We start from the raw sequence: 57,671 nt of genomic DNA, 5'->3' as shown, positions 1-57,671 counted from the left end.
AGTCCCCAGGCCTTCATCGATGCCGAAGCCGAACTCAACATCGAACCGCTGCCCATCAGCCAATGCGGTGATGTGCACAAAGTGGTGGTAACCGGGGCCAACAGCTTTCTCGGCGTGCACATTGTCGAGGCGCTGCTGGCCTGGGGCGCCACCGAAGTGGCCTGCCTGGTGCGCGCGTCCGCCGGACAGAGCGCGGCAGAACGCTTTTCCCAGGCCCTGCGGGACAATCGCCTGACGCATCTGGACCTGAGCCGGGTCAGCGTCTATGCCGCCGACATCACCCAACCGCAATTGGGTTTACCGGACGATGTCTACACCCGTATCGACCGGACCTTTGGCGCCCTGGTGCACAACGCCGCCCACGTCAATCACGTGCTCGACTACGAGTCCCTGGCGCGGGACAACGTGGAGCCGATCTTCGAATGCCTTCGCCTGTGTGAAGGGCGCAGCAAGAAGATCTTCAATTTCGTCTCCACATTGTCGGCCTCCAGTGCCTTGGACGCCGACGGCCAGGTCCTGGAACAGCCCGCCGCACCGACGCCACCGATCTACATCAAGAACGGCTACAACCTGTCCAAATGGGTCGGCGAACGGATCCTGCAACGGGCACGGGACCGCGGGGTGTGGGTTAACCTGTTCCGCCCGGGCAACATCAGCTTCAACAGCCTGACCGGGGTCTGCCAGCCCCATAAGAATCGCTTGATGCTGATGCTCAAGGGCTCGATCCAACTGGGCCAGGTGCCGGATCTGTCGCTCAACTTCGATCTGATGCCGGTGGACTTCCTGGCCCGCTTCATCGCCTTTCACGCCAGCCGCTACCAGCCCACACAAGCGGTGTTCAACCTGCACAACCCCGAGCCTTTGAGCTGGGACGCCTACGTAGCGTCGTTCCGCGACAGCGGCCGGGAGTTTTCCCTGGTCAGCGTCGCGGACTGGCAACGGCAACTGGGCCGGGTCGATGCCGACAACGCGCTGTTCGGTGTGCTGGGGTTCTACCTCAACGGCTTTGAGGAAGACATCGGCGACATTTCGATGATCCGCCACGACAACGCCCGGACCGGGGTGCGGCAGATGGGTGCCCGCTACCCGGAAAAATCCCCGGCCCTACTGCGGCGCGGCGCCGACTACCTCAAAGCCATCGACTTCATCTGAAGCCATCCAACCCAAAAGCAAGGAGCAAGACCATGAATGCATTTCAACCCGACACCCTGATCAGGAATCCTCAAGCCTGCCACGTCGAAACCTCAGTGGAGGTCGCGGCCGACGCGGCCAAGGTCTGGGAATTGGTGGGCGACTTTGGCGGTTTCAACCGTTTCATTCCGGCGCTTGCGCGTATCGAAATGACCGGCGAGGGGGTGAGGTCCCTGCGCAAGAAGTTCTTTGTCGATGGGCAGAACCTGGTGGTGGAACAGCTCAACAGCCGTGACGACCAGGCCATGCACATGACCTGGACGCTGATCTACAACACCCTGGGCATCGACAACCTGTGGGCCGCGATGCGCGTCGAGCCCTTGGCGAATAACCGCTGCCGCGCCACCTGGACCATCATCGCCGACCACACCGATGCCCATTCGCCGTCGGGGTTCAGGGATTTCCTGCAAGGCTTTGCCGATGAGGCCATGGGGAATGTGCAGAAAATGTTCGCCTAGGTAGTCCCCTTGTGGGAGCGGGCTTGCTCGCGAAGGCGGTGTGTCAGCCAACAAGTGATTTGCTGATACTCCGCTTTCGCGAGCAAGCCCGCTCCCACAATACTGGATCAGATCTTGAAGCTGTCCACCAGTTGCTTCAGCCGATTGGCCTGTTGGGACAAGGCATCGCAGTCCTTCAGGGTTTCATTGAGGTTGGCCACGCTTTGCTGATTCAGCAGGTTGATGTGGCTGACATCCATGTTGAGGGTTTCCACCACGGCGCTCTGTTCTTCGGTCGCGGCGGCCACCGACTGGTTCATGCCATCGATTTCACCGATCCGCTGCGTCACGCTGACCAGCCGCAGGCCGGCCTGGTTGGCCACTTCCACGCTTTCTTCGCTGGACATCTGGCTGGCGTTCATCGTCATCACCGCTTCACGGGAGCCGACCTGAAGCGAGGTGATCATCTTGTGGATTTCTTCCGCCGACTCCTGGGTGCGGTGCGCCAGGTTGCGCACTTCATCGGCCACCACCGCGAAACCACGTCCGGCTTCACCGGCGCGCGCCGCTTCGATGGCGGCGTTCAAGGCCAGCAGATTGGTCTGCTGGGAAATGCCCTTGATCACGTCCAGGATGTGCCCGATGTTGTCGGTGCTGGCGTTCAGGGTTTCGATCTGGGTGCACGAAAGGCTGATTTTCTGCGACAGCTCCGTCATGGCCTGGATGGTTTTTTCAACTACCTGACGACCGTCGTCGGCCTGTTCGCTGGCACCGCTGGCCTGTTGCGAGGCGTCGGCGGCATTGCGGGCGATTTCCTGGGTCGCGGCACCCAGCTGGTTGATGGCTGCCGCCACGCTATTGGTGCGGGCGCTCTGTTCATCCGAACCGACGAGAGAGGCGTTGGACGACGTCATCACGCGCTGCGACAGGTCATGCACCTGGCGGGTGGCGGACGACACTTCGGAAATCGAGGCGTGGATCCGCTCCACGAACTGGTTGAACGAGCCACCCAACACCGCGAACTCATCCTTGCCTTGCACGACCAGACGCCGGGTCAGGTCGCCTTCGCCCTGGGCAATGTCCTGCATGGCACGGCCCATGGTGGTCAGCGGACGCATCAACACCTGAATCAACAGGCTCAGCAGCAACGCGATGGCCGCGACCGCGACAAACATCGCAATCAGCGCGGATGTACGGAACTGGCTCAGCGGCGCATAGGCCTTGGCCTTGTCGATCGACAGGCCGATGTACCACTCGGCGCCCGGCAGGCCGGTCACCGGAGTGAACGAAAGGATACGATCCTGCCCGTTCAGCTCGACGTCCTGGATACCTTTGCCGATGCGCACAGGCGTACCGGGGTAGATGTCCTTGAGGTTCTTCATCACCTGGTCCTTGTCCGGGCTGACGATCACCTGACCGTCACCACTGACCAGGAAAGCATGGCCGATGCCACCGAAGTCCACCGAGTTGATGATTTTAACCAGGGTATCCAGGCTGAGATCGCCGCCCACCACACCCAGCAATTCACCGCTCTTCTTCACCGGCAGGGCAATGGTCACCACCAGCCCACCGACGGCGGCCGAATAAGGTGGGGTCAGCATGGTCTTGTCGGCGCTCACCGCCTGTTTGTACCAAGGGCGCTGACGCGGGTCGTAGCCGTCGGGCATTTTTGCGTCAGGACGCTGGGTGAATACCCCGTTGGCCTGGCCTACGTAAGTGAACTGGAAATTCGACGTCAGCGCCGGCTGGTCGACCAACCCCGCCAGATCGGCGTTAGCACCCTGGTGCGCAATGTTCTGCGCCAGGTTTTCCAGCACCAGCACGCGCCCGCTCATCCAGTTCTGCACGCTGCTGGCCGTCAGGTCACCGGATTGCTCGATGGAAGATTCGAGGCTGCGGCCGATGGTGTTGCGTTGCAGATAATCGTTGTAGAGGGTGAACAGGGCAAACGCCAGAACCACCACACCAGAGGCGGCCAGAAGGATTTTATGACTGAATTTCAAATTCATCGATGAGGCTTCTTATGCAGGGAGTGGGGGTGCGTTCCGGTTGCACGATCCATGTAACAGCGCGGGCAGGACGTGTGGCCTGCTCCACTTTGGTGCACACATATCAAGCTGTCGGCCAAAGGCTGGAAAAAATTAGCGTTTAGAAGAAATGGGCGACGGAAGGCCCCGGCGGGGTGAACGGTGGTTGCAAATTCACCAGCCCATGATGACAATGCGACACATTATCATTTGCAACGTCAAGCCCGTCGCGTTCATGTCATCTTCCGAGTTTGCAGTACAGGCGCTCTACAGCAATCATCACGGCTGGCTCAATACATGGCTGCGCAGCCGATTGGGCAATGCTGCCGATGCGGCGGACCTGGCCCACGACACGTTCGTCCGCCTGTTGCAACGCAGCGAGCGCCTGGAACTCAAGGCTCCGCGGGCATTCCTGCGCACCATCGCCCAGGGCCTGGTGATCGACCACTGGCGGCGGGAAGAAATCGAGCGCGCCTACCTCGAAACCATCGCCCACCTGCCACAAGCCGAAACCCCGGGTGCCGAAGCCCAAGCCTTGATCCTGGAACTGCTGGAAGCCATTGCGCGGATGCTCGAAGGCCTCAAGCCGAAAGTACGCCGGGCCTTTGTGCTGGCCCAGTGCGAGGGCCTGACCTACAAGCAGATCGCCGAACAGATGGGTATCTCGTTGCGCTCGGTGGAGCGTCATGTGGCCGATGCGCTATACCACTGCTATGTGTTGCGCTATGAAAGCTGAGCCGCTGGATAACACCCGGATCCACCGCAGCGGCCCGCCGCAGCAGGTCGTCAGGCAAGCGATCAATTGGTTGCTGCGCCTGCGCGACCACGCTTGCGATCCCGCCCTGCGCCGACAGTGTGACGCCTGGCGCGCTACCGACCCGGCCCACGAACTGGCCTGGCAACGGGTGCAATCGCTGCACAGCGAACTGACCGCGAACCTACGGGCAGTGCCCGGCGTTCATACGGCCCTCGATACCTTGGAAAACAGTGCCAAGGGCCTTGCTCGTCGCCAGGCACTGAAGCTGCTGTCGGGCCTCGTGCTGGTGGGTGGCGCAGCATGGCTGGGGAAAAATTCGCAATGGCAACCGTGGAGCGCCGACTTCGCCACCGCCACGGGTGAACGACGCGGCTTCCAACTGCCGGACGGTACCCGACTTGAACTCAACACCCACAGTGCCGCCAACGTGGACTTCAACGCCGACCATCGCCGGGTGACCCTGCTGCGCGGTGAAATCATGCTCACCTGCAACCGCGATACCGCACGCCCGTTGCGAGTACAAAGCCGCCACGGCCTGTTCGAAAGCGTCGAAGGGCGCTTCGTCGTGCGCCAGGACAGCGATTGCACGCGCTTGAGCGTCACCCACGGCACGGTGGCGATCCGCTCCCATCCCAGCGCCAGCGGCGCGCCCATGCAGGTGAGTGCCGGGCAAAGCTACGTGATCACCCCGTCGTCCGCGACGCTGGCGCCATCGCCGGATATGGACGCCGGCGCCTGGACGGATGGGTTGATTGTCACACGCAACATGCGCCTGGAGGACTTCCTCAACGAGGTAGGCCGCTACCGCCCGGGTTATCTGAAATGCACGGCGGCCATTGCCGATCTGCGCCTGTCGGGGGTATTTCGCCTGGAGGACACCGACAAGCTGCTGGCTGTTTTGCCCCGCACGCTCGCGGTGCAGATACGCTACCGAACCCGGTGGTGGGTCACGGTGGAGCGCCGGGTCTGATTTTTTTTTGGCGGGTTTCCGGCCGGTGTCCGGCTAGGACAGTAAGCAACGCTTATCTGCCTTCAGCGACTCCAATGGAACCTACAATGACTGAGCGCTCACTTCACCGTAATGCCCTCGCCCGCTCTTCACAACCGGGCCTGTTGCACCAGACCGTCCACGCCGCGCTGTTCTCCACTGTACTGGGTATCGGCGTCCTGCCGCTGCTGACGGTCGCTGCCGACAATGGCGTGACAACCAGCCATCAGCGCTACAACATCGCTCCAGGCCCGTTGAACGAGGTATTGAATCAATTCGCCCGCCAGGCAGGCATCACCCTGGCCAGCACGCCGGCACAGACCAACGGTGTTCAATCCCCCGGACTCAAGGGGGACTACTCGCCCGACCAGGCCCTGAGCCATCTGCTCAGCGGATCGGGGCTGGTCGCCGTCAGCCAGGATGGCAGCAGCTACGTGCTGCAAGCCGCCCCCGCCGACAACACCCTGGAACTGCCGACCACGGACATCCGGGGTTTTGCGTTGGGCAATGCCTTGGGCAGCATGGAGGGCTACAATGCCACCCATAGCCAGGTCGCCACCAAGACCAGCACCGCACTGCGGGAAACCTCGCAGAGCGTGTCCGTGGTCACCCGAGAACAGATGGATGACCAGGGTGCGCAAACCGTGTCCCAGGCCATGCGTTATACCCCCGGCGTGCTGACCAACCCCTACGGCGCGACCCACCGTTACGACTACGTGGCCATGCGCGGTTTCAACGACGGTTCGGTGGACAACATCTACCTGGACGGCCTCAAGTCCATGGGGGACAGCGGGACCTACAGCTCCATGCAGGTCGACCCCTATTTCCTGGAGCGGGTCGATATCCTCAAGGGACCGTCCTCGGTGCTCTATGGCCGCAGCTCCCCAGGAGGCCTGGTGGCACTCACCAGCAAGAAACCCTTGTACGAGGCCTACCGCCAGGTCCAGGCCACGGTCGGCACCCAGGGCCAGCGCGGCATGGGCTTCGATTTCACCGGCCCGGTGGATGACGAACAACGCCTCACCTATCGCCTGATCGGCCTGGCGGACACCTCCGACACCCAGTTCGACCACAACAAGGAAAAGCGCTTCGCCCTGGCGCCCACGGTGAATATCGACTTCAGCGAAGACACCTCGCTGACGCTCCAGGCCTACCTGCAGCATGACCCCGATGGCGGCTACCACGGTGGCATGCCGGCCGATGGCGCCTTGCACCCGCGCAACGGCCGGCGGATTTCCGAACACTTCTTCGAAGGCGAGCCTGGCATCGACCGCTATGAACGTGACCAGCAGTCGTTCGGCTACCAGTTCGAACATCGCTTCAACGACATGTTCACGGCCCGGCAGAACTTCCGCTATCTGAATTCGGAGGTCAAGAACGACCAGGTCTACGCCTTCGGCTGGACCACGCCCACCAGCAATGAACTGAACCGCTACTACACCGGCGCCGAAGAAAAACTCCACTCCTTCATTGTCGATAACATGCTGCAAGCCGAGTTCTTGACCGGTGCGATGAAGCACACCCTGCTGATGGGCGCCGACTACCAGCGACGCAAGACCGTGGTCGATTGGACCAGCGGCAGCCTGGCCCCGATCAATGCCTTCGACCCGAGCTACGGCAACACCGCCATTACCTACTTCAGCCCCACCAGCTACCTGCGGCGCCTGGAGCAGACCGGCGTCTACCTGCAGGATCTGATCGAGCTGGACCATTGGCGCTTCTCCCTGGGGCTGCGCCAGGATTGGGTCGAGACCTCCGATGAAAACCGCATTGCCGAATCCGGCCGCCCGCAAGGCACCGAGATCAACGACAAGCGCACCAAGCTCACCGGCCGCGCCGGCGCGCTGTACCTGTTTGACAACGGCCTGGCGCCGTACATCAGCTATTCCGAGTCGTTCAACCCCAACTCCTATGCCGACAGCGCCGGCAACCCGCTGCCGCCCACCGACGGCAAGCAGTGGGAACTGGGCTTGAAATACCAGCCGCCGGGCACCGACGACCTGTACACGGCCTCGCTGTTCCGCATCGACCAGGAGAACCTGGCGACAAAACTGCCCCAGGAAAATTTCTACCGCGCCATCGGAGCCGTACGCTCCCAGGGCCTGGAGCTGGAAGCGCACCTGCAACTGACCGAGCAGCTCAAGATGCTGGGCAGCTACACCTTTACCGACATCGAATATTCGAAATCGATGATCAGCACCCTCAGCAGCGCCACCGACATCATCGAAAACAAGGGCAACTCGCCGACCCAGGCCCCACGCCACATGGCGTCGCTCTGGGCTGACTACCGCTTCGACAGCGGCGCGCTCGATGGCCTGCGCCTGGGTGGTGGCGTGCGCTACGTCGGCTACAGCTGGGCCGACGCGGAGAACACCATGAAGGTGCCGGCCTATACGCTGTTCGATGCTTCGGTGGGGTATGACCTGGGCAAGGTCGGATTAAAAGGCGTGGACGTTCGCTTGAACGCGAACAACCTGACGAACGAAAGCTACATCGCCTCATGCGCCAGCCTGAGCTTCTGCTACCTGGGCGAAGAGCGCAACGTAGCGGCTACCGTGAGCTATCAGTTCTAGTCATAACCCATTCCTGTGGCGAGGGAGCTTGCTCCCCCGCCACAGGTTTCGCCGCTGTTCTTCGCACGGACCGCCTCAAGCTCGGACCGTATCTCCACCTTCCCTGGCGACGCTCTCCTGACGCACGAACCGGTTCGCCCGGCCAAAGGTGCCGAAGTCATTGAACCGTACCCCCATCTCACGCATTACCTCGTGTGCCACCGGCACCGTCAGTTGACGGATATAGAACGGTTCCTTCACCACAAAATGATGGATGCCGTGACTGCTGCCGAAGTTGAAGCAGAACGCCTGCAACGGCCACAGCCACCACGGGTTGAGTACCTGGGTTTGCTGGATGACATTGCCCGGTTCGACGTCGCCGTAGTAATGCATGTTGGAACTGATGAAGTGCAGGCAAAAGGTGCGCAACACGTTCGGGCCGATGATCACCACCGCCGCGATATTGATCACGTGCATCATCACCAGGGTGTCCGCCGACCAGTCAATCGAGGTACCGAACAGGCCGGCAAGGCCATTGGCTCCGTGGAAACCGAGAAACATGTACCAGGCTCCCCAGTGCAGCAACGCCAGCGGGAAATACACTTTCAGCGTGCGTTTGAGGATGCTGCGCCTGTGCGCCCAGGTCCTGGCCCGCAACAGACGGATGAGCGCCGACATGACGTTGTCACCGACCATCAGCAACCGCAGCGGCCCCCAGGGTTCGCCGTTGGTGATGGCCCGTTCTTCCAGGTCGGCCTCGGTGCCGGACATCTTGTGGTGATTAAGGTGCAGGTGACGGCGGATCCACGGATTGATGGTGCTCGGCCGCGCCAGCCACACCAGCCCCATCATCAGGTTGTGGGGCAAGCGTTGCTTGCGGAAATACATGCTGTGGATCAGGTCGTGTTCCAACTCATGGGTCAGCGAGGCGAAAAAGGCATTGAGCAGCAGGCATGCCCAGCCGGCCAGGTGTCCATTGATATAGAGCAGCGCCGATCCGATCATCCCCGCCAGGGCAAACGCCAGAATGCCTGCACCCAAGGCATCCTGATGGAGCAGGATCGGGTAGCGTCGGCGCAATGCTTCGCCTCGGGCCAATACCACTTGGCGAATATGGGCGGATCGCTGTTGTGCATTCAGTCGTTCGGGACTTGCGCTACGGCCATGCATGGCTTAAATCCTCTGTTAGAGATGTGCTCATCCTGACCAGCGTTGCTGCGCAGGGTGATAGCCGTAGACGCCAACCTGTTGACCGCAAGCGCCAATCATCATGACCGAACCCACCACCCTCGCCAGCTGGACCCGCGCCCTGCGCAAACAGCTCGATGCGCTGGGCCTGGATGGCCATGCCTTGTGTCTTGAGGCGGGGCTCGACCCGCAGTTGATGGACGATCCGAACGCCCGCTACCCGCTGTCAGCCACCACCCGTTTATGGACATTGGCGGTGCAAGCCAGCGGCGATCCGGCCATCGGCCTGCGGGTATCGCGCTTCGTCAGCCCCACGACGTTCCACGCCTTGGGTTACGCCCTGGTGGCCAGCGGTAGCCTGCGGGAAGTGTTCGAGCGCATCGTGCGCTATCACCCGGTGGTCAGCGATGCGCTGACGCTGCAACTGAGTCGCTGCCAAGACCGTTACCGCTTCACCCTTGATGTGCCCCAGGGCCGTCCCATGCCGGCTTTCGAAGCCATCGACGCGTTCACCGCGATCTACGTGCGCACCTGTCGCAACCGCCTGGGACGCGACTACGCACCGCTGGCGGTGTACCTGCGCCGCCCTGAACCGGCAGACCCCGCGCCGTGGCATAAAGCGTTCCGCTCGCCGGTGCATTTCGCCGCCGAACAGGATTACCTGGAGTTCAGCCTCGCCGACTTCGACAGCCACCTGGACGACGCCAACCCGGAGCTGGCCGAACACAACGAAGCGGTGCTCAAGCGCACCCTCGCCCACCTCCAGCCGCTGACCTGGGAGCGCAAGGTGCGTGCAGCCATCGAAGCCCAACTACCCGAAGGTGAACCCAGCGCCGAACGCATCGCCCAAGCCATGCACCTGAGCCTGCGCAGCCTGCAGCGACACCTGGCCGACGAAGGCTGCCGCTTCGACGCGCTGCTCAACGAATGCAGGGAAAACCTGGCGCTGCTGCACCTGCGCGATCCCCAATGCTCGTTGAGCGAAGTCGGCTACCTGCTGGGCTTTGCCGACGCCAGCAGCTTCAGCCGCGCGTTCAAGCGCTGGACCGGGATGACGCCAGGGCAGTTTCGGGAGGGGTTGCGCTAGTTTTTTGTGTCGGCCGCAATTCCCTGTGGGAGCGGGCTTGCGCCGGGTGGCGATCCGACGAAAGCGATGGATCAGTTGCGGTGCTGGTGAATCTGCCGGCGCCTTCGCGGGTAAACCCGCACCCACACTGATTGTGAGATCACTCAGGTGGCACTAAGCGCCCGCAGGCGCTCGATGTCGAGGATCTCGATTTCGCCGTAACCGAGGTGAAGGATGCCCTGGCTTTGCAGGTCCTTGAGGATCTGGTTGGTGGTCTGGCGCGACAGCGACAGCATCAATGCCAGTTGTTCCTGGGGTAGCTGCAGGACCTGGCGCACCGCGTCGGTCTCACCGTAGCCTGCGGCGATCATCAGCAAACGGTGGGCGACGCGGGCCGGGGCGGGCATCAGACTCAGGTGTTCGAGGCTGATGAAGGTCAGGCGCAGTTTGTGGCTCATCAGCAGGGCCAGGTGCCGCCAGTAGGCCGGCGCTTCTTCCAGCAATGCCAGCAAGGCCGCTTGAGGTAGATGCAACAAGGTGCAAGGGCCCACACACACCGCGTCGTGGGTACGCGGCTGACCATCGAACAGACAGATTTCACCGAACCAGTGCGGAGCCTCGATCACGCTCAGCAGCGCTTCTTTGCCCTGCTCGTTGACCGCACCGACCCGCACCGCGCCTTCCAACACGGCGTAAAGACCACACGGCGGGTCGCCGCGCTTGAAGAGCCGATGCCCCGGCGAAAGACGCCGCACGCGAGAAATGCCCAGCAGACTATTCTGCAGTTCAATGGGCAAATGGCTGTACCAGTGGCCGGCCATCAGGTGCGAATGCCAGGGGTGCGAATTCATGGAAACTCCGGGAAGTGTCGGCTAACTGACAGAACGCCTTGTAGATCCTGGGCATCATGCAGGCATCACCTCAGGAGGAACAACAATGAAAAGCCTCGTCGATCATCTCAGTCAATACGCCGCCTATCACCGCGATCCGCGCAACATCGCCAGCCACTTCATTGGCATTCCGCTGATTTTCGTCGCTGTCGCCGTGCTGCTGTCACGACCGGGCTGGCCAACGGGAGCGGTACTGCTGTCGCCGGCAATATTGGTCGCGGCGGCCAGTGCCTGGTTCTACCTGCGCCTGGAGTTGCGCCTGGGTGTGCTGATGACGCTGCTGCTGGGCCTGGCCGTGTGGCTGGGGCAGGTATTGGCCGCGCAAAGCACATTGGTATGGCTGGGCAGTGGCCTGGGGATGTTTGTGGTGGGCTGGGCGATCCAGTTCGTCGGTCACTATTACGAAGGCCGCAAACCGGCATTCGTCGATGACCTGACCGGGTTGATCGTCGGGCCGTTGTTCGTGGTGGTCGAGGCAGGATTCCTGCTGGGGCTGCGGAGCGAGCTGAAGCGGGCCATCGAAGAGCGCGCCGGCCCGGTGGCCTTGCGCAGTCAGCGCTCGGCGGCGTGACCCCCCCGCGAAATAAGGTGGGCTTTGTGGGAGCGAGCCTGCTCGCGATAGCGGTGGATCTGTGCCATTGATGTCGACACTGCCGCCGCCTTCGCGGGCAAGCCCGCTCCCACAGGTTGCCTGTTAAAGCACTACAAGGCACCGAACTCGACCCGGATGGTCAGCGCGCCGGTGTTATCTCTCAAGCCAGCCCCGTGTTTCCCGGTCAGGTCATCATTGATACACAGTTGCAGCTCCCCTTGCTGGTCGCCCGGTACCTGCGCCAGATCCCCCACCAGGAACGGCGTGCCATTGTTGCCCACACGACCGATCAAGGCGCCTTCGGCAGCACCGGGCAAGGTATAGCTGCTGTAGTCGATGTGCCTCGAACCACCCTTCCCATCGACATTGCCGCCTTGCGGGCTGGCGCACCATAGCCCGCTGACGTAGCGAACCAGGCGCGGCACCAATCCGTTGATCTGCACACCGGTGCCCTGCCAGGCGACGTTGGATTGGACCTGCATCGTCACCGCCTTCAGGTCGTTGGCCACGGTATCCCCGGCCTGGAACGACAACGCCGCGATGGTCAGGCTCGGATTCGAAGTCCCGCTGCTGGGGAAAACCCCATCGCCCACCAGGAACAGGTTGTTGTGATCCCAACTGCGCTGGTTCTTGTCGACCACCGATGTGGCCGGGTCACTGCCCATGCGATAGGTGCCCATCAAGTGCCCGGCACCTTGGAAGCTCATAGGTTCGTTTCCGTAAGTGAACGTCCCTGGCGTAAGCGGCTTGGTCAGCTCCACGGCGCCGAGCAGGTCTTTGATAATGTGAGTGGCCAGCCGTTTTGCCTCCAGGAAACCCTTCTGGGTGTACTTGGACAATTCATAATGGATTTCCGGCCGGGGAATACCGAGCAGGTCCTTGTACTCGGTCGACGGAACGATGTAGCACTTGGCGTTATCGGGATCGTCTTCCACCTGTTCCACCAGGAATGCGATGCGGAACTGCCGGATGAAAATGTCGTTGAGCTTTTGCACCAGCGCAGTTCCATAAAGCGCTTCGGTAGGGGGTATGGGGTCCTGGTCCGACTTCACCGGGTTGACGCCATTGTTGTTCGTACCGTCGATAAAATCGGCCACCGTGTCGTAGGGATCGTTGGCCGGCCAGTTCCAGCCCTCGTTGCCGATCTCAATACGCCACGCCGCGCGTTCGCTGCGAAAGGCACCGTCACGCAAGCTCTCGATACCGGCGGTGGACAGGGGGCCACGGTAGGGAAAAACCGCCTTGCCTTCAGGCATCAGCCCCCACGCCAGGTAGATCGGGTGGTCGGACAGGTTGCGCCCCACCTGACCGCTGCTGTTGGCCACGCCCTTGGGCCAGTCGGGCGTGGCGGAGTTGAGCAACAGCTTGGGGGTTTCGATGGCATGGGCGGCGATGACATAACGTTGAGCAATGGCCTCGCCACTGCCGGTGATCGGTCCATCACCCAATTGATACTGCTTGAATTCCACACCGAAGATAGTGCCGTCCAACCCTACGTTCAACTTGGTGGCAACCGTCCTGTACAGCACCTTGACCTTGCCGGTGGCCAGGGCCTTGTTCATCGTCACGGTGGCGTCGTACTTGGCCTGGATCGGGCAGATCGGCGTACAGTTGGTGTTGCCGGCACATACGCGGCGCCCTGCATAGGGTTGGGAGTTGCGTCCGGCCGGCGTCGGGCTGACGACCAGCGGCAAGCCGTCGAATACCTGTCCCGTCACCGCCGCGACAAAACTGCCATCGACCAAGGACAACGGAATGCTGTGCATGGGAAATTCGTAGCCCTCGGGAAACGTCATGCCCAGGTAGGCCTGATCGGCAACGTTGGCCGAGACGCCGATTTCCGCTTCGGCCCGGCAATAGGCGCTCTGCAGGTCGTCGTAGCCGATAGGCCAGTCCACCCCGACGTTGTACAGGGACTTCAGGCGAAAATCGTTCGGCACCATGCGCAGGCAGGTCCCGACCCAGTGCCAGGTGGTTCCGCCGCCGACTCGCTCATAGGTGCTGGTGAAAGGCATCGGGCCTTTCTGCACCAGGTAACTGACCTCCGGTTTGTCCCATCCCAGGATCAGGTCGGCGATGGTCGCACGCGGGGCGTTCTGCTTGGCCGGGTCACGGGGCGGGTCCAGGCTGGTGACCGGTGGATAGGGCGATTCCGGGGTTTTCAGCGTGGTGGTGTAGAACCGTTCCAGGTATTGAGCCCGATTGACCGGGATCTCCGGTCCCGATTCGAGCACCAGCACCTCCACGCCGGCCATGGCCAGTTGATAAGCAACGATACTGCCGGCCAGCCCGGCGCCCACGATCACCACTTCGGCTTGTTCAATAGTCATGACCGGTCTCCTTGTTGGACATTGGAGGACGCGGTGGCGGGTACGCCGGTCAAGTCCTCAAGGCTCGGCGGCTGTTCGTTCCAGTAGCCGAAGAACGATTCGCTGTAGCCCATTGGGTGAGCCTGGGCAGCTTTCCAGGCCCAGCTGTTGATATACGCCTGGTCGGACACCACCGCCGAGTCACCCTTTTTGTAATTCCCCGCGTCATACGGTTGGTACCAGACACCCAGGAACCAGAGCTTCATGATTGAACGCGCCGCCAGCACGGAGTTGGGGGTCGGTTGCGTGGTGACCAGCACCTGCTGGGCGATCCTGTCCGGGGACACGTTGTCGGCCGCCAACGTGGCGTACTGCGTCAGCAACGGGTTGAGCACATCGGTGGTGATGCGTGGGGTGACGTAATCGAGAAACAGCGGAGGCAGACCTATCGGGTCGAGCTGCGGCGCCAGGCGCGCGATGGGAATACCGGTCAGGGCCGATGACAGGCCGACGAAATTGTCCAGGTCAGTGCTCATTGTTTGGCTCCTTGTCCGGAAGTGGACTGCGCGCGTTCGAGCAAATAGGTGAAGTCCGCGAAGCTGGTGCGCGGGGATTCGGTGACATGAGTAGCGGCGTTGCCATGACAGGCCATGCAACTGGAGGACGCCTGGGGCGTGGTGCCCTGGATGTAGGTTTCCAGCGTGGCGTTGGCGAGGAACGCGGGCGCGGGATTGCCCAGCGGGTTGGCGGCCGAAATCTGGCAGTTCGGTGGCGGCGCGGCGGTCGGCCACTGGGTGCTGATCAACTGATAGTTGGCCCAGACACTCTGCGGGTTGGCCGTGCGCAACAGGGTTTGATACTTGGCGTTCAAGGCGTTGGTGGGCCCGGTCAGCGGCACTTCGCGCACGATCTGCGAAGGCGTCGCCTTGACGGCCGGGTTCCATGGTCGTGGCGGAGGCTGGTTGATCGCACTGGTGCTGGCGGCGTTGTAGAACAGGTACGGCCCTTTGCGCTGCGCCACCGGTGTGGATTGCTCCGGCACGTTGTTCACGTGCTCGAAGGTCGACCAGACCCACTGCGGCGCACTGGCGGTCTTATGGACAATGTGCAAACCCACCAGCCCGACCGATTGCGATGCGCACGACTCCTCGACTATCGGCCCATGACTCGGGTCGCTGTTGCCCGGCGTATAGACCAACGCGTCGACCGTGTGGAAATCCTGGGGACGGTCGTTGGCCCCCAGCACCTTCCAGGATGCCTTCACCATCACCGAACCGACCTGGCTCGTGTCGTTGGAACCACAGCTGAACGCCACGGTGTTGGTCTTGTTCGCGGCAAAGAATTTCTGCTGGCCTTCGATGCTGTACAGGCCGTTGTCGACGATTCCGTTGAACATCGATTGGTTGACCACGATTTCGTTGCGCGTATAAACGCCGTTCTGGTCTACCAGCGGGCCGCTTTCGAAGGGCTGGATAAATTCATCCAGCACGTCGGGGACCTTGCCCATTTGCTGCAGCAGCCGCCCGGGCTTGAGCTGCTTGCACACTTCGGGGAGCGTCGCCGGCGCATCCCAGGGCAAGGGCGTCTGGCCCTTGGCGCGGAAAATCTGATAACTCTCTTTCCAACTTTCCCAGACCGTGGCCCCATCCTGCTTGCCAATGGTAGTGCCGGTATTGGGATTGCCATTGTCCAGGGCCGGCCAGTTCAGAGCGATGAAGGTCTGCCACGACAGTTCATCGAAATTGCCTTGCAGGCTGGGCAGGGAGATGGGTTGGGTGGCCGTGACATCGAAGGGTATTTGCGGCGACAGCGAGGGGTCGGCGCTGGCATACGGGCATAGCAGAACGCTTAACAAGGCACAGCCCAACGGGCCACGCCGACTGACTTCCATTCTCATGCTTGATCTCCTTGGCATCAGGGCGCCAGGGGATCACACCGGTCCGTCATGGACTCTCACTGCCTCCTGGCATGTCAGAGTCTAGGTAGGGTTTGAATCAAGAAGGGTTGTGGAAATAGAACCAATCGAAGCAAAACCTGACGGTGTTATTCGGATTAGAAGAGCGCTGTCATGGAGGACGCCATCGCGAGCAGGCTCGCTCCCACAAGGGACTTCAGGGAGACCACGATCCCTGTGGGAGCGAGCCTGCTCGCGATGCTTTTGATCCTAAAGGTTGGCGACTTTCTGCCAGACCTTCGGCTTGAAGAACAGCGTCTCGCCCTTCGCCAGCCCCACCAGGCTGTCGTGGTCTTTCACCACCTCGGCCTCGATCAGCTCACCCTGACCTTCCACCTTCAACGTCACCCGGGTCGTTGCGCCCAGCGGACGGATGTCCCGAACCTCGGCGGCGTGATGGTCTTCGAGCGCCGAACGCGACAGCGAGACTTCATGGGGGCGGAACAGCACGTGCCGGTCTTCCCCCAAGTGCAGGCGGTTAGAGTCACCCAGGAAGTGATACACGAAATCACTGGCCGGGTTCTCGTACACGTCGCCCGGCGAACCAATCTGCTCGATCACGCCCTTGTTCATCACCACGATACGGTCGGCGACTTCCATGGCTTCTTCCTGGTCGTGGGTGACGAACACCGAGGTCAGATTGATGTCCTCGTGCAGGCGCGCCAGCCAGCGGCGCAGTTCCTTGCGGACCTTGGCATCGAGGGCACCGAACGGTTCGTCCAGCAGCAGTACCTTGGGTTCCACAGCCAAGGCGCGGGCCAGGGCGATACGCTGGCGCTGGCCACCGGACAGTTGTTCGGGGTAACGGTCGGCGAGCCAGTCCAGTTGCACCATGTTCAGCAGCTCGTGAACCTTGGTCGCGATCTGGCTCTCGTTCGGGCGTTGGCCCTTGGGTTTCATGCGCAGGCCGAAGGCGACGTTGTCGAACACGGTCATGTGGCGGAACAAGGCGTAGTGCTGGAACACGAAGCCGACGTTGCGATCACGCACGTCGTGGCCGGACACGTCCTCACCGTGGAACACGATGCTGCCCTGGTCCGGGGTTTCGAGACCGGCGATGATCCGCAGCAAGGTGGTCTTGCCGCAACCCGAAGGGCCGAGCAGCGCCACCAGCTCACCGCTCTGGATGTCCAGGCTGATGTCGTCCAAGGCTCTGAAGGCGTTGAAATTCTTGCTGACGTTACGGACTTCGATCGACATGAATTATTCCTCCGCGGCGCTGGCGCGCAGGCGGTTGATTCGGTTTTCGCTCCACTGCTTGAGCAGCAGGATGAAGAGCGCCAGGATCAGCAACAGGCTCGCCACGGCGAACGCAGCCACGTGGTTGTATTCGTTGTAGAGGATCTCGACGTGCAACGGCAGGGTATTGGTCACCCCGCGAATGTGCCCGGACACCACCGACACCGCGCCGAACTCACCCATGGCCCGGGCGGTACACAGCACCACGCCATAGATCAGGCCCCACTTGATGTTCGGCACGGTGACATGCCAGAACATCTGCCAGCCGTTGGCACCCAGCAGGCGCGCGGCTTCTTCTTCCTGGGTACCCTGTTCCTGCATCAGCGGGATCAGCTCACGGGCCACGAACGGCACCGTGACGAAGATCGTCGCCAGCACGATACCCGGCAGCGCAAACACGATCTGGATGTCGTGGTCCGCCAGCCATGGCCCGAACAGGCCCTGGGCGCCGAACATCAGCACGTAGACCAGACCCGCGATAACCGGCGAGACCGAGAACGGCAGATCGATCAGGGTCACCAGCATACTTTTGCCACGGAACGAATACTTGCTCACGCACCACGCGGCGCTGACCCCGAACACCAGGTTCAGCGGCACCGAAATCAGCACCGCAATCACCGTGAGTTTCAGCGCCGACAGCGCGTCGGGCTCGAAGATCGCGGTAAAGAACGCCCCCAGGCCGAGCTTCAGGCCCTGGGACACCACAATGAACAGCGGCAACAGCAGGAACAGCGCAAAGAACAACCAGCCAAGACCGATCAGGACTCGTCGCGACGTCGCGCTGCCACGGCGGGCAGCGTTGGTGGAGGCCGCGGAAATAGACGATTGGGACATGTTCGCGCCTCCTTATGGGGTTTCGATGCGCCGCTGCAGCAAGTTGATCAGCAGCAACAGGACGAAGGAAACCACCAGCATCAGCACGCCGATGGAGGTGGCGCCGGTGTAGTCGTACTGGTCGAGCTTGACCATAATCAGCAGCGGCAGGATCTCGGTTTTCATCGGCATGTTGCCGGCGATGAAAATCACCGAACCGTACTCGCCCACACCCCGGGCAAACGCCAGGGCGAAACCGGTCAGCCAGGCCGGCAACAACGCCGGCATCAGGATGTGACGAAACACCTGCCAGGGCTTGGCGCCGAGACAGGCAGCCGCCTCTTCCACCTCACGGGGAATATCCGCCAACACCGGCTGCACCGTACGCACCACGAACGGCAGCGTCACGAAAGTCAGCGCCAGGGTAATGCCCAACGGGGTATAGGCGATCTTGAATCCCAGGTCGGTGGCGAACTGGCCGACCAGACCGGTCGGTGCATACAACGCCGTCAAGGCGATCCCGGCCACAGCGGTGGGCAGAGCGAACGGCAGGTCGATCATCGCATCGATGATCTTGCGGCCAGGAAAGGTATACCGCACCAGCACCCAGGCCAGCAGCGTGCCAATCACGCCGTTGATGATCGCGGCGCACAGCGCGGTGCCGAAGCTGAGCTTCAAGGCAGCCAGCACTCGCGGCGCCGAAATGATCGTCCAGAACTGTTCCCAGGTGAGTTGGGCGGCATGCACGAACATCGCCGCCAGCGGTATGAGCACAATCAGACTGAGGTACACCAGGGTGTAGCCCAGCGTCAGCCCGAAGCCGGGTATGACGGGGGAGATGCGACGCGACATAAAAGTCCTTGGTTGGGAACGCGCAGAATATCCTTGTGGGGGCGAGCAGGCCTCGCTCCCACAGAAGCCCTTCTTAAGTAAACCGTTTTGCAAGGTCCATCCAGCTTACTGCGCCTGATAGATCTGGTCGAACACGCCGCCATCGTTGAAGAATTTCGGTTGGGCGGTTTTCCAGCCGTCGAAGTCCTTGTCGATGGTCACCAGCTCCAGTTTGGGAAACTGCCGGGCGTACTTGGCGGCCACGTCCTTGTCGCGCGGACGATAGAAATTCTTCGCGGCGATTTCCTGTCCGGCCGGGCTGTACAGATGCTTGAGGTAAGCTTCGGCGATCTCCAGGTTGCCTTTCTTCTCGGCGTTCTTGTCCACCACCGCCACCGGAGGCTCGGCAAGGATCGACAGCGACGGCACGACGATGTCGAATTTGTCGGCTCCCCCTTCTTCTTTCAGCGCCAGGAAGGCTTCGTTTTCCCAGGCCAGCAACACGTCGCCCTGACCATTGTTGACGAAGGTAATGGTCGAACCGCGGGCGCCGGTATCGAGGATCGGTACGTGCTTGAACAACGCCTGCACGTACTCCTTGGCCTTGGCCTCGTCACCCCCATTGGCCTTGAGGCCATAGGCCCAGGCCGCGAGGAAGTTCCAGCGCGCACCGCCGGAGGTCTTCGGGTTCGGGGTGATGACCGACACGTCGTTCTTGATCAGGTCGCCCCAATCCTTGATGCCCTTGGGGTTGCCCTTGCGCACCAGGAACACGATGGTGGACGTGTAAGGCGTGCTGGCTTCCGGCAGACGCTGCTGCCAGTCCAGCGGCAGGGTTTTGCCCAGTTTGGCGATTTCATCGATGTCACCGGCCAGGGCCAGGGTCACGACGTCGGCACGCAACCCATCGATCACCGCTCGGCCCTGCTTGCCCGAGCCACCGTGGGATTGCTGGATCTTCACGCTGTCGTCCGGGTGGGCCTGCTTCCAGAAACTGACGAATTCGGCGTTGTAATCCTGGTACAGCTCACGGGTTGGATCGTAGGACACGTTGAGCAGCTCGTAATCCTTCGCGACGGCGGAACCTGCGAAAACAGCGCTGGCCAGGGCGGCCAGGGCATAACGGCGAATCGACGACATGGTGAAAGCTCCTGGAATTCTGGTTTCTTATGGTTTCTGGCAGATCGGGTGGTCCTGAAAATTCCCCACAGCCATACTGTTTCAGCCCGGTTTGTGGCTCGGCTGCTGCAGGCGGAATTTTTCCTTGCGTTCGATCTGGACCACCTGCGCGTTATGCACGGTGATTTCCACCGCGCCAAAGCGCAGATCACGCAATGCGCTCTGGATCTCGCGCAAGATGGTTGCTTCGTCCTGGCCGTCGACGCTACGTAGGGATGCGCTCATGCTGCTGCTCCTTGAATGAATGCCCGGCAGTGGCGGCACTGCCTGGGGCGTTGGAGCAATACTAGATAAGCCGTGATATTCTTAAAAAGACTATTTAAGAATTTTTATATAACCAAAATACCAACAGATCCTGTGGGGGCGAGCCTGCTCGCGATGCGGTCTGCCAGAGACCAAAATGTTGACTGTCCCACCGCTATCGCGAGCAGGCTCGTTCCCACAGGTTTTTTTGTCTGTCAGGTGATCGCCGGGGCCCGTTCCCAATCCAGCTGCTGCGCCGGCATCGGCCGCCCGAACCAGTAGCCCTGTCCCATCTCACCGCCCTGCTCCAGCAGGAATCCCGCCTGTTCGCGCTGTTCGATGCCTTCGGCGTGCACCTGCATACCCATGCTACGGGCAAGGGCGATGATGACCCGGACGATTGCCGCGTCGTCCTCATCCCACGGCAACCCGGCGACAAAACCCTGGTCGATCTTGAGTTTCTGCACCGGCAAGCGCTTGAGCCGCAGCAACGACGAATAGCCGGTGCCGAAGTCATCGATCGCCAGGCGCACGCCCAGCTCCCGCAAACGATGCATCTGCTCCAACGCCACTTCCGGATCTTCCATCACCGCGCTTTCGGTCACCTCCAACTCCAGGAACGACGGATCCAGACCGGTCTCATGCAGCACCTGGGAAACCTGCTCATACAACTCGCGATGGGCGAACAATCGGCTGGAAACGTTCACCGCGACGAACGTCAACGCGACCCCGGCCTGCTGCCACTGGCACATCTGTCGGCAGGCCTGGGCCATGACCCAGCCATCGATCTGGGCGATCAGCCCGGTGCGCTCGGCGACGGGGATGAATTCGGCCGGCGAGATCAAACCACGCACAGGATGCTCCCAACGCACCAGCGCTTCGACGCCTATCAGGCGATTGGACGCCAGGTCGTGCACCGGCTGGTAATGGACCCGCAACTCTTGCTGGGCAAGGGCACGACGCAGTTCGAAGGCAATCTCGACCTGTTGTTGCGCATGGGCGGTCAATTCTTCGGTGTACAAGGCATAGCCGTCACGCCCGGTGCTCTTGGCCTTGAACAGGGCCGAGTCGGCATTGCGCAACAATTGACCGGCGCTGAGGGCGTCACCGGGAAACAGGCTGATACCGATACTGGCGTTGATGAACAAGGCATGACTGTCGACCCGCAGTGGCTCCTTCAGGACGTCGAGAATGCGCTGGGCCAGGACCGCTGCCTGCCCCGGCTGCGAACAGTTTTCCACCAGTACGGCAAACTCATCGCCGCCCAGGCGAGCCAGGGTCACCCCCGGCACGAAGAGCTCCTGGAACCGCTCGGCCACGCCTTTGAGCAACTCGTCGCCCACCGAGTGTCCGAGGCTGTCATTGATGTTCTTGAAATGGTCCAGGTCCACCAACAGCAGGGCGCAGCCGCGCTTGTGCAGTTGCGCCGACGCCAGGGCCTGTTCCGCACGGTCGGAAAACAGCATGCGGTTGGGCAGGCCGGTCAGCGGATCGTGATGAGCCAGGTATGACAGTTCGTGTTGCGAATCCTTGATCGCACTGATGTCGGAGAACACTGCAACGTACTGGCTGACCTGGCCGTTGTCGTCGACGAGCGCCCGGATCGTCTGCCACTGCGGGAAGATCTCACCGCTTTTGCGTCGATTCCAGATTTCCCCGCTCCATTCGCCCCGCCCGTTCAGGGAAGCAAACATGTCGCGGTAGAAATCCGGCCCATGGCGGCCGGACTTGAACAGGTTGGGGCGCCGGCCCAGCACCTCATCCCGGTCATAACCGGTTATTACCATGAAGGCTCGGTTCACGTGCACGATGAGCCCGCTGCGATCCGTCACCAGTACCCCTTCGCGGGTGCAATCGAAGACGGCGGCGGCCTGGCGCAGACGCTCGCGATCGCCCGTGTGCCCTCCTTCGCCGGACCGGGACATCCGCACCCGCGCGAAAAAGATCAACCCGGCGCTGACCAGCAGCCAGGCATAGCCGTTGATCAGTTGCCAGGTCTGCCTGGCGGCGGATTGATCGAAGAAACTGCTTAATAAATAACCAACCAGTTGCAACCAGGCAATTGATAGCACCAGGTAAAGCAGCGCTTCACCCATGGCAATGCGGTGATGGGCAGTCATGCGGTCGTCCATGTCCTTATAAATAGGCGGGGATTATAGAGGAAGAAACATCCTGCCACTCTTATCTGAAAGGCCGACTGGTTTTATCTGTAGGGCTGTTGATAATGCAACGGCTGTTTCTATCTTTATCGAGGGCCCTACAGCCTATGTGGTACGAAGGTTTTCTTGGCTTGTCGCCCTGGTCGCTGGTGGCGGTCACCCTGCTGATGACCCACGTCACGATCATCAGCGTCACGGTCTATCTGCACCGTTATTCGGCTCACCGCTCCCTGGAGCTCAACGCCGGCCTCAAACATTTCTTCCGCTTCTGGCTATGGTTGACCACAGGGCAGAACACCCGCGAGTGGACCGCTATCCACCGCAAGCACCACGCCAAGTGCGAAACCGTCGACGATCCCCACAGTCCGGTCGTCAAAGGCCTGTCCACCGTGCTGCGCAAAGGCGCCGAGCTGTACCGCGCCGAAGCGGAAAACCCGGAAACCCTGCGCATCTACGGCAAAAACTGCCCCGAAGACTGGATCGAACGCAACCTCTACAGCCGCTACCCACTCCTGGGCGTGGCGATCATGGGCGTGATCGACCTGCTGTTGTTCGGCACCATCGGCATCACCATCTGGGCGATCCAGATGATGTGGATCCCGGTCTGGGCCGCCGGCGTGGTCAATGGCCTGGGCCATGCCGTGGGCTACCGCAACTTCGAGTGCCGCGACGCAGCGACCAACCTGGTACCCTGGGGCATCCTGATCGGTGGCGAAGAGTTGCACAACAACCACCACACCTACCCTAACTCGGCCAAGCTGTCGGTACGCAAATGGGAGTTCGACCTGGGCTGGGCCTGGATCCAGGTGTTCCGCTTCCTGCATCTGGCCAAGGTCCAGCGGGTCGCGCCGATTGCCCATCGGATCGAAGGCAAGGGTCATCTGGACATGGATACCGCCCTCGCGATCCTCAACAATCGGTTCCAGATCATGGCCCAGTACCGCAGGCTGGTGATCGCCCCGCTGGTCAAGCAGGAACTGGAAAAGGTCGATCATTCGGTGCGCCACCAGTTCCACCGGGCCAAACGCCTGCTGTCGCGGGAAACCAGCCTGCTGGATGAACGTCACCATCTACGCATCCAGAACATGCTGGAGCACAGCCAGGCATTGAAGGTTATCTACGAAAAACGCCTGGCCCTGCAGCAGATCTGGGCCAAGACCAGCAGCAACGGCCACGACATGCTGGCGGCTATCAAGGAATGGGTCCACGACGCCGAGGTCAGCGGCATCCAATCCTTGCGCGACTTTGCCGATCAACTCAAGACCTACTCGTTGCGGCCTGCTACGGCCTGATAACCAAACCCCGCCACCCGGCGGGGTTTTCTTTTCTGCACCCAATCCTGCGACTGCCAGAACCCCACCCCTTCGTCGCCTGAAAAGGAACTTCACCCCGAATCCCTTATCTCAAGAGCACTTCGCCATCCGGGCGGGCTTCGGAGCAAGCGCGTGCGAACCTTCAACAATGCACGCTCTTTGAGATTTGTACCAATGGTCGACAAGAACCTGCAGGATTCAACCCAACCTCATTGGCCCGAGGCGGCCCAGACGCTCATGGCGCTGATGCACGCCAAGGGCGAGGTGGCGCGCCTGAGCGAACGTGAACAGCTCTTCAGCTCATTGCTGGTCAGCGTCAATGCAGTGCTCTGGGCATTCAACTGGGAAACCCGGCAACTGCTCTATGTAAGCCCCGCCTACGAACGGATCTTCGGCCGGCCCGTCGGTCTGGTGCTGGCGGATTTCAACGAGTGGCGTGACGCAATCTACCCCGACGACCTGGATTACGCCGAACGCAGCCTGGCCGAAGTGCTGGTCAAAGGTGCCGTGGAGGATCGTGAGTACCGCATCATCGCCGCCGATGGGCAGATCCGCTGGCTAAGCGACAAATGCTTCATCAACCGCCAGGCCGAATCGGGGCAGCCGGTGATCGTGGTGGGCATCGCCGAAGACATCACCGAAAAGAAGCTGCTGGAAAGCGAGCTGCAGCGACTGGCGACCACCGACGTGCTGACCCAGAGCAGCAATCGCCGCCACTTCTTCGAATGTGCCCATCGCGAATTCGAGCAGGCACGATTGCAAGGAACGCCCATGGCATTCCTGTTGCTGGACATCGATGATTTCAAGGTGATCAACGACACCTACGGTCATCAGGAGGGCGACAACGTGCTGCAGAAAATCGCCGAAAGCGGGCGGACCGTGCTCCGCAGCGGCGACCTGTTCGGACGGATCGGCGGCGAAGAGTTCGCCGCCGTATTCCCCGGCTGTGCCCCGGACATGGCAATGCAAGTGGCCGAGCGCCTGCAACGGGAAATCCAGCGCCTGACCTTTCGCAGCGGGGAGCAGGGTTTCGGCATCACCGTCAGCCAGGGCCTGACCAGCATCACCGACGAAGACCAGACCCTCGACAGCCTGTTCGCGCGCGCTGACGCCGCCATGTACGAAGCCAAGCGCCAGGGCAAAAATCGCATCATCGTCGCCTGATCGACAAAAGACCCTGTGGGAGCGGGCTTGCTCGCGAAAGCGGTATGCGAGCCAACATCAACGTAGCTGACAGATCCCATTCGCGAGCAAGCCCACTCCCACAGGGGTCACTGTGCTCCTACTTCCTGCGCAAACGCATCAACTCCGGCAAACCGATCTTCAGCAGACGCGCCGTGCGCCCCCGGGCCAGCTCTTCGAGGCCTTCATGCTCGGTCAGGTGGGCCATTTGCGCCGCCATGTCCATCACCAGGGCCTCGCGGGAGTACACCCCGCCGCCGAGGCCATAGACTGCCGCAATCAACTCCCGCAGCTCCAGCGGCAAGCGCCAGCGGGTACGCAACGCCGAGCCGAAACCGGCACCGTACTGCGCCAGGACATTGCCCACCTCCTCCGGCTCATCCAGTGCGCCATTGGCCTGTTTCCATTCTTCCAGACAGCGCAACACCGCCAGTTCACCCAGGCGATGCAGCAGCCCGGCGCAATAACAGCGCTCCTGATCCAGATCCAGCAAACGAGCCATCGTCCGGGCGTATTCGGCGGTGTGCAGCGACAATAGCCAATAACGCTCGGCATAATCCGCCAGACAGGGATTATTGAGGCGGGCACAGCGCTTGAGGGTCAACCCGAGGATCAGGTTCATGCTTTGCCCGCTGCCGAGCTGGTGCAGCGCCTGGGCCACGGTCTGCACCGGACCGCCGCCCTGGTGCTGGGCTGCGCTGTTGGCCGCGGCGATCAGCACGGCGGTGATCTGCGGGTCGGTGCGGATTTCCTCTTCCAGCAACTTCAGGTCCAGGCCGCTGGGGTTGAGGCTGCGCTTGACCGCCACTTGCACATCGGTCATCAACGGTGCGCCTTCGGACTGCTCGCGCCGACGCTCAAGATACGCAGCCAGGGTCAGCGCAGGCCCAGGAGCCGGCGCGTCGCTGGCGGCGTCTTCGGAGCCATCCAACAGCAAGCCGTGCAGACGCCGGCTCAGGCTTTCCCGGTCCAAGGGTTTGGTCAGATAGGCGGCCGGCGCCAGCGGCAATACCTCACGCACGCTGGCGCTGTCATTGCGTCGACTCATCAGGATGAATGGCAATGGTGGGGTGCGGCGCTGGTTGCGAAGGCCGCGCAGGATACTCAAGCCATCGACACCCGGCAGCTCCCAATCAGCGATCACCAGATCGTAAGGATGATGCGCCAACAACTCCAGCGCCCGTCTGCCCTCGCTGCATGTGTCCACCCGCGCATCGCAACGCAGATCCGATAACACCTGTTCCAGTAACTCACGGGAGGCCGGGTCGGCCTCGGCGATCAATATGCGGGGTACAGCGGGTAAATCCACAGCAGTCATGCGGCATCGCTCCCTTGCAATACCTGCACCTTAGACAATAGCTGCCGTTCCAGACAGTCCAAACCCTCAGGATAGGCACCCGGGCATGAAAAAACCCGCTAAAAAGCGGGTTTTTTGTGGGTCAGCGCACAGCTCGAAAAGTCAGAGTTCGGAGAAGCACTCTTCGAGGATCGCCAGGCCTTTGTCCAGCTGTTCGTCCGGCGAGGTCAGCGGCACCAGCACACGCAGGACGTTGCCATAAGTGCCGCAGGACAACAAGATCAACCCCTTGTCACGCGCCTTGGCCACGACCTGAGCCACGGCAGCGGCGTTCGGCTTATGGGTATCACCGTTTTCGAACAGCTCCACGGCAATCATCGCGCCCAGGGCACGGACTTCACCGATTACCGGGTATTTCTTCTGGATAGCCTTGAGGCCGCTGACCAGGCGCTCGCCCACGGCCTTGCAGCGATCCAGCAGGTGCTCTTCTTCGAACACTTCCATCACCGCCAGCGCCGCCGCGCAAGCGATCGGGCTGCCCGCATAGGTGCCACCCAGGCCACCCGGGGCGATGGCGTCCATGTATTCGGCCTTGCCGCAGACACCGGCCAGCGGGAAACCGCCAGCGATGGATTTGGCGAAGGTGGTCAGGTCGGCGGCAACGCCCATCTGTTCCATGGCAAAGAAGGTACCGGTACGGCCTGCGCCGGTCTGTACTTCGTCGGCGATCAGCAGAATGCCGTGCTGGTCGCACAGGGCGCGCAGGCGCTTCATGAACTCTTTAGGCGCCACATAGAAACCACCCTCGCCCTGCACCGGCTCGATGATGATTGCAGCAATGTCACGCGGCTCGGCGTCGTTCTTGAAGATGCGTTCGATGCTGGCGATGGAATCGTCGATGCTCACGCCGTGCAATTCGTTCGGGTACAGCGCACGGAAGATACCGCCAGGCATCAGGCCCATGCCGGCCGAGTACGGCACGACCTTGCCAGTCAGACCCAGAGTCATCATGGTGCGGCCGTGGTAGGCGCCAGTGAAAGCGATCACCCCGGCACGGCCAGTGGCGGCACGGGCGATCTTCACGGCGTTTTCCACTGCTTCGGAGCCGGTGGTTACCAGCAAGGTTTTCTTGGCAAAATCGCCGGGTACCTTGGCGTTGATTTTTTCGCACAGCTCCACGTATGGCTCGTAGGCCAAAACCTGGAAGCAGGTGTGGGTCAGCTTGTTCAACTGTTCGGTCACGGCAGCGATGATTTTCGGGTGCACGTGGCCGGTGTTCAGCACGGCGATACCGCCGGCGAAATCGATGAATTCGCGGCCTTCAACATCGGTCACCGTGGCGTTCTTCGCCGACTCGGCGAAGATCGGGTGGATCTGGCCGACGCCACGTGGAACGGCAGCGGTACGGCGGGCCATCAGATCAGCGTTAGTCTTGCTCATTACAGTCCTCATTCGCAGCTCAGGGCGGCGCGGCTCAAGGATTACACGGCGGGAATTCAACGGCGGCAGCATGCGATGATCGACTGCCACGGCGTTCCCGGCCGCAGAAAAAAGTGCAGTTTTGAAACGGCGCAAAGGGACAGCGCTCTCGTGCCCTTTGCGCTTGCAGCAGGATCAGATACCCAGGCAGAGGTACTTGATCTCCAAGTAGTCCTCGATGCCGTACTTGGAACCCTCACGGCCCAGGCCCGAAGCCTTGATGCCGCCGAACGGCGCGACTTCGTTGGAGATCAACCCGGTGTTGACGCCGACCATGCCGTATTCCAGGGCTTCGGCCACACGGAACACACGGCCCAGGTCACGGGCATAGAAGTACGAGGCCAGGCCGAACTCGGTGTCGTTGGACATCGCGATCACTTCGGCTTCGTCTTTGAAGCGGAACAGCGGCGCCAGCGGGCCGAAGGTTTCTTCCTTCGCCACGGCAGCGGTTTGCGGGACGTTGGTCAGGATGGTCGGCTCGAAGAAGTTGCCTTCCATCGCCTTGCCACCGGCCAGTACGGTCGCACCTTTGCCGACGGCATCGGCGATGTGCTCCTGGACCTTGGCGACGGCTTTCTCGTCGATCAGCGGACCGGTGGTGGTGCCGTCTTCCAGACCGTTGCCGATCTTGAGCTTGGCCACCGCGGCCTTGAGTTTTTCCGCGAACGCGTCGTACACCGAATCCTGGATGTACAGACGGTTGGCACAGACGCAGGTCTGGCCGTTGTTGCGGTACTTGGAAATGATCGCGCCTTCGACGGCCTTATCCAGGTCCGCGTCGTCGAACACGATGAACGGCGCGTTGCCGCCCAGTTCCAGGGAAACTTTCTTGATGTCCTTGGCACATTCGGCCATCAGTTGGCGACCGATTTCGGTCGAACCGGTGAAGGACAGCTTGCGCACGATCGGGTTGCTGGTCAGCTCGCCGCCGATGTCGCCGGCGCTGCCGGTGACCACGCTCAGCACGCCTTGCGGGATGCCGGCACGGTGCGCCAGTTCCACCAGGGCCAGGGCCGAAAACGGCGTTTGCGAGGCCGGTTTGATGACCATGGTGCAACCGGCGGCCAGAGCCGGGCCGGCCTTGCGGGTGATCATCGCGGCCGGGAAGTTCCACGGAGTAATGGCGGCGGTCACACCGATCGGCTGCTTGATCACGATCAGGCGCTTGTCGGGCTGGTGGCCGGGAATCACGTCACCGTAGATGCGCTTGGCTTCTTCGGCGAACCACTCGATGAACGACGCGGCATAGACGATTTCGCCCTTGGCTTCGGCCAGCGGCTTGCCCTGCTCCAGGGTCATCAGGCGACCGAGGTCGTCCTGATTCTCGATCAGCAATTCATACCAGCGGCGCAGCTTGTTGGCGCGCTCCTTGGCAGTCAGTGCACGCCAGGCCGGCAACGCCTTGTCGGCGGCCTCGATGGCGCGGCGGGTTTCGGCAGCGCCCATTTTCGGCACGGTACCCAACACTTCGCCCGTTGCCGGATTGGTGACCTTGATCGTCTGACCATTGTCCGCATCGACCCAAGCGCCATCGATGAAGGCTTGCTGGCGGAACAACTGGGTGTCTTTAAGCTGCATGTCGGCTTTCCTTAACAGCACCGCGCACACGCGGAGCGAATTAGAGTTGTAGAAAGGCGCCTTATGGGCTGCCGTCAGGGAAATCATTCACTGGGCTGAAGCACAGAAATAACGCACAACAAGCATAGACGTGCGGTTCAGCACCCAGACAGGAGCGTTTGAAATCTCAAACGAATCCTAGGGCCGATGGGGGTGAAGGACAATAGGCTGTTCGAAAAAAAGAACGAAAAAGACGAAATTGACCGTTTTTTCTGATCAGCGTAGCCAACGCCTGCCCCCAGGCCGGAAAACAACAGCAAATCAGCAGCATGGACGCCCGCCATGCATATGAGTATCATGGCGCCGCGTTGCACCAGTAGCTCAGCTGGATAGAGTACTGCCCTCCGAAGGCAGGGGTCGTGGGTTCGAATCCCGCCTGGTGCGCCAGATAATTGTTTCTAGTTGTCTATAGATGTCTACGAAACGCTCGACAGAGCCCGCTCCGTGCGGGCTCTGCCGTTTCTGATTATCTCTCGCTTTTAAAATCGGCAGGAAAAGGTAGCAGTTATGCAGCTACTGCTCACCGGCAAGCGCCGTCAAGGGAGATGAACTGGAGATCGCCTGATGGCAAATAGCGAGCTAATTCTCTACAGCACAGAAGACGGTCTGGCGCAGTTCACCTTGCGTGAAATGGATGGCCAAGTCTGGCTGACACAACTGGAAATGGCCGAGCTGTACCAGACCAGCAAGCAGAACATTGGCAAGCATATCCAAGCCATCATCACTGATGGGGAACTGGCTCAACGGGCAGTTGTAAACCAGAAGTTTACTACTGCCGCCGATGGCAAAGATTACCTGACCCATCTTTACGCCCTGCCGATGATTATCGCCGTAGGCTACCGGGTGCGCTCAACGCGTGGTACCCAGTTCCGTCAGTGGGCCACCCGCACCCTAGGTGAGTACTTGCAGAAGGGTTTCGTGATGGACGATGCCCGGCTAAAAGAGCCCCGCTGGGACTACTTCGATGAACTGCTCAAGCGCATCCGCGACATACAGGCCTCGGAGAAGCGTTTCTACCAGAAGGTACGCGACCTCTTCACCCTGGCCGAGGATTACCGAGCTAATGAGCAGGACACCGCCTGGCTCTTTGCCGAAGTGCAGAACAAGCTGTTTTTCGCCGTAACCGGCCACACCGCAGCCGAGCTGATCGTGCACCGTGCCGATGGCCGCGCCCCCAACATGAACCTGCTCAGCTTCAAGGGCGACCGGGTGCGCAAGGCCGATGTTGTGGTGGCCAAGAACTACCTGAACGCCGAGGAGCTAGACCAGCTCAATCGCCTGGTTGGCATGTTCCTGGACTTCGCAGAACTACGCGCCGAGCAGCGTAAGCACCTAATGCTCGCCGACTGGCGGCAATACATTGACAGCTTTATGGCCTTCAACGAGCAACCGCTCCTGCGCACCGCAGGCAGCGTCAGCCATGAACAAATGAAACAGCTGGTACATGAGCGATACGAGCAGTTCGACCAGCACCGCCGACAGGCCGAAGCCCTAGCCACCGATGCCCAAGAGTTGGCAGAGCTGGAGCGTTTGGAAAAGCGCCTGAACAGTCAAAAAAAGAAACATTGACCACTCGCGAAATCGCAATTGCGCATTGCCCGGCATTATCCCGTGCTCCCTGCCCCAAAACTTCAGGAAGTTTGCTTAACGGCGGCTGAGCAACCGTTGACTCCCTATCAGCAGCTCTATACGGGGATCTTTCGAACCCACTCCCTGATAGCCCGCTCCACTCGTGCCTTTGGCAGATACTCCTGCTCGAGACGTCCTCGTTCTTGCACCAGCAGATACCGATAGAAACCCGCTTCGTCAGCCAGCAAACCAGGCGGAGCCAACTCTGGAGCTTTGGTTGGCTCAACGACTGCGTTACCCAACGAGTGCTGTTCAAACAGCTCCTGTTCCATCAATAGTGCCTGGACTGCGGGTTGATGGAGTCTCGCTCGCGCCAGCATCAGCAAGCCCCAGGTGTCCATATCGCCCCAGTAAGCGATCTGTTTCCCGGCCAAGTGTGCAGATGCCAACCACTGCAAATCGAGTCCTGCGCCCAATACAGCCAGGGTGTCCGGTAAGGTTTCTGGCAGCAAGTGAATGCATTGCTCATTTTCCACCACGAGCAATCGAGAACCGGGAAGTGGGGTCTCGGCCAGCTCCGCAGTGCTGAGCCTAAGCCGCTTGAAGGGCAACAGCTCAGGCTGAAGAGGAACGATCAGAACCCAATGATTGGCTTCTTCAAAGGCATCCAGAAACGTCGCCAAGCCTTGTTCGGACGCCGCGCCTTCGAAGCGCTCGTCGAGGAGCTTGGTCAGTAAGCTGGCGTTGCGCTCGAAAAACTTGGTGTCTACGCCGTGCTCGGCAAGCAGGCGCAGTGGACGGCCTTGAGCGCAGCCCGGCGACAACCGGGTGGCGAGTCGCGCCGTGGCGACGACTTCTTCAGACGGCTTCGTTAACCACAAGCTCCGTTGTGCCACCAGCAACGCATGAAAGGCGCTGTCTACCTGCTCGACCAGATACTCGAGTTGAGCGTATTCCTGGCTGACCATTGGATCATTGGTCGCGGCAACCCATTCGGAGGGACTGCGCAAGTGCCAGCGCATCGGCAAGGAAATGGGGGCCAGCCCTGCTCGGTAGCTGACGGGTTCCCAGTCGACCTTACCCACGTTCACGCCCCGCCAGTTTTCCACATGCCGGAGCACCGCCTGGATATTGTCAGTGAAGAGTCGTGCCGAAGGCTTACCGATGCTGAGGCTTTGCGGCCAACTAGCGGGATTGAGCAAACGGTCCAACCGAACACTGGAGCGCTGCCATTGTCTGGCCAAGTTGCGGCCGATCTCAGTGGGCGACTTCATGCATGGCCTTGATACGCTGTTGATGATGCTCATCCAACGCTTCCCAGCTCAGGGAAACCAGACTGGATTCCATGCCACGCCGATGAACGACGACTGCCGAGCGAGTGTGATGGCGTAACAGGCGCATTTCCTTGTTGGGCGTAATGAAGACAGCGTGTAGGCCAAACTCCTTCAGCGCCGCGATGATCCGACCGGCAACCGCATGAGAACTGCGCGAGAACGCCTCGTCGAGTACGATGGTGCCGAACAACGGCCGGCTGCTGCCGTCGGGACAGAGCGCATAACTGAGAGAAGCGGTCAGTACATAGGAGGCGATGATCTCCTTCTCGCCACCGCTACCACCTTGAGAGCCTGTTCGGGTCTCGATGACGCTCCTGCTTTCTCGATCAATCACCGATACCGCGAATTCCAGGCGAAAGCGCGGATCCAGAAGCGCCTTTGCCCCCTGATTCCTGTTGTGTTCACAGGCGTCCTTGAGCAGTCCGACGAGCTCCTGCAATGCCTTGTAATGGCTCTCGCCCTCATCATCGATGAAACGCGCCGAGTTCAGTTGGCGCTGAGCGTGTTGCAGGGTGCGCAGACTTTCATGGATGACCTTTTTTGCAACCAAGCGCAAATAGCGCCCGGGCTGGAAATCGACACGCTGCATCGTACTGTTCAGGTCATCCAGGCGCTCCTCAATCATAGAGACTTCATGGTCGATATAGCTGAGCAGTTGGGTGACGCCGTCATCCGAGGAACGATTGAGGTATTCCAGGAAGCGCTTGAGTTTCTCGGGTAGGGCTTCCTCGGTTAGCACACGTAGACGCTCCAGATATTTGGGTACATCCATCAGCTCTCGCCCGACCTCTGCAAGCGCCCCGGTATCTATCTTCAGGGCGTCAGACATACGTTTGGCAAGCTCTGTTTTCTGGTCGCCCAGTTTCTCGCCGAGCGCTTTGAGCTGTCCTTGCAGCTCACGCGTATGCTTGCGCTCCAGCTCGACAATATCGCCGAGGTCATCGGCGGTCAGGGTCGGGAAATGCGCTTGTGCCAGTTCACGCTGCGTATCACTTAGCCCCTTCTCGGCACTGTGATAGGCCTTACGAGTAGCGGATGCGGCCTGGTCAAACTGAGTTCTCAACCGTACACGCTGCTCGATCCGTTGGCGCAGCTGCTGATCCAGAGAATCCTGCAGGGCCTCGGCTTCATCCAGCTCAGCCTTGATCATCGCAAGGTCAGAATCGGGGCGCGTAAGGGTGCCCAACTGAGTACGCAACGACTCCAGCTGACGCTCGGCGCCCGGCAGATCAATTTCCTCGAACTGCAGTTCTTCGACGCGTTGCAGCAGCGAAGCTCGAGTCTCCAACTGACGGACACCGCTCTGGGCAGCATCCAAGGCCAGCCTGGCAGGCGCGAGCTGTTCATTGACCTCGCGAATTTGCTCAGCCAAGAAGGCCAGACGGTCGCGGTTATCGAAGCCAGTCAGCCAGTCTTCATCCAGGCGCTTTTGATCCTGCTTGTCGAAGAAGCGTTCTTTACCCGACATCAACCCCTGGGCCGTCATGGCGTGAGGGGTATGACGTAATTGCTCCGTGCTTTCGACGCAGTGGCGATCATTGTCCGCCAGTAGTGCCTTTACAGCTTCTCGGTACGGATGCTCCTTGAAGGTTAACTTGCGGGTAAAACCATCATCAAAGAACACTGATCGCGAAGACCGCTCGTTTACCTCCAACAGGCGCACATGCAAGCGGTTGTGCCGTTGGTTCACCCAGCGCAGTGCAGCCTGGGATGACCCCTGCGGCACCAGGATACGTAGCCGGTGGCTACCGATGGCCCGCTCGATGGCACCCCGCCAGGCCAGCTCCTCGGGCTTGACCTGAACCAACTCGGCAACAAAAGGCAGAGCCGACTCATCGACTCCAAGCTCCTGCGCCAGATCGCTTCGAAAAGCATGAAAGTGCCCGGGCAGGTTCGAGCCTGGCCGTCTCTCAACCTCAGCACACTCCTGCTGTAAAGTCTGTAGACGACCATTCAGCTCCTGCTGGACGACGCCTGCGTTGAACGCCTTTTGGCGCGCGGCATTAATTTGCTGGGTCAGTATTTCCAATCGTGCCGCGATCTGCTGCTGATTCTCCTTGAGAGCAGCGGCCGATAACTCATCCGATAGTCCAAGCCCTTTGGCCAAGCGTTGGTATTGCTCGGCTTTCAGGCTGCGCTTATCGCACTCCCTGACCCAATCACCGATGCGCTCGCGTAATTGATCTATCCCTGCGCCGCCTACTCGCAGATAGCGCTGATGATGTTGATCGACCACGCCCTTCTGGATCTCAAGCTGACTCTTAAACTGCTCCTGATCCAGTTCGGCCTGTTTGTGTTCCTTCTCGAGCCTATTGGTTTCAGCCAACCACAGGCGATAACCCTGCTCGGCAAACCAGACCGGAAGAATGCCTTCGAGAGCTTGTTTATCCTGCAGCTGTTCTTGCAAGGCCCCATAGCGCTCCCAGCCATCGGCGACCGGTTGCAATGAGCGCTGTTGCTTTCTAGCGGTTTCCAGCTCTCGGTGGATGTCAGTTAGATCATCGAAGCTGCTGGCGACCTCGGCAGCCCGCTCGAAGGCGGAGCGGTCATCCAGCACCAACTCTCGAAAGATCTCATCAATACTATTGAGCTGCTTCAGGCCGGCAGCGCGGTTGAGCAGGGTGAATGCGTTTTCGCCGACCTCGAAATAATCCCTCAGCCTGGCCAAGAAAGTTTTCTTGCTCGGATAAGGCCAGATACCAGTCCCTTCCTTCTCCATTTGACGCAGAGCCCGCATGCCGCCTGAGTGATGCTGGCTGAGCCAATGCTCAAGAGTCTGCTCGGGGGACTCGCTTAACAGCCAAAGTTTTTTCAGATCTGATGCCGAGGAGCTTGTGCTCTCGAACCAAAGCACAGCGCCCAGTCGAACCTGCGTACCGTCACGCTCGAGCGTGGCTGCAATTGCGGTTACCGTCTTACCCTGGCGAGCTATATGAGATTGCTTCACACCACCGTCCCCGGGGCCGGTCACTCCCCGCACATAGGACACCAGATCCCGGTCACTTTCATGCCCCCCCGTGGATGCCAGGTTGTAGCGCGGATTGGCGCACAGCAAGGTCATCAAAGCGTCCACCAGCGTCGTTTTACCGCTGCCTGTCGGGCCGATCACGGCGGTACCGGAGGGATCGATCTCGGCACGGTGATAGCCCTGAAAGCCGCCCCAGTTATAGAGTTCGATGCTGCTGAGAATGAAGGTCTCGCTGTCACGCCAGAGGAGGGTCTGCTTCATGCCATGTCCTCCTCGCTATCAGCAGCCAGCGTCGCCGTGCCCTCCACTTGCTCTCGCAGCCATGCCACCAGCGCCTGCAGGTTCTCCGGGTTGGCCAAATGCGTGATGATGGGGCGAATGATGACGCGATCATGTGCGTCTGGAGCCGATACCAAACCATGCCCCTTGAGCTGGTCAAGCAGCGTGATGATGCGATTGCGCTCCTTCGCCTCACTGCCCAGTTCTCCCATGTAAAGCTGCACCTGCGGAATCAAATCATCAACCGCTACCAGCGCCTGAATGACTCCCGTACCGCTTTCCTGTTCGAACGCTATGAAATGCTGTCGCAAAATGGCAATCAGCAGTGATTGTTCCAGATTCAGCCTTTGCCGACGCACAAGTGGATGCGACCACTCATCCTGCTCTGCCGACTCATCCTGGCGAACGATAACAAACACTAGCCCCCGAACCTCATCGAGCCCCATGGCAAGGTCGAGCGGTTCCAGAACTCTATCTACCTCCTCGACATTGGAAAGCGCTGAGCGATATAGATTGGGCTTGTGACTCTGTTCCAGCAGCCCGTACTTGAGCAACTCCTGTACGGCCTCGCGTACCCGTTGCGGCGACCGGCGCTCATCGACGTGTACAGCCGAACTCATGACAGGTTGTTCCTCATCCATGCCGTCACCCCACGTCATGGGCTCCACCGTCAGTGCCGTTTCGTCTGCACTATGGGCGCCTGCAATTCGATCGAAGATCCCTGCCATGCTCACAACTCCCAATCGATATCCTTGAGTGCCTCGTGGTCGAGTCCGACGTAAGGCAAATTGAAGCGCCAGCGTAGCTGCTCCTCGTCAACTAACTCCACGAGCTGACGCTCCTCTGTCAGCACCTCAATACCTGCCTCGCGCGCCATCGCCAACCAGAGCGCAAAGGTTTCCAAGTCGTGGGCAGGTGGAAGCAAAGATGCAAGTTCCCCGAGACTCACAGGTCGCCCCTGTGCCACCAGAACTGCCAGGGTGTTCTGTATCAGCGCTCCACGATCCAGTCCATCGAAGGCATCCCAAAAGTCGTCATCAATTTGTTCCAGTCCCGCTGGCTTCAAACTCAGATCCAGCTCACCCGTATCATCGTCATCCAAGGCTTTGAAGCGCAGACGCTCGATTGCCGGAATACCGGTAATGGCTACGCCAACCGGCGGTAGACAGACAGGCTTACGGCGTTCTGGCTGGCGTTGCCAATCGACGCTGAGCGATAAATTGAAGAAGTCGTTGAGTAATTGTCCGACGCGATGATGCTCGGCAGCCAGCCCCGTCTTCATGAAGCCGCGGACATCGCGCTCGCTTCGGGCGCGTGCCTGGAGCACAGCCTGCGACTCCCGAACCAGGCGTAAAGCCAACCAACGCAGCTCACGTTGCTGGGGACGATTCAACGCCTTTGGAACCGCCGGGTGACGAAGGATAGTGCGCAAGCGCTCTCGCATGACTTCCAGCTCAGCGGACTGCCTCAGTTGCTGCTGGAAGCTTTCGAAGACACGCCCCTCCGGTGTATTAAGTAGAGCATCTTGACCATCCAGCAAGCGATCGACGATTTCGCCCCGGTGAGATTGCTCGCTGATGATGGAGTGTCGAAGAGCGCGATCAGCCTCGCGCCAAGAATCTTCAACTCGTCGAAAGTCAGCGCGCAGGCTGGTGGCCAGGTTATATATCTCGCGTATGCCTTCTATCGCCTGTGCTTCATCCAGCACGACAACGTGACCAGCCTCTACCTGCGCTAGCTCGTGCTCCAAATCCTGGATGCGGCGGCGAATGCTGATAATACGGCCAGTTGGGCTGGGGTTCAGACCTGTTTCCAGGTTTTCGATTTCGCGCTGGACCACCGAAAGGCGCGATGCCGTAGTGGTCATGATCCGGCTATCCAACGAGTCGACAAACTGGATGGCGGACTCCAACGCGTCGGTTGCGTAGATCCGGCCCTCCCGCTCGACTACAAGACGCCGCTTAATCCACTCACGAAGTTCACGACCTGCTTGGAGATGCGTTGCATCCGGGTCGATCTCATAGAGCTCCTGGCTGGCGTAAGCAGTCAGCATTTCAGATAGAGCCTGCAGCGCGTCCTCCATGGGAATCCCATCGTGCGCCCGCTCGAAAAGTGTTCGTAGGCAACCCAGTACGAGCGGAGCACGACGCGAGGCGAGCAAAAGCCACGCCGGGTGCTGGCTGCGGGTGGATACATAGCGTTCTGAACGCTGTTGCGCGCTTTCTTCCATGACGGCCACATTCAAAGATTGTCTGAGCACAAAAAGCCCCGAGTCGTAAGACCTGGGGCTTTTTATGGGTGATCGCTTTTACGCTCCGCGTGGTAATGAAAACAAATGAATCCCGTTGTCTACGTTCCAATAAATCCTAGGGATCGAGATTGACCTCGAGTTGCTCGGGAGCCGGCTCAATATCTCCCAGCGATCGCACCACAAGCCCACACTTCTGAGCCTTGGAGTAAAGCCCCGCATCATGAGTCCAGATTTCATCAGCATTGGTTGCCAAGGCTGTCGCAATGATCTGACGATCAAAACGTAACTTGGCTTTCGTTGCTGCCGGATCAAGCACCTTCAGTTCGTTGTCATCAACCATTCGAGCACATTCAACCGCTGCGATCTGATCAAACGATACTATTTCAAAACATGAGAGGCCGTTTATGACATCAAGGTGACTCTGATGAAAATCCCGATCAATGCCGACCAGATACTCAGCCAGTGCAGGTGTTGGGATCAACACGGTCCCGCCCCTCGCGTCGACCAGTTCAATCAGGGCCTCAGCTCTAGCCTCCGCCCTATCAATATCGTGCCCCGTGGCGGGATCAACCAAGACGATACCGTCCTTTGCATTTCCCAAGGCTTGGACGAGAACATTAGTATCAAGAACTATGCGCACCTCACCCCCTTAGGTTCTGAATCGTTCCATGAGGGTCATCCATCTCGCTCCAGGTGATACCACCAAGTTCTTTGAGCTGGGTAACAGCGCTACGCAAAGAGGTTTTTTCGAGCTTTTCGTAAGACTGAATGAACATTTTTCGCAGCCGCCAGCCACCATGCGGTCGACTTTCCCATTCCCCCTTCCCGTGAACCCGGACATGCTTGAACAACAGCTTGCCCAGTTGTTCAGCCAATGCCGTATCGGCTTCACAAAGAAGCGTTTCGCCACCAGCCCCCTCAAGCCGAACAGGAACCGTCTCATCCTTCCCGCCTACCACATACAAGCGGCCTTGGACGCTACCTTGTTTAATGACAATCATGGGAGGTAAAGCCGCCTTGGCTTTGGGAAATTGAAGAATGTTCGCATCCGCTGCTTGCAGGACACCATCCACTCGATCTTGCTCCATCAGTGTGGATAGCTGCTGATACGCTTTTCTTGCCCGCTTAGGACCGATTCCCTGAGCGGCCTCGCGCACCCTGTTTAACACGTGGGGATATTTCTCATCCTCAACCCATGTATTCAGGCAGACACAGCCTTCGGTGACAGAGTCAAAATGAACATTATCTTGCGAGCCAAAAAGCTCAGCGAGCTCACACAGATAATCCGTCAAGCGAGCCATCGAGAGCTTGCTTGGGTCGGTTCCGTCGAGTTCGAGCGTCAGCTTTTTCATGCTGGCGAGTATAGTTCCGCTCATATGATCCTGCTACGCCTGCATTTGTAACGCCAAGCGGTGACGGACCGCTTACAGCTTCGCCTGCCCTCTCCAGCAATATTGCAACTTACCACTTCACGCCCCCATTCCTGAGGTTTGCATGAATCATCGTAGCGAGAAAACTTGCTCCCGCTTGAGTGCGAAGCGCTCACAAAAAAGGGCTGCGGTACAGCCCAGCGGGAGCAAGCTCCCTCGCCACCGGTTCATTGACATCCTGAAGTAAGCAGCATTGATGTGCGGACACTGGGCTTCATATGCGCCGATTCCCTCAACGCTTCTGCAACGCCTCCAGCCGTGCCGGCAAGTCTTCCTTGGGGAAACGCTTGTGCAGCGCGAGCAGTTTCTCATCCGCCGCCTTGGTCTGCCCCGCCTGGCGCAGCCGCAGGATTTCCAGCAACCCCTGCTCCAGCGAAGGGGGTGCGGCGGGTACGGATTGGCTCTTTTTCGCCATGGGCTTATCCGCCTGGACTTGCACAGGCTGCTCCGGTTCCCGGCTCAGTTCACCCAGGGGCGCCATGCGCGCCATCGGTGCCGGAGCAGCAGGGGCGGCCGGAGCGGGGGCAACGGCAAGTTCTTGTCGGGCAGCGGAATAATCCAGCGTTGCCGGCGCCGCCAGTTCGTCCCTTGGAACCGGCGAACGCAGCACCAGACCGATCATCAGCGCCACACCCGCCACCGTGGCGAACGCCATTTGCCAGCGCGGCCGTTGGCAGGCCTGCAGCCAACGTTGCCACAGGCTCGGCCTGGGCGCCGGCGCTTCGCGGCGGGCGGTGGCCAGGATGAAGGCGTCCAGGGACGCGGGGGGCTCGCCGCCGGTGTGTTGGCGGAAATGCTCGACCAGCGCTTCGTCGGCGGGATCCGGGGTCTGTCGGGAGTCAATCATGCGGGTACCTCCTCGGCCAGCAGCCGGTGCAGCTTCTGCTGGGCGTAACGCAAACGGCTCTTTACTGTTTCCAGCGGGACGCCGGTCAAGGCAGCGATCTGTGGCAGCTCCAGATCGCCGTGCAGGCGCAGCAGGAAGACTTCGCGCTGGTCTTCGGGCAAGGCCTGCAACGCGGCCTCCAGGCGGCCCTGATCGCGGCTCAGGCTCAACTGTTGTTCCGGGCTATTGGCGTCGTCGGTCTGGACGTGAAGCTGCTCGTCATAGCTGTCATGCAATGGATTGTGAACACCGTGCCGGCGCCAGTGATCGATCAATCGGTTGCGGGCAATCTGGAACAGCCAGGTACGAAAACTCGCCCGTCCTTGTGGCTGGGTGCTGCTGCGGATCAGGCTGAGCCAGGTGTCTTGGAAGACCTCCTCGGCCAGCTCGGCCTTGTTGCTCAAGGATACGAGGAAACGGTAAAGCCCCTGCCGATGCCGCGCATACAGGATTTCAAAACTGGCGCCATCACCGTCGCGGTAGCGGGCCAGCAGCGTTTCGTCGCTGACGGAGTCAATCGGGGTGGGCATTTGGGTGGCGGATTCCTTCCAGTTGAAATGCGATTCTGCAAACAGCACAGGCCCGCTGTGGGAGCGAGCCTGCTCACGAAGGCGATGTGTCAGCCAACTTTTCCATTGACTGGTCCACCGCCATCGCAAGCAGGCTCCCGCACAGGGATCCTCGCTAGACTCAGGAGCCGTGCTTGACCTCAGGCGTGAGGCTCTGCGCCAGCTCGACCATCTGCACGAACTCGGCACGCAACCCGAAGGGGTCATCGCCCCGGGCAGAACGGGCCAACTGAGCGGTGTCCTTCAAACTCATCGACCCAGTGTAGCGCCCCTCACCCTTGAGTTGCTGTGCAAAGGCTGCCACCGCGGCCGAGAAACGCAGGTCATCGCTGGCCTTGCCTTCGCCCTGGGCACCGGCAATGGGATGCTCGATCAGCCGGCTGCTGCCGCCCTCAGCGGGCTTGTAGCGTACCCGCAACATCGCCAGCTCACCGGCCTTGCCCTCTTGTTTGGGCTGCGGGCTGGCATAGCGCAGCGGCTCCAGCCAACCCTGCTCACCTTTGGGTACGATTTCATACAGCGCCGTCACCGTGTGCCCCGCGCCGATTTCGCCGGCATCGACCTTGTCGTTGTTGAAATCCTCACGTTTCAGGACGCGGTTCTCATAACCCAACAGGCGATACTCGCTGACCTGGGCCGGGTTGAACTCCACCTGCAACTTCACATCCCGCGCCACCACCGCCAGAGTCGAGCTGAGCTGGTCCACCAGCACCTTGCGCGCTTCGAGCAAGTTGTCGATGTAGGCGTAGTTGCCGTCGCCGGCATCGGCCAGTTGTTCCATCAGGTGTTCGTTGTAGTTATCCACACCGAAACCCAGGGTCGTCAGAGAGACGCCACTTTTACGCTGGTCCACCGCCATCTGCTTGAGGCTGTCGAAATCACTGATGCCGACGTTGAAGTCGCCGTCGGTGGCCAGCAGGATGCGGTTGATACCTTTGTCGATAAAGCTCTCCCGGGCCATCTGGTAAGCCAGTTCGATACCCGAAGCGCCTGCGGTGGAGCCTCCGGCATTCAACTGATCGATGGCGTTGCGGATCTTGGCTTTATCGCGACCCGAGGTGGGCTTGAGCACCACCCGCGACTCACCGGCATAGACCACCAGGGATACCCGATCCTGATCGCGCAACTGGTCCACCAGCAACTTCAGCGTGCTTTTGACCAGTGGCAGGCCTTCACGACGGTCCATCGAGCCGGAAACGTCCACCAGGAAGACCAGGTTGGCCGGCGCCAGGTCCGCCACGGCGCGGTCGGAAGCCTTGATGCCGATGCGCAGCAAACGGGTGTGAGGGTTCCACGGCGACGGCGCCACTTCGGTGGTCACGCCAAATGGCGAACCATCGGTAGGCAGTGCGTAGGTGTAGGGAAAGTAGTTAACCATTTCCTCCAGCCGCACAGCCCCTTCGGGCGGCAGGCTACCCTGGTTGAGGAAACGTCGCACATTGGCGTAGCTACCGGTGTCGACATCCACGCTGAAGGTCGACACCGGTGTTTCAGCAACGCTGTGGATGGGATTGTCCGGAAGTTTTTCATATTGTTCCCGCGGCTCGCTGCGGTAATCCGCAACGGCGGTATCGCTTGCCACCCGTAGCGAACCAACCGGCGCCGGCACGACCATGCGCTTGACCTGAGACGGCGCGGGGGCGATCTCGTGTTGCAGTTCGGGCTTGGCGGCCGCTGCGGCGGGTTCGGCGGTCTCTCGGGACGAAGACAACCCACAACCCGCCAGCGCCACCAATAAGGTCACGGTGAAGCCCTGGGCTGCAGGACGAAGAAATGGACGGGGACGGGACATGGGCTGAACCTCGTGAGTGAATGATCCGTTCACAAGCTCAGACGAGGAGGATTTGCGGTTCGGGTTAACGACAGCAAATTTTTTTTGGCGGCGCAGAAACAGCAGCGCCTGGCCATCGTGGATGCCCAGGCGCAAGAGGCGGCTAGCGAGACGGCACATGACCGGCAACGGGAGATCCAATCATTCAGTCCCGATTTCCACCACCGTTTTCCCTTGTCCGCACCCTCCGGCCACTTGCACAAACGCGTCATTGACCTCGCCCAGGCCAAACCGCCGTGGATCGACCTTGATCCGCAGTTTCCCGGCCTCAACCAGCCCTGCCGCCTCGCGCAAGATCTGGCCATGGCGCTCGCGCCCCTTGCCGGTCAGCAAGGGCATCAAGGTAAATACACCGGAATAACTCGCGCCACGAAACGACAATGGCGCCAGGCTGTGTTGTCCCCAGCCCAGGCAACTGAGGACGTGGCCGGTGTAGGTCTTCACGGCGTTGAACGACGCGTCCAGGGTCGGGCCGCCGACCGTGTCATAAACGATGTCGAAGCCCTCGCCATCGGTGTGCAGGCGTACGTAGCTGTCGGTGTCCTCGGATCGGTAGTCAATGACCGTCGCGCCCAGCTCACGGATGAAATCCAGGCTGCCGATCGAGCCGGTGGCATAGACCTCGGCGCCCCGTGCCCTGGCGATCTGCACGGCCATTTGACCGACACCACCCGCGCCACCATGGATCAGCACTTGCTGGCCGGCACGGACATTGGCGCGATCCACCAGCCCTTCCCAGGCCGTGATGAAGACCAGCGGCAATGCCGCCGCTTCCCGCATGCTCAGTGAAACGGGTTTGGGCGCGATCAGGCGAGCATCAACAGCAATGTATTCGGCCAGGGCGCCTTGAGCGCCGCCGATACCTCCTGCCATGCCGAAGACTTCCTCGCCGAGGACAAAGTCATTCACACCTTCCCCCAACGCTACGACCGTTCCGGCCAGGTCAATTCCTAATACAGCAGGCAGCGGCTGACGAGCATGGGCACCGCCCCCTGCCGCGATCTTGGTATCCAGTGGGTTGATTCCTACAGCGTGGACCTTGATCAAGACCTGTCCCTTGCCCGGAACAGGCCGGGGAATGTAGCGGACGATCAAGGGAGCCTGGGCAGCTTCGGCGACGGCGGCGGGCATGGTGTTGTTGTTCATGACGGTAAACCTCCAATGGGTGGGTAGGTTCATGTTGCGAGCAACGACGCATTCCGATAAGTGAGCAACAATGGATAGGATTTATTCCCCAAAGAGGCCAAATCCCCATGGATCTGTTCGACGCTATGCAGGTATTCGTACGGGTGGTGGAACGCGGCTCGTTCTCGGCCGTCGCCAGGGAACTGAACCTGGGTCAACCGGCAGTGAGCAAACAGATCCGCGGGTTGGAGAAACACCTGGGCGGAGCACTGTTTGCCCGCAGCACCCGCCATCTGGCATTGACCGACCAAGGCCAGCGATTCTACGCCCAGAGCAAGGACATCCTTGCCAGCCTGGACACCGCCCGGCTCAGTTTCGCCAGCGGACAGGAACAAGTCGCCGGCCTGCTGCGCGTGGCGGCGCCGGTGAGTTTCGGACGGTTATGCATAGCACCTTTGGTGGGTGACTTCCTGGCGCTTCATCCACAAGTTCGGATCGATCTGAGACTGAGCGATCACCATGAGGATGTATTGAAGGAAAACATCGACGTGGCCATTCGTATCGGCGCAATCAAGAACGAAGGACTGGTGGCCTTGAAGCTCGGCGAGAGCACGCGCCGGGTGTATGCCTCTCCCGCCTACCTGCAACGGTACGGTACACCACTCGAACCGTCCGACCTATCCCGTCATAACTGCCTGGGGTTTACCCTGCTGGAGCATTATGACGTCTGGCAGTTCGACTGCCAGGGCGAGCGACATCACGTGACGATCAAGGGCAACGTCACCAGCAACAGCAGCGAAGCGATCCGGGAAATGGTGCTTAGCGGGTTAGGCCTTTCGCTTTCACCCCAGTGGTTGTTCGCCGCCGATGTCCGCCAGGGAACCGTGGCCCACGTGCTCGCTCCTTATCAGCCGACGGCATTGCCCATCCACGCGGTATTCAGCCAGGACCGACGCCGCTCGGCACGCACCCGGGCCTTTGTGGACTTTTTGCGCGAACGCCTTTGAAGGCTGAACCTGCAGAGGCGTCTTAGCAGGACTAGGCGTCACACGCCCATGAAGGCTGCGCCGACTTGATGGGCCGCCGCGAAAAAAACATCGCCGCCGCGACGCCTACCGCCCCCATCACGACGCTATACCCCACGCATACCCACGGACTCCATGGCACCAACGCAATCAGTACCAGCGGCGTAACACTGGCCCACAGCGCATAGGCGATGTTGTAGGTGAACGAGATGCCAGAGACGCGGATCTTCGGCGGAAACAGATTGACCATCACCGAAGGCACCGCGCCGACCACGCCGCAACCCAGACCGGCCACGGCGTAGGCCAGGCCCAGCCAGGCACCGCCGTTGATCAGGCTGGCGTAGAGCACGCAGATGCCCAGGGGCAACAGCAGGCTGTAAAGCAGGACGGTGCGCCAGGCGCCGATGCGGTCGACGATGAGGCCGGCCAGGACACAGCCGATGTTCAGGAAGACGATGCCCAGGCTGCTCAAGGCGAAGGTCTGGCCGGGCGTCATGCCGAAGCTCTTCTGCATCACGGTCGGGGTAATGACCACGAACACCACCACGGCGGAGGTCAGTACGCAGGTCAGAATGACGGCGGGCAGCAAGGCCTGTCGATGGTCCCGCAGCACCGTGTGCAACGGCAACTCCGCCGCGCCTTCGCGGTTGGCTTGCAAGGCCATGAAGATCGGCGTTTCGCTCAGCCAGCGACGCAGCCAGACGCCGATGACACCGAAGACTCCCCCCAGCAGGAAGGGCAAGCGCCAGGCGTAATCGAGCATTTCCGTCGGGGTGTAGATACGGGCCAGCGCCGTGGCGGTCAGCGCGCCGAGCAAGTAACCGAAGGTCAGGCCCGCCTGGAGAAAGCCCAAGGCGTAGCCACGATGGTGGAGCGGGGCATGTTCGGCCACGAACACCCAGGCGCTCGGCACCTCACCACCCACCGCCGCGCCCTGCAGGATGCGCAGCGCCAACAGCAGCAGTGGTGCGAAATAGCCGATTTGGGCATAGGTTGGCATCACGCCGATGAGCAGGCACGGCAAGGCCATCATCAGGATGCTCAGGCTGAATACCCGCTTGCGTCCCAGGCGGTCCGCGAAGTGCGCCATAAGGATGCCGCCCAGTGGCCGCGCCAGGTAGCCGGTGGCGAAAATCCCGAAACTTTGCAGCAGGCGCAGCCAGTCGGGCATTTCCGGAGGAAAGAACAACTGGCTGAGGGTCAGGGCGAAGAAAACGAAGATGATGAAATCGTAGATCTCCAGCGCCCCGCCCAAGGCGGCAAGCCCCAGGGTCTTATAGTCGGACCGGCTGAACCGGTCGCCTGGCGGATGGGTGATGGCGGTCATGGGCAGATTGACTATCAGGTGGTTGGAATGGCGAGGCGCCGCCGAACGGAACCCCTCGCCATAAAGTTCACATGGCTTGAGTCAGCGGTGGTAACGCCGCACGACGCTGCTGTTGCGCAACACGTGACCGTTGATCTTTTCCATCAGTTGGGCACGGGTCAGCCCCGCGGGCAACGCATCCGGAGGCAAGTCCAGGGCGAAGAGCTGGATCAGATAGTGATGAGCGCTGTCGCCGATGGGTGGGCAAGGACCGATATAACCGTGGGTATTCTTGCTGTTGATACCGCTCACGCCTTCCAGCGTGGTCTTGCTGCCTGCCCCCGTCGGAATTTGCCGCGTGGTGGCCTTGATGCCGTAAAGGACCCAGTGGTCGACGCCCTGACCCCTTTGGCCATCCGGATCCAGCATGACGATGGCGTAGCTGAGGGTACCCGGCGGGCCGGCATTCCAGCTCAGGGCAGGGGAAATGTTCTTGCCACCGCAATTGTTGGCGTCACTGGCAGCCGCAGCGGTGAAAAGACGGTCATCCGACACGCCGGGGATGTTGAGCGTAAAGCGCTCCTCGGCCTGGACAGCCCCTTGTGCGCACAGCACCAGGACGAAGGCTGCCAGCCAGGGGGTCAGGGAAGTCAATCGGGTCATACCGGGCACCTTATGCGGGTCAGGCCATGGACGGCCTGCGCACTATAGCCCCAGCACCGCCCGGGTTGCAGTGACAATTATGCTGAACCTCGCTCCAATCGGCCGACTCCAACGAGAAACGCCTGCCGGAGACCGACCATGCCCTTGCATCAAGTCGCCCGCTTCGCGGATGTACGCGAAGACCGCGGCCTCGAAGTCAAGATCAACGAAACGCCCCTCCTGCTACTGCGCGTGGGCGACCAGGTACGCGCCTTCCAGGGCAGATGCCCGCACGCCGGCGCACCGCTGGCCAAGGGTGCGGTGTGTCATGGAAGGCTGATCTGTCCGTGGCACAAGGCGGCCTTTCGGGCCGAAGACGGCGCCCTGTGCGAACCGCCGGCCCTCGACAGCCTGGAGCGCTATCACGTCGAAGTGCGCGACGGCGACATCTGGGTCGATGACCAACCACTGCCCGCCGAGAAAATCCCACCGGCCGACGACCCGCGCACTTTTGTCATCATCGGTGCCGGGGCCGCCGGCACCGCATGCGCCGCGGCATTGCGCGATAAAGGCTTCGGCGGCCGGATTCAGCTGATCGATCGCGAAACCGACGCCGGGTATGACCGCACGGTGCTGAGCAAGTACGTCCTGGCCGGTGACATGACCGTCGACGACACACCCGCGCTGCGAGATGAAACTTATTTCACACAGCAACGCATCGAACGGATTCACGGCGAGGTCGTTGGCCTGGACAGCACCTCCCGCCAGGTTCGCCTGGCCGACGGACAGACGCTGGGCTACGACGCAGCATTGATCGCCACTGGCGGAACGCCCAGGATTCCCGAACTGTCCGGCATCGATCTGCCGCAGGTGTTCGTATTGCGTTCAATGGAGCACACAAGACGGATCCTCGACAACGTCCGGCCGGGGCAACGGGCGGTGATTATCGGTGACAGTTTCATTGCCATGGAGGTCGCCTCGTCGCTGCGCAAACGGGAGCTGAGCGTCACAGTCCTGGCCCGTCATCCCGTGCCATTCGCGGCGCAGTTGGGCGACAGTGTCGGCCAGGCCATCCTGGCTCGGCATCGAGCCAATGGCGTGGTGTATCACAGCGATGGCGAAGCGGCGCACATCGAAGGTGCCGGCAAGGTTGAGGCGGTGGTACTGGATAACGGCCAGCGCTTTGCCGCAGACCTTGTAGTTGTCGGGATCGGCGTGCGCCCGGCCACCGATCCGTTCGCCGATTTGCCACGGGAAGAGGACCAGTCATTGACCGTCGACGCCGGCATGCGCGTGACTAATGGAATATGGGCCGTCGGCGATATCGCGACATTTCCTCTCAGCGGCCAGCCCCGGCGAATCGAACACTGGCGCCTGGCCCAGCAACAGGCCCGGATCGCGGCGGCGAACATGCTCGGTGGTGAGGAGCATTATCTGGACGTGCCGTTTTTCTGGACCTATCACTTCGGCAAACGCTACGACTACCTCGGCCATGTCGAACAATGGGACGAGGTGCAATTCAAGGGCACTCCCGAGCATCCACCCTTCATTGGCCTGTTGGGTAAGGATGGTCTCGTCGCCGCGGCAGTGGCGTGCGACGAGGGCCGGGCCATGGCGGCGCTGGCCCAACGCATGAAACAGCCGCTGCCGGTGGATGAGGCGTGGCGGTTGATCCGGGATTTTTCAAGCGCCTGACCCATCGCGTTCGCGGGCAAGCCCGCTCCCACATTGATCTGAGTTGTCTCCAAGCTTGGTGTTCAACATCAATTCCTGTGGGAGCGGGCTTGCCCGCGAACGCGTCAGCAGCCTCTACACAGCATTATCGGTCGGAAGCTTGATAACCCGTGCCTGCTCCAACGGCGCCAGGGGTGGCGGGGGCAATTCCTTGCTCAACACATGGAAGTGCGGCACCACGTGGCTGATGTCACCGTCCTGGTTGTTGTGGATGACTTTGGAACCAGGCCGGCGCAGAGTGTCCAGGCGCTCGTCGGTCAATTTGAAACTGTCGCTCAAACCCTGGTCATCAACCACCGGCGCCGGCAGTCGACGCTGGGCGAAACTCTGGCTTTTGCGCTGCTGATAACGCGCCCAGGCAATCAGGATGAACGCGTTGACCAGCGCCACCCAGCCATAGATCTGCAGCGTCCCGAGGGTGTCCAGCCACGTTCCGCCAAAGCGCGGCCCGGCATGGCTGTCGAACAACGGCCAGAGCCCATTGACCAGCAGGTACAGCAGCCCGACCCATGCCAGCACTGTGAAGAACACATCGATGAGCACCAGAAAAGGCCTTTGCCGGGTCCTGATAATTTTCATCGGATCACCTCCTCTTCTTCACCAAACGGTTTGATCCCCCGATCCGGGCTGACCCAGCGTGCACGCTTCTGATGCTGCCCGAACAAGACTTTCGGAAAACTCACCAGGGTGGTGAACAGGCTGATCAACCAGAACACCAACGGATACCAGACCACCCAGAACATGATGTGCCACAGGCCCTTTTCATAACGCCGATCAATGAGGATGCTCACCGCGAACTGGACCAGGCACACCACCGCCAGCAACAGCCCGGTGAAAGCCGGCGGCATGAGATGCTCGACCGCAATGGCCGCCGGCATCTCGACGAATTTACCCGTGCCCCAGAACGCCACCGACAGCAGGAACGTGAACGCCCACCCCGTCGACAGGCAATATTCGAACAGTAGCGGCCACAGGTAGCGATGGCGGTATTGCCAGATGCCACGGATATTCTTGAACAGCACCTCGGCACCGCCCTGGGCCCAGCGCAGCCGTTGCCGCCACAGGCCACGCAGGGTTTCGGGCATGAGGATCCAGCACAGCGCACGGGGCTCGTAGAAGATGCTCCAGTGGTCCAGTTGCAGCTTCCAGCTGATGTCGATGTCTTCGGTGATCATGTCCGGGCTCCAGTAGCCGACCCGGTGCAGGGCCGTGCGACGGAAGGCGACGATCACGCCAGAGACGGTAAAGATCCGCCCGAAGACTCGCTGAGTGCGCTTGATCAAGCCGATGATCGAGGAAAACTCGCCCACCTGGACCCGACCCACCAATGTCGAGCGGGTGCGGATACGTGGGTTGCCAGTCACCGCGCCAAGACGGGCGTTCTCCAGCATCGGCGCGACCAGATAGGCGCAGGTATTGGGCGCCAGCAGTGCATCGCCGTCGATGCACACCAGGTATTCGCTGCGGGCCGCGATGGCGCCCATGCGCAGGGCCACGGCCTTGCCCTGGTTCTCCGCCAGGTGCAGCACCCGCAGGCGTGGATCCTCCAGCGCCAACAGATCGAGGACCTGGCCGGTGTTGTCCTTGGAGCCATCGTTGATGGCGATGACTTCGATGTTCGGGTAATGCTGGCCCAGCGCTGCGTGAATGGTGTCGGCGACGTTGTCGCCCTCGTTGAAGCAAGGCACCAGGATGCTGATCAGCGGCTCACCGGCCAGGGGCGGTGGCAAGGTGTCGTCCTTCCACGGCCAGTGGCGCTCCCAGTGCAGCCAGAAATACAGGCCACCGGCAATCCACAGGCCGGACATGAACAGCGGGTAGAAGAACACGAAGTCCATCAGGAATTGCCCGGTGACCAGGAAGATCAGGCCCAGGGGCACCCCAAGGACGATCGCCAGCACCAGCAGGGCGAGCAGTCTGTCGAGCATGTCAAGGATTCCACTTGTTGGAGAGCGCCGGCCGCACGGTTTTCACCGCCGGCTGGTCTTCGATGAAGTTGTCCGGGTAGTAGCCGAAACTGGTCACGCCCTGACGTTTGAGGCGTCCCATCCAATCAGCCAGTTGTTCACCCTCGATATCGCTGACCGGCTCACTGTCCCAGTCACGGGCCTGCAACTCGAACACCGTGCGCTTGAGGGCGCCGGGGCGGGCCTTGACGGTCTGTACCAGGCGCTCCAGCCACGGGCCGGACTGCGCGCGAGTCTGTTTCTCCATCAACGGCATGGCCATCGGTGCCGTCCAGTCATAAGCGCCGAGGAAGTCATCGAGGTTCTGGGCGAACCAGGCTTCGCTTTCTGGGTTGAGCATCGGTTCGGCAAAGATATTGCGCGCTGTCAGCACCTGCGGGCCACGAATCGCCTGGACCTTGGCGGTGAGTTCACGGGTGAAATCGATCAGGTAACGGCTCTTGAAGCGGGTCCAGCGTTGCATCGCTGCCGGGTCTTCGCGCAGCGCCGCGATGGACGTCGGCAGGCCGTTGGCCGCATAGACTTTGAGGGCGGCGGGGCCGGCATCCTCGAAGTCGGAAAACACCGCATCGTCGTGGTACAGAACGCCGTCCACCGAACTCATCCGCGCCAGGTCCTCATAGATCTCGCCGATGACCTTGCGCACGGTCGGATCGAACGGTGACAGGCGCACATATTGGTCTGGGGCAATGCCGGTCTTGCCGGTTGCCGGATCCCAGCGCTGTACGCGCGGCAGCTTCGCATCCAGGGCAAAACTGAGCACCGGCATCCAGGCATAGACCTTGGCATTGGCCCGCGTGCGCAACTGCCACGCCACCCGGTCGAACAGATCGGCCCGTACCGGCAGATGACGATTGGGAAAGTACAGCGAATGCACCAGGCCATCGCCTTTCGGATCGGCGAACGCCTGCAGGAATACCGTGTTGGCGCCCAGGTCATAGATGCGCTGGATCAATTTGCCGACGTTGGCTTCCTGCTGCACGGGGTCCGGGTCGTAGACGTAATCCAGGTCGACATGGACCACGCGCATCGGATCCATCGTCTGTACAGACACGATGCTTTCGGCGAAATGTGCGCCGTCCGGATCGGAGGCCACCAAAAACCGCGGCCCGCTCATCAGGTTATCGAGGCTGTCGAGGCCGTCCTCCAGGGTCAGGGCCATTTTATAACCCTCGCTGTCGATCACCTGCAGCGCGGTGCCATCGGCTTCCCCGTATGGCCATACCCAGATTCGCGGACGGTAGCCGGTGACCTTGCGGATTTTCTCCGAGATCGACGCCACATCCTTGCGCAGGCGAGCCTGGAAGTCGGCCTCGGTTTCATAGCGACCGGTAGCGGGATCGTAGCGCCGGGTGGTGGCCGCGGGTTGCTGGTTGCCTTGCGGGTTGGCGAGTACGCCTTTGTGATTGGCGTCGGTGTGGGCAGCGATTTCCACCAGACCCGATTTCGACACTTCGCGAATCTGCTCCCAGGTCAGGAACTCGGAACGCTTGCGCGGCACCCCGGCGAAATCCACCGGTTGGTTCAGTGGCGTATCGATCCAACTGCCCACCGGCGCCAGGATCGCCGGCCAGTTATAAGCTCGCAGGATCGGCATGACCCGGGTGTAGAAACTCGCATAGCCGTCGTCGAAGCTCAGCAGCACCGCACGCGGCGGCAGCTCGGGGCCGCCGTTACGGGCGTGGATGATCTGGTCCACGGTAACCGGCTGATAGTTGTTTTCCCGCAGCCACGCCAGTTGTTCGATCAGTCGTTCAGTGCGCACGGCCACCAGCGCCTGGTCCGGATCCAGGTCCTCGACGTCATGATAGGCGATGCCGAGCACATGGTTCTTCGGCCACGGCTCGTCGTTGGCCGCCAGTGGCCGTTGCGAGGGCGGCGTGAACGCCGGGGCCTGCTGGGCACACGCGCTGATCAGCAAGACCCCCAGCAGCAGGATGAATCGCAAAATGACGGGCATCTTCAAACTCTTCTAGAAGCGGTAGGTGAGGTCGACAAGCAGGCGCAGATCGCTTTCACGATCGCCGTCGTAAGGGCGGTTGAGCCAGCTCAGCGTAGCGCCCGTCTCGAGCACGTCGTTCCAGAGGAAGCGCTGGCCGTAACCGAGCAGTCCCATGGCGCCGGTGCCGTAGTCGCGCTGGCTGTAGCTGCCGGCACCGACCTGGAATTGCTGGCTCCATGCGGTTTCATAACGGCGATACAACACATGGTTGGCCGTGACGGTCGGCATGACGCCGAGGTCCGACTTGGGGTTGAAATAGGGCACTTCGTTGGAGCCACTGTTGCGACTGGCCGCGACCTCCAGACCCATTTCCACCTGCAGGCGCGGTGTGCTGTAGAGACCTTCGCGACCGGTCAGCAAGGTCTCGAGACGGTTGTTGCCATCGCTGAAATGGGACGGGCTGAACGTCAATCGCCACTCGCGGCTTTCATGGGCTCGCCAGCGGATGAAACCGCTGCCGCCATTGGCGCGAATGCCGCTGTTGAGGGCACGCAGCGGCGTGTTGGCCGAGAGGTAATCCAGGCTGCCGCCGTACTGCCAGTGATCATCGATATCCCGGGCCAACGCCACGCGCGCGCCCTGTTTGTCACCGGAGCCATAGACATGATTGGAGACTTCCGCCTCCAGGGTCATGTCGCGGCTGCGGCGCTCCACACCCAGGCGCTGCCAACGATGATGGCCGGTGCCTTCCTCGAAGTCGCCCGTGGCGTAGCCGACGCCGCCGAACAACCGCCAGTCCTCGTCGATGGGTGGGCTATAGAGCAACGTTTCGATACCGAAGTCCCGGCTGCCAGTGACCGCACCGGCATCGCCGTTGCCGCCGCCATAACTTTTGCCGGTGTAGGCCTCGATGCGCAGCTCAGCCATGTCGTGCACGTCGCGCTGGCGTTGCAAGCGTTTGACGTGGGCGTTTTCCGGGTAACGAGCAATGACATCGTCGGTCAGCGCATCCAACTGCCGCCATTCCTGTAAATCCATGGCGGCGCGGGCCTGGGCGACTTCCAGGTCCCGACTGCGCGGGGTGGTCGCCTCGACTTCCTTGAGCAGGTTTTCCGAACGTCGCGGCCAATCCCGGGCCTGATACAGATCGGCCTGGGCCAGCCGCAGGCCGATATTGCCAGGCCCTTGGTTGATCAGGGCTTCCAGACGCGCTTCGGCGGTAGGCAGATCGGCACCATAGGTGCCGGACTGGGCGGCGAGCAGTTGGGCGTCCATCCATTCGTCGTTGGGGTTGCCGATTGGCAAGCCCTTGAGCTCGACCCGTGGACGCTGGGACTTCGCCAGGTCTTCGGCCCAGGCCCGGGCCTCTTCGGATCTGTCGCTTTCCAGCAACGCGTAATAAAGCGCGGTACTGTCTTCGAAGCGATCCGCGACATCGGCGTCCGGTGCGCTCAACACCCGCCGGTACAGGTCGACGGCGATCTCCGGCTCACGCTGCTCCAGGTAGGAGGACGCCACCCAACGCAAGGCATAGGTGGGAATACTCACACCTTCGGCGATCAATTTCTGGTACTCGGCGATCACTTCCGCCCGTCGCGCCCGGGCGTTGAGCGCGCCCATGCGGTCAATTCGCCAGCGGAGTACGTCATCATGGGCCTCGGCCACCGGGGTCCAGCTGGCGAGCAACTTATCGTAATCGGCCAGGGCACGATCAGCGATGACGAAGCGTTCCTTTTCGCTGCGGCTGGCCATGTCCGCCAGGCGAACCCGCTCGGCTGCCACGTCGCCTTCCAGGCGCCGCTGCACGCCACGGTCAATCAGACCCGGCTGCAGACGGGCCAGGCGCAATGCCGGCTCCGGCAGGCGGGCACGCTGCAGGGCATTGATGTATTCCCTGGCGATTTCGGGCCTGCTGCCAGCGCGAGAGAACGCCTGGTCGTATTCGAACAGCGCTTCGTGAGGGTTGTTGGCACGGGTCAAGGCATAGCCCAAAGCCATCCGACGCGTCGGGTCTTCCGGCTTCGCGGCGACCATGGCCCTTGCGCGATTGACGGCTTCATCAGGCTTGCCGGCATCGGCCTGGGTCAAGGCCAGGCCGAGTTGCAGGTCCGGGTTCTGGGGATCGATCAGTAGCGCCTGGCGATACAGCGCGGCGGCCGAATCCCAACGCTTGAGGTTGCGGTAGGCACGAGCCGTTGCGCTCAGCGCCTGAACCGGCAGGTTGCGATGGCGCCCCTGGGTTTCGTAGACCTTTACCACCTCGGTATCAAGGCCGGCCCAACTGGCGATCTGCAGATAATCACTGATCTGGGCGGTACTGGCTTGTTCGGCAGGTAGCTGACGCAACAGGGTCAACGCAGGCGTGTAATGACCGGCACGGGCGTCGAGCACCATCTGATCATAAGCGGTATCAGCGAATGCGAAGGCCGGCCAGTACAACTGGCTGCACAACACGACGCCAAACAATGGGCGCAAACCGCATTGAAAAAAGGGACCCACAGTACGCGGCATTCGTCAGCATCCTTACATGGCCAGCCGGGTCGCAGTGCCCCCTTGCCCATCAAACAGGAAGCCGGATCAAAGGAATCCAGCCAAGCTCTAATGGGCCTAGTCTTGCATTGCGGGGCCGGGCATTTTCGAGAACGCCACAATTCTTCAGAATCGATACAGATTCAGCCCTGATCCGAAGGCGAAAAAAAACCGGCCCGTGCGCAAGGCACGGACCGGTCCTGGATGTTGCTGAGGTTATTGAGCGGCGACGCCACCACCCATCTGGTTCATCACAAACGCGGTGAATTCTTCGACCGTCATTTTCTTACCGTTGAAATCAACCTGATTGTTGGCATAGCGCAGCTTGGTTACCACGTCGTTGCCTTCCAGGGTCGCCAACTGCATACCCACTGCCATGGCGCTGAACATATCGCTGGTGGCCAGGGCCTGATCCGCGATCAGCTTGACGTCGGTCTGGCCTTCCATCTGGGCTTGCACGGTCGCCAGGTCCACCAGCATCGGCTTGGACACTTTTACGTTGAATTCCAGCAAGGCAAGCAACTGACGACCGAGCTCATCGGGCGGCAGGTCCATCGATTGCGGCTTGGCCAGATCGACGACCAGGCTCGCACGGCTTTCACCGCTGGCGGTACTGAACGACAGATTCTCCAACGCTATCTGCGGGCCAGCGGCCAGGAGTTTTTCCAGATCGGCCTTGACCTGAGCCTCTTCGGCCTCGGTCAGGTTCAGCTCTGGAGCAGGCTCGCCAGCTTCCGCGGCTTCGGCGGCGGCTTTTTCATAGGGCTGCAGCTTGGCTTGGTAAACCTGCATCAGCGACATGGTGGCGGGGATGTCGAGATTCTTCGCGCTGATCGCCATTTGCACGGCGCCAATGGTCTTATCGTTGAATGACAACTCACCGATCTTGTAATCGGCACGCCCCGAAGCGCTGGTACCGCTTTCGGTACTGCTGTTCTTCATCTCGATATTCTTCAGGCCCACCACCGACTTCTGCTCGCCGAAGCTGGCCTTGATGTTGCTCAGAATCAGGGCGTTATCGCCCATGTAGTAGCCGTAGCTGCTCTTGCTCAAGTTGCTGGCAAGGGTCAGGCCATTCAGCTCAACCAGTACCGGGCTCTGATCTTCCGCGACGCTGGTCAGCTTCAGGCTGTCCATGTAGCCGTCGGCCTTGATCTTCTGGGCCTGGGCATTGGCGGCCAGGTCGAGTTTCAAACCGGAGAATACGACTTGGGACTGCTCATCCAGCTTGGCGTCCAGAGGCAGCAACTCCAACGTGCCGTTGACCGATTGGTCGTAGCCCAGGTTGAACACGCCTTTGAGCGGCGATTTATCCTTGGCGGCGGCGAACCATTTTTCGGTCAGCGGAGTCCGCTCGATTTCGGTGTGGCTGGTAGCCATGACCGGCAGCCATTTGAGGGTCATCAGACGGGAAAAAGGCAGCGGGCCGTGTTCGATGTTGTCCACGACCAGCAGCTCGACCGCTTCGCCACCAAACATGTCGCCTTCACCCTTGAGGCGATAATGGGCGGTGCTGCTGAAGATCCCACGATCCAGCGAAACCAGCTCGATGGAGGACGAGCTGTTGGAGCCGGCCAAAGCAGTCACCATCTGCTTGTTACTTTCGGCAATGGCAGTTTGCAGCACGCCCTCAAGCTTGGTTCCGGTGTACCAAGCGCCGCCCGCACTGACGGCTCCGATCGCTACAACGATTCCCAAGAGTACGCTTGCCGATTTATTCATAAGTGACCCGAACGATATCCATGGTTGAAAAAAGCCGTCGTCTTCCCTGACCCGCGAAGGGTGTGGCTTGACGCCGTAGAGTGGGGGTGGAGATTATCATCAGGCGCCCTTGTGGGCCCAATGTTTAAAGGGGGAAAAGCAAATTCTTGAGAGGTGGTCTACGAATATTGGACTTCGATTTCGTCCAATTGATGATCGAATGTCCTGAGCCGCGCCGTCCAGGTGTACACCAACACCTCGAAATCGCGATTGATGACCGCTGCGCCGGATGACTCTGCACGAGGGTCACAGAAGTCCAGTTGATAACGTTCGCGGGCCATGGCATTGGCAACATCGCACAGCTCGCGGGCATTGTTGAGCCAATGCCAGCCATCCTGGGCGACTTGCTTGTCCAAAGCGGCACATTGGATTTTCAGGGCCTCGAGGCTTTTTTCCAACGGAGTGCCCGTGAGTTCGCCCATGACCTCCTGGAAAGTGCGACCAGGCTGCCAGTAGCTGCCCCAGAAATAACGGTCGAACACTGTTTCGACCCTTCTCAATGCAACCTTGGTATCCCAGATCAGCACCAGGGTTTTGCCTTGTCCGAGATGTTTTTTCTTGATGCGTTGCCCTTGCAGTGACGCCCAGGCAACCACGGCGATGGATATCACGCCGATCAGCGCAGAGGCACTGTCCAGGAATATCAGCGCTTTTTCGATCTGGTGAGTCAGCATGACACCATAAAAATAAGTCGCCGAAAGCAGCACCAAGGCCGCGATGGCGCACCAGAAACCGGGAGCATAAGGGTTTTTCATTATTGGAATCCCCATGACCAGTGACGCATTGGTGTCGCGGGTTCGGTTTTTCGTCAGTCCCCCGACACTCACAGCATAGCAACGGCCCCGGGGTTTGCCGGAGTGTCGACAGCAAATGAGGGGCAAGATCCGATTACCGGCCCAAAACGAAAAAAACCCTGTCTGCGTCAGCAGACAGGGGTTTTGGGAATTCAATCTTGACGATGACCTACTCTCACATGGGGAAACCCCACACTACCATCGGCGATGCATCGTTTCACTGCTGAGTTCGGGATGGGATCAGGTGGTTCCAACGCTCTATGGTCGTCAAGAAATTCTGTGACCAGCCCGTCCAACAGCAACGTGCCGGTGAAAATCGATAACTTCTACTAAAACAAAACCCCTACCTGCATCAGCAGATAGGGGTTTCGGAATTTAATCTTGACGATGACCTACTCTCACATGGGGAAACCCCACACTACCATC

45 protein-coding genes, 1 tRNA gene and 1 rRNA gene (1 of these 47 running past the window's edge) are annotated in these 57,671 nt (G+C 60.7%); 13 read left to right on the top strand and 34 right to left on the bottom strand.

Going from position 1 to position 57,671, the window contains the following annotated elements:
* Both FBX99_RS10735 and FBX99_RS10730 read left to right on the top strand, forming a co-directional pair.
* On the top strand, positions 1 to 1,152 hold the end of the coding sequence (locus tag FBX99_RS10735) for a non-ribosomal peptide synthetase (RefSeq protein WP_145131541.1). The gene continues 2,352 nt to the left of window position 1, outside the view; only the last 1,152 of its 3,504 coding nucleotides appear in the window; its start codon lies off the left edge, out of view; it ends in the stop codon at positions 1,150 to 1,152.
* Between the two features lie 32 nt (positions 1,153 to 1,184).
* On the top strand, positions 1,185 to 1,649 hold the full coding sequence (locus tag FBX99_RS10730) for an SRPBCC family protein (RefSeq protein ID WP_144929774.1): 465 nt from the start codon (positions 1,185 to 1,187) through the stop codon (positions 1,647 to 1,649).
* Between the two features lie 107 nt (positions 1,650 to 1,756).
* Here FBX99_RS10730 and FBX99_RS10725 read toward each other — a convergent pair whose 3' ends face one another.
* A complete protein-coding gene (locus FBX99_RS10725) occupies positions 1,757 to 3,637 on the bottom strand; it encodes a methyl-accepting chemotaxis protein (protein ID WP_144929775.1) in 1,881 nt (626 codons plus the stop codon).
* Between the two features lie 253 nt (positions 3,638 to 3,890).
* On the opposite strand from FBX99_RS10725, the gene FBX99_RS10720 reads away from it, so the two are divergent.
* From FBX99_RS10720 to FBX99_RS10710, 3 genes are all read left to right on the top strand, one after another.
* The gene (locus FBX99_RS10720; protein ID WP_144929776.1) at positions 3,891 to 4,391 is read left to right on the top strand and encodes a sigma-70 family RNA polymerase sigma factor; all 501 of its coding nucleotides are present in this window, start codon (positions 3,891 to 3,893) and stop codon (positions 4,389 to 4,391) included.
* Entirely contained in the window at positions 4,381 to 5,382 is a 1,002-nt protein-coding gene (locus FBX99_RS10715; RefSeq protein WP_145131539.1) for a FecR domain-containing protein, read from the top strand. Before FBX99_RS10720 ends, FBX99_RS10715 begins: the two co-directional genes overlap by 11 nt.
* Positions 5,383 to 5,468: 86 nt before the next feature.
* Positions 5,469 to 7,973: a TonB-dependent siderophore receptor gene (locus FBX99_RS10710; protein ID WP_145131537.1), complete on the top strand. Its 2,505-nt coding sequence runs from the start codon at positions 5,469 to 5,471 to the stop codon at positions 7,971 to 7,973.
* Between the two features lie 75 nt (positions 7,974 to 8,048).
* Here FBX99_RS10710 and FBX99_RS10705 read toward each other — a convergent pair whose 3' ends face one another.
* Positions 8,049 to 9,122 carry a fatty acid desaturase gene (locus FBX99_RS10705; protein ID WP_144929779.1) on the bottom strand — a complete coding sequence of 358 codons (1,074 nt, stop codon included), beginning with the start codon at positions 9,120 to 9,122 and terminating at the stop codon, positions 8,049 to 8,051.
* Positions 9,123 to 9,222: 100 nt separating this feature from the next.
* Between FBX99_RS10705 and FBX99_RS10700 the strand changes: the two genes are divergently transcribed.
* Entirely contained in the window at positions 9,223 to 10,227 is a 1,005-nt protein-coding gene (locus FBX99_RS10700; protein ID WP_144929780.1) for an AraC family transcriptional regulator, read from the top strand.
* Positions 10,228 to 10,370: 143 nt separating this feature from the next.
* On the opposite strand, the gene FBX99_RS10695 is transcribed toward FBX99_RS10700, so the two are convergent.
* On the bottom strand, positions 10,371 to 11,057 hold the full coding sequence (locus tag FBX99_RS10695; protein WP_145131535.1) for a Crp/Fnr family transcriptional regulator: 687 nt from the start codon (positions 11,055 to 11,057) through the stop codon (positions 10,371 to 10,373).
* A gap of 85 nt (positions 11,058 to 11,142) precedes the next feature.
* Between FBX99_RS10695 and FBX99_RS10690 the strand changes: the two genes are divergently transcribed.
* Positions 11,143 to 11,667 carry a DUF962 domain-containing protein gene (locus FBX99_RS10690; protein WP_144929782.1) on the top strand — a complete coding sequence of 175 codons (525 nt, stop codon included), beginning with the start codon at positions 11,143 to 11,145 and terminating at the stop codon, positions 11,665 to 11,667.
* A gap of 131 nt (positions 11,668 to 11,798) precedes the next feature.
* Here FBX99_RS10690 and FBX99_RS10685 read toward each other — a convergent pair whose 3' ends face one another.
* The 9 genes from FBX99_RS10685 to dibA form a co-directional block, all read right to left on the bottom strand.
* Positions 11,799 to 14,018 (bottom strand): GMC family oxidoreductase, encoded by a 2,220-nt coding sequence (locus tag FBX99_RS10685; protein ID WP_144929783.1) that lies wholly within the window; start codon positions 14,016 to 14,018, stop codon positions 11,799 to 11,801.
* Positions 14,015 to 14,533 carry a sorbitol dehydrogenase gene (locus tag FBX99_RS10680; protein WP_144929784.1) on the bottom strand — a complete coding sequence of 173 codons (519 nt, stop codon included), beginning with the start codon at positions 14,531 to 14,533 and terminating at the stop codon, positions 14,015 to 14,017. The genes FBX99_RS10685 and FBX99_RS10680 overlap by 4 nt, the downstream gene beginning before the upstream one ends.
* A complete protein-coding gene (locus tag FBX99_RS10675; RefSeq protein WP_144929785.1) occupies positions 14,530 to 15,894 on the bottom strand; it encodes a cytochrome C in 1,365 nt (454 codons plus the stop codon). Before FBX99_RS10675 ends, FBX99_RS10680 begins: the two co-directional genes overlap by 4 nt.
* A gap of 267 nt (positions 15,895 to 16,161) precedes the next feature.
* Entirely contained in the window at positions 16,162 to 17,151 is a 990-nt protein-coding gene (locus tag FBX99_RS10670; RefSeq protein WP_144929786.1) for a sulfate/molybdate ABC transporter ATP-binding protein, read from the bottom strand.
* A 3-nt stretch (positions 17,152 to 17,154) separates the two neighbouring features.
* Positions 17,155 to 18,024 (bottom strand): sulfate ABC transporter permease subunit CysW, encoded by an 870-nt coding sequence (cysW, locus tag FBX99_RS10665; protein WP_144929787.1) that lies wholly within the window; start codon positions 18,022 to 18,024, stop codon positions 17,155 to 17,157.
* Between the two features lie 12 nt (positions 18,025 to 18,036).
* The gene (gene cysT, locus FBX99_RS10660) at positions 18,037 to 18,855 is read right to left on the bottom strand and encodes a sulfate ABC transporter permease subunit CysT (protein ID WP_041023314.1); all 819 of its coding nucleotides are present in this window, start codon (positions 18,853 to 18,855) and stop codon (positions 18,037 to 18,039) included.
* 105 nt (positions 18,856 to 18,960) lie between these two features.
* Positions 18,961 to 19,974, bottom strand: a complete 1,014-nt coding sequence (locus tag FBX99_RS10655; protein ID WP_145131533.1) for a sulfate ABC transporter substrate-binding protein — start codon at positions 19,972 to 19,974, stop codon at positions 18,961 to 18,963.
* A gap of 81 nt (positions 19,975 to 20,055) precedes the next feature.
* Positions 20,056 to 20,238, bottom strand: a complete 183-nt coding sequence (gene oscA, locus FBX99_RS10650) for a sulfur starvation response protein OscA (RefSeq protein ID WP_042732574.1) — start codon at positions 20,236 to 20,238, stop codon at positions 20,056 to 20,058.
* A gap of 233 nt (positions 20,239 to 20,471) precedes the next feature.
* A complete protein-coding gene (dibA, locus tag FBX99_RS10645; protein ID WP_144929789.1) occupies positions 20,472 to 22,376 on the bottom strand; it encodes a phosphodiesterase DibA in 1,905 nt (634 codons plus the stop codon).
* Positions 22,377 to 22,522: 146 nt separating this feature from the next.
* Between dibA and desA the strand changes: the two genes are divergently transcribed.
* Positions 22,523 to 23,707 carry a delta-9 fatty acid desaturase DesA gene (gene desA / locus FBX99_RS10640; RefSeq protein WP_144929790.1) on the top strand — a complete coding sequence of 395 codons (1,185 nt, stop codon included), beginning with the start codon at positions 22,523 to 22,525 and terminating at the stop codon, positions 23,705 to 23,707.
* Positions 23,708 to 23,902: 195 nt separating this feature from the next.
* Complete coding sequence (locus FBX99_RS10635; RefSeq protein ID WP_144929791.1) at positions 23,903 to 24,892, top strand: sensor domain-containing diguanylate cyclase; 990 nt, start codon at positions 23,903 to 23,905, stop codon at positions 24,890 to 24,892.
* Between the two features lie 118 nt (positions 24,893 to 25,010).
* On the opposite strand, the gene FBX99_RS10630 is transcribed toward FBX99_RS10635, so the two are convergent.
* The 3 genes from FBX99_RS10630 to gabD form a co-directional block, all read right to left on the bottom strand.
* Positions 25,011 to 26,228, bottom strand: a complete 1,218-nt coding sequence (locus FBX99_RS10630; protein WP_144929792.1) for an HDOD domain-containing protein — start codon at positions 26,226 to 26,228, stop codon at positions 25,011 to 25,013.
* A 141-nt stretch (positions 26,229 to 26,369) separates the two neighbouring features.
* Positions 26,370 to 27,647 (bottom strand): 4-aminobutyrate--2-oxoglutarate transaminase, encoded by a 1,278-nt coding sequence (gene gabT, locus FBX99_RS10625; protein WP_047700115.1) that lies wholly within the window; start codon positions 27,645 to 27,647, stop codon positions 26,370 to 26,372.
* 174 nt (positions 27,648 to 27,821) lie between these two features.
* A complete protein-coding gene (gabD, locus tag FBX99_RS10620) occupies positions 27,822 to 29,264 on the bottom strand; it encodes an NADP-dependent succinate-semialdehyde dehydrogenase (protein WP_144929793.1) in 1,443 nt (480 codons plus the stop codon).
* A gap of 349 nt (positions 29,265 to 29,613) precedes the next feature.
* Between gabD and FBX99_RS10615 the strand changes: the two genes are divergently transcribed.
* Both FBX99_RS10615 and rhuM read left to right on the top strand, forming a co-directional pair.
* Positions 29,614 to 29,690 (top strand) — tRNA-Arg (locus tag FBX99_RS10615).
* Between the two features lie 177 nt (positions 29,691 to 29,867).
* Entirely contained in the window at positions 29,868 to 30,872 is a 1,005-nt protein-coding gene (gene rhuM, locus FBX99_RS10610) for a RhuM family protein (RefSeq protein WP_144929794.1), read from the top strand.
* 116 nt (positions 30,873 to 30,988) lie between these two features.
* Here the strand turns inward: rhuM and FBX99_RS10605 are convergent, their stop codons facing one another.
* From FBX99_RS10605 to FBX99_RS10560, 10 genes are all read right to left on the bottom strand, one after another.
* The gene (locus FBX99_RS10605; RefSeq protein ID WP_256662543.1) at positions 30,989 to 32,179 is read right to left on the bottom strand and encodes a Wadjet anti-phage system protein JetD domain-containing protein; all 1,191 of its coding nucleotides are present in this window, start codon (positions 32,177 to 32,179) and stop codon (positions 30,989 to 30,991) included.
* On the bottom strand, positions 32,130 to 35,435 hold the full coding sequence (locus FBX99_RS10600; protein ID WP_144929795.1) for an ATP-binding protein: 3,306 nt from the start codon (positions 35,433 to 35,435) through the stop codon (positions 32,130 to 32,132). The genes FBX99_RS10605 and FBX99_RS10600 overlap by 50 nt, the downstream gene beginning before the upstream one ends.
* On the bottom strand, positions 35,432 to 36,181 hold the full coding sequence (locus FBX99_RS10595) for a DUF4194 domain-containing protein (protein WP_178111898.1): 750 nt from the start codon (positions 36,179 to 36,181) through the stop codon (positions 35,432 to 35,434). The genes FBX99_RS10600 and FBX99_RS10595 overlap by 4 nt, the downstream gene beginning before the upstream one ends.
* Positions 36,182 to 36,183: 2 nt before the next feature.
* Positions 36,184 to 37,683 carry a DUF3375 domain-containing protein gene (locus tag FBX99_RS10590; RefSeq protein ID WP_144929796.1) on the bottom strand — a complete coding sequence of 500 codons (1,500 nt, stop codon included), beginning with the start codon at positions 37,681 to 37,683 and terminating at the stop codon, positions 36,184 to 36,186.
* A 136-nt stretch (positions 37,684 to 37,819) separates the two neighbouring features.
* The gene (locus FBX99_RS10585) at positions 37,820 to 38,344 is read right to left on the bottom strand and encodes a PIN domain-containing protein (RefSeq protein WP_144929797.1); all 525 of its coding nucleotides are present in this window, start codon (positions 38,342 to 38,344) and stop codon (positions 37,820 to 37,822) included.
* A 1-nt stretch (position 38,345) separates the two neighbouring features.
* Positions 38,346 to 39,056 (bottom strand): hypothetical protein, encoded by a 711-nt coding sequence (locus FBX99_RS10580; RefSeq protein ID WP_256662542.1) that lies wholly within the window; start codon positions 39,054 to 39,056, stop codon positions 38,346 to 38,348.
* 310 nt (positions 39,057 to 39,366) lie between these two features.
* On the bottom strand, positions 39,367 to 39,981 hold the full coding sequence (locus FBX99_RS10575) for a hypothetical protein (RefSeq protein ID WP_144929799.1): 615 nt from the start codon (positions 39,979 to 39,981) through the stop codon (positions 39,367 to 39,369).
* A complete protein-coding gene (locus tag FBX99_RS10570; protein ID WP_144929800.1) occupies positions 39,978 to 40,550 on the bottom strand; it encodes an RNA polymerase sigma factor in 573 nt (190 codons plus the stop codon). The genes FBX99_RS10575 and FBX99_RS10570 overlap by 4 nt, the downstream gene beginning before the upstream one ends.
* A 160-nt stretch (positions 40,551 to 40,710) precedes the next feature.
* The gene (locus tag FBX99_RS10565) at positions 40,711 to 42,381 is read right to left on the bottom strand and encodes a VWA domain-containing protein (RefSeq protein WP_145131531.1); all 1,671 of its coding nucleotides are present in this window, start codon (positions 42,379 to 42,381) and stop codon (positions 40,711 to 40,713) included.
* Positions 42,382 to 42,561: 180 nt separating this feature from the next.
* On the bottom strand, positions 42,562 to 43,566 hold the full coding sequence (locus tag FBX99_RS10560; protein WP_256664047.1) for a zinc-dependent alcohol dehydrogenase family protein: 1,005 nt from the start codon (positions 43,564 to 43,566) through the stop codon (positions 42,562 to 42,564).
* A gap of 107 nt (positions 43,567 to 43,673) precedes the next feature.
* Here FBX99_RS10560 and FBX99_RS10555 point away from each other — a divergent pair, with 107 nt between their 5' ends.
* Positions 43,674 to 44,552 (top strand): LysR family transcriptional regulator, encoded by an 879-nt coding sequence (locus FBX99_RS10555; protein WP_145131529.1) that lies wholly within the window; start codon positions 43,674 to 43,676, stop codon positions 44,550 to 44,552.
* A gap of 31 nt (positions 44,553 to 44,583) precedes the next feature.
* Here the strand turns inward: FBX99_RS10555 and FBX99_RS10550 are convergent, their stop codons facing one another.
* Positions 44,584 to 45,897 carry an MFS transporter gene (locus FBX99_RS10550; protein WP_144931564.1) on the bottom strand — a complete coding sequence of 438 codons (1,314 nt, stop codon included), beginning with the start codon at positions 45,895 to 45,897 and terminating at the stop codon, positions 44,584 to 44,586.
* 81 nt (positions 45,898 to 45,978) lie between these two features.
* Entirely contained in the window at positions 45,979 to 46,539 is a 561-nt protein-coding gene (locus FBX99_RS10545; RefSeq protein WP_144931562.1) for a YbhB/YbcL family Raf kinase inhibitor-like protein, read from the bottom strand.
* A 138-nt stretch (positions 46,540 to 46,677) separates the two neighbouring features.
* On the opposite strand from FBX99_RS10545, the gene FBX99_RS10540 reads away from it, so the two are divergent.
* Positions 46,678 to 48,213 carry an FAD-dependent oxidoreductase gene (locus tag FBX99_RS10540; protein ID WP_145131527.1) on the top strand — a complete coding sequence of 512 codons (1,536 nt, stop codon included), beginning with the start codon at positions 46,678 to 46,680 and terminating at the stop codon, positions 48,211 to 48,213.
* 114 nt (positions 48,214 to 48,327) lie between these two features.
* Here the strand turns inward: FBX99_RS10540 and pgaD are convergent, their stop codons facing one another.
* From pgaD to rrf, 7 genes are all read right to left on the bottom strand, one after another.
* Positions 48,328 to 48,831: a poly-beta-1,6-N-acetyl-D-glucosamine biosynthesis protein PgaD gene (pgaD, locus tag FBX99_RS10535; protein ID WP_144931558.1), complete on the bottom strand. Its 504-nt coding sequence runs from the start codon at positions 48,829 to 48,831 to the stop codon at positions 48,328 to 48,330.
* Positions 48,828 to 50,180, bottom strand: coding sequence for a poly-beta-1,6-N-acetyl-D-glucosamine synthase (gene pgaC, locus FBX99_RS10530; RefSeq protein WP_144931556.1), 1,353 nt, complete (start codon positions 50,178 to 50,180; stop codon positions 48,828 to 48,830). The genes pgaD and pgaC overlap by 4 nt, the downstream gene beginning before the upstream one ends.
* Position 50,181: 1 nt before the next feature.
* Positions 50,182 to 52,179, bottom strand: coding sequence for a poly-beta-1,6-N-acetyl-D-glucosamine N-deacetylase PgaB (pgaB, locus tag FBX99_RS10525; RefSeq protein ID WP_145131525.1), 1,998 nt, complete (start codon positions 52,177 to 52,179; stop codon positions 50,182 to 50,184).
* A gap of 12 nt (positions 52,180 to 52,191) precedes the next feature.
* Positions 52,192 to 54,672 (bottom strand): poly-beta-1,6 N-acetyl-D-glucosamine export porin PgaA, encoded by a 2,481-nt coding sequence (gene pgaA / locus FBX99_RS10520; RefSeq protein ID WP_145131523.1) that lies wholly within the window; start codon positions 54,670 to 54,672, stop codon positions 52,192 to 52,194.
* 234 nt (positions 54,673 to 54,906) lie between these two features.
* Positions 54,907 to 56,412 carry a YdgA family protein gene (locus tag FBX99_RS10515; protein WP_144931551.1) on the bottom strand — a complete coding sequence of 502 codons (1,506 nt, stop codon included), beginning with the start codon at positions 56,410 to 56,412 and terminating at the stop codon, positions 54,907 to 54,909.
* 158 nt (positions 56,413 to 56,570) lie between these two features.
* Positions 56,571 to 57,206 (bottom strand): NADH:ubiquinone oxidoreductase subunit N, encoded by a 636-nt coding sequence (locus FBX99_RS10510; protein ID WP_144931549.1) that lies wholly within the window; start codon positions 57,204 to 57,206, stop codon positions 56,571 to 56,573.
* A gap of 195 nt (positions 57,207 to 57,401) precedes the next feature.
* Positions 57,402 to 57,517: ribosomal RNA gene (gene rrf, locus FBX99_RS10505) — 5S ribosomal RNA — on the bottom strand.
* Positions 57,518 to 57,671: the final 154 nt, after the last annotated feature.

The sequence above is a fragment of the Pseudomonas sp. SJZ074 genome, assembly GCF_007828215.1.
In the GTDB taxonomy this organism is placed as follows: domain Bacteria; phylum Pseudomonadota; class Gammaproteobacteria; order Pseudomonadales; family Pseudomonadaceae; genus Aquipseudomonas.
Note: the sequence above shows the minus strand (reverse complement) of the source record. Positions and strands in the feature narration are given on the sequence as shown.

Excerpts from the sequence above, each read along its gene's own strand:
- FBX99_RS10730 (WP_144929774.1), top strand. The coding sequence starts at position 1,185 with ATGAATGCATTTCAACCCGACACCCTGATCAGGAATCCTCAAGCCTGC.
- FBX99_RS10725 (WP_144929775.1), bottom strand. The coding sequence starts at position 3,637 with ATGAATTTGAAATTCAGTCATAAAATCCTTCTGGCCGCCTCTGGTGTG.
- FBX99_RS10720 (WP_144929776.1), top strand. The coding sequence starts at position 3,891 with ATGTCATCTTCCGAGTTTGCAGTACAGGCGCTCTACAGCAATCATCAC.
- FBX99_RS10715 (WP_145131539.1), top strand. The coding sequence starts at position 4,381 with ATGAAAGCTGAGCCGCTGGATAACACCCGGATCCACCGCAGCGGCCCG.
- FBX99_RS10710 (WP_145131537.1), top strand. The coding sequence starts at position 5,469 with ATGACTGAGCGCTCACTTCACCGTAATGCCCTCGCCCGCTCTTCACAA.
- FBX99_RS10705 (WP_144929779.1), bottom strand. The coding sequence starts at position 9,122 with ATGCATGGCCGTAGCGCAAGTCCCGAACGACTGAATGCACAACAGCGA.
- FBX99_RS10700 (WP_144929780.1), top strand. The coding sequence starts at position 9,223 with ATGACCGAACCCACCACCCTCGCCAGCTGGACCCGCGCCCTGCGCAAA.
- FBX99_RS10695 (WP_145131535.1), bottom strand. The coding sequence starts at position 11,057 with ATGAATTCGCACCCCTGGCATTCGCACCTGATGGCCGGCCACTGGTAC.
- FBX99_RS10690 (WP_144929782.1), top strand. The coding sequence starts at position 11,143 with ATGAAAAGCCTCGTCGATCATCTCAGTCAATACGCCGCCTATCACCGC.
- FBX99_RS10685 (WP_144929783.1), bottom strand. The coding sequence starts at position 14,018 with ATGACTATTGAACAAGCCGAAGTGGTGATCGTGGGCGCCGGGCTGGCC.
- FBX99_RS10680 (WP_144929784.1), bottom strand. The coding sequence starts at position 14,533 with ATGAGCACTGACCTGGACAATTTCGTCGGCCTGTCATCGGCCCTGACC.
- FBX99_RS10675 (WP_144929785.1), bottom strand. The coding sequence starts at position 15,894 with ATGAGAATGGAAGTCAGTCGGCGTGGCCCGTTGGGCTGTGCCTTGTTA.
- FBX99_RS10670 (WP_144929786.1), bottom strand. The coding sequence starts at position 17,151 with ATGTCGATCGAAGTCCGTAACGTCAGCAAGAATTTCAACGCCTTCAGA.
- cysW (WP_144929787.1), bottom strand. The coding sequence starts at position 18,024 with ATGTCCCAATCGTCTATTTCCGCGGCCTCCACCAACGCTGCCCGCCGT.
- cysT (WP_041023314.1), bottom strand. The coding sequence starts at position 18,855 with ATGTCGCGTCGCATCTCCCCCGTCATACCCGGCTTCGGGCTGACGCTG.
- FBX99_RS10655 (WP_145131533.1), bottom strand. The coding sequence starts at position 19,974 with ATGTCGTCGATTCGCCGTTATGCCCTGGCCGCCCTGGCCAGCGCTGTT.
- oscA (WP_042732574.1), bottom strand. The coding sequence starts at position 20,238 with ATGAGCGCATCCCTACGTAGCGTCGACGGCCAGGACGAAGCAACCATC.
- dibA (WP_144929789.1), bottom strand. The coding sequence starts at position 22,376 with ATGACTGCCCATCACCGCATTGCCATGGGTGAAGCGCTGCTTTACCTG.
- desA (WP_144929790.1), top strand. The coding sequence starts at position 22,523 with ATGTGGTACGAAGGTTTTCTTGGCTTGTCGCCCTGGTCGCTGGTGGCG.
- FBX99_RS10635 (WP_144929791.1), top strand. The coding sequence starts at position 23,903 with ATGGTCGACAAGAACCTGCAGGATTCAACCCAACCTCATTGGCCCGAG.
- FBX99_RS10630 (WP_144929792.1), bottom strand. The coding sequence starts at position 26,228 with ATGACTGCTGTGGATTTACCCGCTGTACCCCGCATATTGATCGCCGAG.
- gabT (WP_047700115.1), bottom strand. The coding sequence starts at position 27,647 with ATGAGCAAGACTAACGCTGATCTGATGGCCCGCCGTACCGCTGCCGTT.
- gabD (WP_144929793.1), bottom strand. The coding sequence starts at position 29,264 with ATGCAGCTTAAAGACACCCAGTTGTTCCGCCAGCAAGCCTTCATCGAT.
- rhuM (WP_144929794.1), top strand. The coding sequence starts at position 29,868 with ATGGCAAATAGCGAGCTAATTCTCTACAGCACAGAAGACGGTCTGGCG.
- FBX99_RS10605 (WP_256662543.1), bottom strand. The coding sequence starts at position 32,179 with ATGAGCATCATCAACAGCGTATCAAGGCCATGCATGAAGTCGCCCACT.
- FBX99_RS10600 (WP_144929795.1), bottom strand. The coding sequence starts at position 35,435 with ATGAAGCAGACCCTCCTCTGGCGTGACAGCGAGACCTTCATTCTCAGC.
- FBX99_RS10595 (WP_178111898.1), bottom strand. The coding sequence starts at position 36,181 with ATGGCAGGGATCTTCGATCGAATTGCAGGCGCCCATAGTGCAGACGAA.
- FBX99_RS10590 (WP_144929796.1), bottom strand. The coding sequence starts at position 37,683 with ATGGAAGAAAGCGCGCAACAGCGTTCAGAACGCTATGTATCCACCCGC.
- FBX99_RS10580 (WP_256662542.1), bottom strand. The coding sequence starts at position 39,056 with ATGAAAAAGCTGACGCTCGAACTCGACGGAACCGACCCAAGCAAGCTC.
- FBX99_RS10575 (WP_144929799.1), bottom strand. The coding sequence starts at position 39,981 with ATGATTGACTCCCGACAGACCCCGGATCCCGCCGACGAAGCGCTGGTC.
- FBX99_RS10570 (WP_144929800.1), bottom strand. The coding sequence starts at position 40,550 with ATGCCCACCCCGATTGACTCCGTCAGCGACGAAACGCTGCTGGCCCGC.
- FBX99_RS10565 (WP_145131531.1), bottom strand. The coding sequence starts at position 42,381 with ATGTCCCGTCCCCGTCCATTTCTTCGTCCTGCAGCCCAGGGCTTCACC.
- FBX99_RS10560 (WP_256664047.1), bottom strand. The coding sequence starts at position 43,566 with ATGAACAACAACACCATGCCCGCCGCCGTCGCCGAAGCTGCCCAGGCT.
- FBX99_RS10555 (WP_145131529.1), top strand. The coding sequence starts at position 43,674 with ATGGATCTGTTCGACGCTATGCAGGTATTCGTACGGGTGGTGGAACGC.
- FBX99_RS10550 (WP_144931564.1), bottom strand. The coding sequence starts at position 45,897 with ATGACCGCCATCACCCATCCGCCAGGCGACCGGTTCAGCCGGTCCGAC.
- FBX99_RS10545 (WP_144931562.1), bottom strand. The coding sequence starts at position 46,539 with ATGACCCGATTGACTTCCCTGACCCCCTGGCTGGCAGCCTTCGTCCTG.
- FBX99_RS10540 (WP_145131527.1), top strand. The coding sequence starts at position 46,678 with ATGCCCTTGCATCAAGTCGCCCGCTTCGCGGATGTACGCGAAGACCGC.
- pgaD (WP_144931558.1), bottom strand. The coding sequence starts at position 48,831 with ATGAAAATTATCAGGACCCGGCAAAGGCCTTTTCTGGTGCTCATCGAT.
- pgaC (WP_144931556.1), bottom strand. The coding sequence starts at position 50,180 with ATGCTCGACAGACTGCTCGCCCTGCTGGTGCTGGCGATCGTCCTTGGG.
- pgaB (WP_145131525.1), bottom strand. The coding sequence starts at position 52,179 with ATGCCCGTCATTTTGCGATTCATCCTGCTGCTGGGGGTCTTGCTGATC.
- pgaA (WP_145131523.1), bottom strand. The coding sequence starts at position 54,672 with ATGCCGCGTACTGTGGGTCCCTTTTTTCAATGCGGTTTGCGCCCATTG.
- FBX99_RS10515 (WP_144931551.1), bottom strand. The coding sequence starts at position 56,412 with ATGAATAAATCGGCAAGCGTACTCTTGGGAATCGTTGTAGCGATCGGA.
- FBX99_RS10510 (WP_144931549.1), bottom strand. The coding sequence starts at position 57,206 with ATGAAAAACCCTTATGCTCCCGGTTTCTGGTGCGCCATCGCGGCCTTG.